The organism is Brevibacillus agri (assembly GCF_004117055.1).
GTDB classification, from domain to species: Bacteria; Bacillota; Bacilli; order Brevibacillales; family Brevibacillaceae; genus Brevibacillus; species Brevibacillus agri.
The window spans coordinates 265,001-319,721 of sequence record NZ_CP026363.1 but is presented as its reverse complement, the minus strand read 5'-3'; the positions used below and the strand labels follow the sequence as shown (position 1 = coordinate 319,721).

At 50.6% G+C, this 54,721-nt stretch carries 72 protein-coding genes, 1 pseudogene and 2 other annotated features (2 of these 75 cut by a window edge); of the genes and pseudogenes, 69 read left to right on the top strand and 4 right to left on the bottom strand.

Annotated elements, in window-relative coordinates; genetic code table 11:
* Together disA and pssA are read left to right on the top strand one after the other, a co-directional pair.
* Positions 1-339 (top strand): annotated as a pseudogene (gene disA / locus BA6348_RS01680) (DNA integrity scanning diadenylate cyclase DisA) (it extends 704 nt beyond the left edge of the window).
* A 117-nt stretch (positions 340-456) separates the two neighbouring features.
* Positions 457-1,185: a CDP-diacylglycerol--serine O-phosphatidyltransferase gene (gene pssA, locus BA6348_RS01675; RefSeq protein WP_005828908.1), complete on the top strand. Its 729-nt coding sequence runs from the start codon at positions 457-459 to the stop codon at positions 1,183-1,185.
* 93 nt (positions 1,186-1,278) lie between these two features.
* Here the strand turns inward: pssA and BA6348_RS01670 are convergent, their stop codons facing one another.
* Positions 1,279-1,674: a nucleoside triphosphate pyrophosphohydrolase family protein gene (locus BA6348_RS01670; RefSeq protein ID WP_005828907.1), complete on the bottom strand. Its 396-nt coding sequence runs from the start codon at positions 1,672-1,674 to the stop codon at positions 1,279-1,281.
* 288 nt (positions 1,675-1,962) lie between these two features.
* On the opposite strand from BA6348_RS01670, the gene BA6348_RS01665 reads away from it, so the two are divergent.
* The 26 genes from BA6348_RS01665 (at position 1,963) to BA6348_RS01545 (ending at position 28,719) form a co-directional block, all read left to right on the top strand.
* Complete coding sequence (locus tag BA6348_RS01665; RefSeq protein WP_005828906.1) at positions 1,963-3,051, top strand: PIN/TRAM domain-containing protein; 1,089 nt, start codon at positions 1,963-1,965, stop codon at positions 3,049-3,051.
* Positions 3,052-3,085: 34 nt separating this feature from the next.
* The gene (gene ispD / locus BA6348_RS27100; protein WP_005828905.1) at positions 3,086-3,772 is read left to right on the top strand and encodes a 2-C-methyl-D-erythritol 4-phosphate cytidylyltransferase; all 687 of its coding nucleotides are present in this window, start codon (positions 3,086-3,088) and stop codon (positions 3,770-3,772) included.
* Between the two features lie 3 nt (positions 3,773-3,775).
* Positions 3,776-4,249, top strand: a complete 474-nt coding sequence (ispF, locus tag BA6348_RS27095) for a 2-C-methyl-D-erythritol 2,4-cyclodiphosphate synthase (RefSeq protein ID WP_005828904.1) — start codon at positions 3,776-3,778, stop codon at positions 4,247-4,249.
* Between the two features lie 82 nt (positions 4,250-4,331).
* The gene (gene gltX / locus BA6348_RS01655) at positions 4,332-5,798 is read left to right on the top strand and encodes a glutamate--tRNA ligase (RefSeq protein WP_005828903.1); all 1,467 of its coding nucleotides are present in this window, start codon (positions 4,332-4,334) and stop codon (positions 5,796-5,798) included.
* 25 nt (positions 5,799-5,823) lie between these two features.
* Positions 5,824-6,085 (top strand) — a binding site (T-box leader).
* An 85-nt stretch (positions 6,086-6,170) separates the two neighbouring features.
* Positions 6,171-6,836: a serine O-acetyltransferase gene (gene cysE, locus BA6348_RS01650; RefSeq protein WP_005828902.1), complete on the top strand. Its 666-nt coding sequence runs from the start codon at positions 6,171-6,173 to the stop codon at positions 6,834-6,836.
* Complete coding sequence (cysS, locus tag BA6348_RS01645; protein ID WP_005828901.1) at positions 6,817-8,223, top strand: cysteine--tRNA ligase; 1,407 nt, start codon at positions 6,817-6,819, stop codon at positions 8,221-8,223. Before cysE ends, cysS begins: the two co-directional genes overlap by 20 nt.
* Positions 8,224-8,240: 17 nt before the next feature.
* The gene (locus tag BA6348_RS01640) at positions 8,241-8,642 is read left to right on the top strand and encodes a Mini-ribonuclease 3 (protein ID WP_005828899.1); all 402 of its coding nucleotides are present in this window, start codon (positions 8,241-8,243) and stop codon (positions 8,640-8,642) included.
* A gap of 3 nt (positions 8,643-8,645) precedes the next feature.
* Positions 8,646-9,401 carry a 23S rRNA (guanosine(2251)-2'-O)-methyltransferase RlmB gene (gene rlmB / locus BA6348_RS01635; protein ID WP_005828897.1) on the top strand — a complete coding sequence of 252 codons (756 nt, stop codon included), beginning with the start codon at positions 8,646-8,648 and terminating at the stop codon, positions 9,399-9,401.
* A 1-nt stretch (position 9,402) separates the two neighbouring features.
* Positions 9,403-9,927, top strand: a complete 525-nt coding sequence (locus BA6348_RS01630) for an NYN domain-containing protein (RefSeq protein ID WP_005828895.1) — start codon at positions 9,403-9,405, stop codon at positions 9,925-9,927.
* A gap of 82 nt (positions 9,928-10,009) precedes the next feature.
* Positions 10,010-10,660: an RNA polymerase sporulation sigma factor SigH gene (sigH, locus tag BA6348_RS01625; RefSeq protein WP_005828894.1), complete on the top strand. Its 651-nt coding sequence runs from the start codon at positions 10,010-10,012 to the stop codon at positions 10,658-10,660.
* A gap of 292 nt (positions 10,661-10,952) precedes the next feature.
* Complete coding sequence (gene rpmG, locus BA6348_RS01620) at positions 10,953-11,102, top strand: 50S ribosomal protein L33 (protein WP_003392018.1); 150 nt, start codon at positions 10,953-10,955, stop codon at positions 11,100-11,102.
* Positions 11,102-11,350 (top strand): preprotein translocase subunit SecE, encoded by a 249-nt coding sequence (gene secE, locus BA6348_RS01615; RefSeq protein ID WP_005828890.1) that lies wholly within the window; start codon positions 11,102-11,104, stop codon positions 11,348-11,350. The genes rpmG and secE overlap by 1 nt, the downstream gene beginning before the upstream one ends.
* 45 nt (positions 11,351-11,395) lie before the next feature.
* A complete protein-coding gene (gene nusG / locus BA6348_RS01610; RefSeq protein ID WP_005828888.1) occupies positions 11,396-11,932 on the top strand; it encodes a transcription termination/antitermination protein NusG in 537 nt (178 codons plus the stop codon).
* A 183-nt stretch (positions 11,933-12,115) separates the two neighbouring features.
* Complete coding sequence (rplK, locus tag BA6348_RS01605; RefSeq protein WP_005828886.1) at positions 12,116-12,541, top strand: 50S ribosomal protein L11; 426 nt, start codon at positions 12,116-12,118, stop codon at positions 12,539-12,541.
* A gap of 91 nt (positions 12,542-12,632) precedes the next feature.
* Positions 12,633-13,316, top strand: coding sequence for a 50S ribosomal protein L1 (rplA, locus tag BA6348_RS01600; protein ID WP_005828884.1), 684 nt, complete (start codon positions 12,633-12,635; stop codon positions 13,314-13,316).
* Between the two features lie 42 nt (positions 13,317-13,358).
* Positions 13,359-13,523 (top strand) — a sequence feature (ribosomal protein L10 leader region).
* Between the two features lie 24 nt (positions 13,524-13,547).
* Positions 13,548-14,063 carry a 50S ribosomal protein L10 gene (gene rplJ / locus BA6348_RS01595; protein WP_005828883.1) on the top strand — a complete coding sequence of 172 codons (516 nt, stop codon included), beginning with the start codon at positions 13,548-13,550 and terminating at the stop codon, positions 14,061-14,063.
* A gap of 56 nt (positions 14,064-14,119) precedes the next feature.
* On the top strand, positions 14,120-14,482 hold the full coding sequence (rplL, locus tag BA6348_RS01590) for a 50S ribosomal protein L7/L12 (protein WP_005828881.1): 363 nt from the start codon (positions 14,120-14,122) through the stop codon (positions 14,480-14,482).
* A 98-nt stretch (positions 14,483-14,580) separates the two neighbouring features.
* Positions 14,581-15,177 carry a class I SAM-dependent methyltransferase gene (locus BA6348_RS01585; RefSeq protein ID WP_005828879.1) on the top strand — a complete coding sequence of 199 codons (597 nt, stop codon included), beginning with the start codon at positions 14,581-14,583 and terminating at the stop codon, positions 15,175-15,177.
* Between the two features lie 307 nt (positions 15,178-15,484).
* A complete protein-coding gene (rpoB, locus tag BA6348_RS01580; protein ID WP_007787066.1) occupies positions 15,485-19,024 on the top strand; it encodes a DNA-directed RNA polymerase subunit beta in 3,540 nt (1,179 codons plus the stop codon).
* A gap of 29 nt (positions 19,025-19,053) precedes the next feature.
* A complete protein-coding gene (gene rpoC / locus BA6348_RS01575; RefSeq protein ID WP_122952704.1) occupies positions 19,054-22,680 on the top strand; it encodes a DNA-directed RNA polymerase subunit beta' in 3,627 nt (1,208 codons plus the stop codon).
* A gap of 137 nt (positions 22,681-22,817) precedes the next feature.
* Complete coding sequence (locus BA6348_RS01570) at positions 22,818-23,072, top strand: 50S ribosomal protein L7ae-like protein (RefSeq protein WP_005828874.1); 255 nt, start codon at positions 22,818-22,820, stop codon at positions 23,070-23,072.
* 120 nt (positions 23,073-23,192) lie between these two features.
* Positions 23,193-23,636, top strand: coding sequence for a 30S ribosomal protein S12 (gene rpsL / locus BA6348_RS01565; protein WP_005828873.1), 444 nt, complete (start codon positions 23,193-23,195; stop codon positions 23,634-23,636).
* 54 nt (positions 23,637-23,690) lie between these two features.
* Positions 23,691-24,161 (top strand): 30S ribosomal protein S7, encoded by a 471-nt coding sequence (gene rpsG / locus BA6348_RS01560; protein ID WP_005828872.1) that lies wholly within the window; start codon positions 23,691-23,693, stop codon positions 24,159-24,161.
* 71 nt (positions 24,162-24,232) lie between these two features.
* Entirely contained in the window at positions 24,233-26,311 is a 2,079-nt protein-coding gene (gene fusA / locus BA6348_RS01555; protein ID WP_005828865.1) for an elongation factor G, read from the top strand.
* 119 nt (positions 26,312-26,430) lie between these two features.
* Entirely contained in the window at positions 26,431-27,621 is a 1,191-nt protein-coding gene (gene tuf / locus BA6348_RS01550; RefSeq protein WP_005828864.1) for an elongation factor Tu, read from the top strand.
* A gap of 162 nt (positions 27,622-27,783) precedes the next feature.
* Positions 27,784-28,719, top strand: a complete 936-nt coding sequence (locus BA6348_RS01545; RefSeq protein ID WP_005828862.1) for a DMT family transporter — start codon at positions 27,784-27,786, stop codon at positions 28,717-28,719.
* 7 nt (positions 28,720-28,726) lie between these two features.
* Here the strand turns inward: BA6348_RS01545 and BA6348_RS01540 are convergent, their stop codons facing one another.
* Positions 28,727-29,125 (bottom strand): globin domain-containing protein, encoded by a 399-nt coding sequence (locus BA6348_RS01540; protein ID WP_005828860.1) that lies wholly within the window; start codon positions 29,123-29,125, stop codon positions 28,727-28,729.
* A 352-nt stretch (positions 29,126-29,477) separates the two neighbouring features.
* Between BA6348_RS01540 and rpsJ the strand changes: the two genes are divergently transcribed.
* The 38 genes from rpsJ to BA6348_RS01345 all read left to right on the top strand — a co-directional run bounded on the left by rpsJ (position 29,478) and on the right by BA6348_RS01345 (position 51,065).
* Positions 29,478-29,786 (top strand): 30S ribosomal protein S10, encoded by a 309-nt coding sequence (gene rpsJ / locus BA6348_RS01530; RefSeq protein ID WP_005828858.1) that lies wholly within the window; start codon positions 29,478-29,480, stop codon positions 29,784-29,786.
* A gap of 152 nt (positions 29,787-29,938) precedes the next feature.
* Positions 29,939-30,568 carry a 50S ribosomal protein L3 gene (gene rplC / locus BA6348_RS01525; RefSeq protein ID WP_007787072.1) on the top strand — a complete coding sequence of 210 codons (630 nt, stop codon included), beginning with the start codon at positions 29,939-29,941 and terminating at the stop codon, positions 30,566-30,568.
* A 17-nt stretch (positions 30,569-30,585) separates the two neighbouring features.
* On the top strand, positions 30,586-31,209 hold the full coding sequence (gene rplD / locus BA6348_RS01520; protein WP_122952703.1) for a 50S ribosomal protein L4: 624 nt from the start codon (positions 30,586-30,588) through the stop codon (positions 31,207-31,209).
* On the top strand, positions 31,209-31,499 hold the full coding sequence (gene rplW, locus BA6348_RS01515; protein WP_005828849.1) for a 50S ribosomal protein L23: 291 nt from the start codon (positions 31,209-31,211) through the stop codon (positions 31,497-31,499). Before rplD ends, rplW begins: the two co-directional genes overlap by 1 nt.
* Positions 31,500-31,531: 32 nt before the next feature.
* The gene (gene rplB, locus BA6348_RS01510) at positions 31,532-32,362 is read left to right on the top strand and encodes a 50S ribosomal protein L2 (RefSeq protein WP_005828847.1); all 831 of its coding nucleotides are present in this window, start codon (positions 31,532-31,534) and stop codon (positions 32,360-32,362) included.
* Positions 32,363-32,411: 49 nt separating this feature from the next.
* Positions 32,412-32,693, top strand: coding sequence for a 30S ribosomal protein S19 (rpsS, locus tag BA6348_RS01505; protein WP_005828846.1), 282 nt, complete (start codon positions 32,412-32,414; stop codon positions 32,691-32,693).
* A 29-nt stretch (positions 32,694-32,722) separates the two neighbouring features.
* Positions 32,723-33,055: a 50S ribosomal protein L22 gene (gene rplV / locus BA6348_RS01500; protein ID WP_005828844.1), complete on the top strand. Its 333-nt coding sequence runs from the start codon at positions 32,723-32,725 to the stop codon at positions 33,053-33,055.
* A gap of 13 nt (positions 33,056-33,068) precedes the next feature.
* Complete coding sequence (gene rpsC, locus BA6348_RS01495) at positions 33,069-33,731, top strand: 30S ribosomal protein S3 (protein WP_005828842.1); 663 nt, start codon at positions 33,069-33,071, stop codon at positions 33,729-33,731.
* Positions 33,732-33,733: 2 nt separating this feature from the next.
* Entirely contained in the window at positions 33,734-34,168 is a 435-nt protein-coding gene (gene rplP / locus BA6348_RS01490) for a 50S ribosomal protein L16 (RefSeq protein ID WP_007787078.1), read from the top strand.
* A complete protein-coding gene (gene rpmC, locus BA6348_RS01485) occupies positions 34,158-34,355 on the top strand; it encodes a 50S ribosomal protein L29 (protein ID WP_005828838.1) in 198 nt (65 codons plus the stop codon). The genes rplP and rpmC overlap by 11 nt, the downstream gene beginning before the upstream one ends.
* Before the next feature lie 22 nt (positions 34,356-34,377).
* Positions 34,378-34,644 carry a 30S ribosomal protein S17 gene (gene rpsQ, locus BA6348_RS01480; RefSeq protein WP_005828837.1) on the top strand — a complete coding sequence of 89 codons (267 nt, stop codon included), beginning with the start codon at positions 34,378-34,380 and terminating at the stop codon, positions 34,642-34,644.
* Positions 34,645-34,685: 41 nt separating this feature from the next.
* The gene (rplN, locus tag BA6348_RS01475; RefSeq protein WP_005828835.1) at positions 34,686-35,054 is read left to right on the top strand and encodes a 50S ribosomal protein L14; all 369 of its coding nucleotides are present in this window, start codon (positions 34,686-34,688) and stop codon (positions 35,052-35,054) included.
* 49 nt (positions 35,055-35,103) lie between these two features.
* Positions 35,104-35,418, top strand: coding sequence for a 50S ribosomal protein L24 (rplX, locus tag BA6348_RS01470; protein ID WP_005828833.1), 315 nt, complete (start codon positions 35,104-35,106; stop codon positions 35,416-35,418).
* Positions 35,419-35,444: 26 nt separating this feature from the next.
* Positions 35,445-35,987: a 50S ribosomal protein L5 gene (gene rplE, locus BA6348_RS01465; RefSeq protein ID WP_005828832.1), complete on the top strand. Its 543-nt coding sequence runs from the start codon at positions 35,445-35,447 to the stop codon at positions 35,985-35,987.
* Positions 35,988-36,011: 24 nt separating this feature from the next.
* Positions 36,012-36,197 (top strand): type Z 30S ribosomal protein S14, encoded by a 186-nt coding sequence (locus BA6348_RS01460; RefSeq protein ID WP_005828830.1) that lies wholly within the window; start codon positions 36,012-36,014, stop codon positions 36,195-36,197.
* A gap of 27 nt (positions 36,198-36,224) precedes the next feature.
* Positions 36,225-36,623: a 30S ribosomal protein S8 gene (gene rpsH / locus BA6348_RS01455; protein WP_005828827.1), complete on the top strand. Its 399-nt coding sequence runs from the start codon at positions 36,225-36,227 to the stop codon at positions 36,621-36,623.
* A gap of 36 nt (positions 36,624-36,659) precedes the next feature.
* Positions 36,660-37,196, top strand: a complete 537-nt coding sequence (gene rplF, locus BA6348_RS01450) for a 50S ribosomal protein L6 (RefSeq protein ID WP_005828824.1) — start codon at positions 36,660-36,662, stop codon at positions 37,194-37,196.
* Between the two features lie 32 nt (positions 37,197-37,228).
* A complete protein-coding gene (rplR, locus tag BA6348_RS01445; RefSeq protein WP_005828822.1) occupies positions 37,229-37,591 on the top strand; it encodes a 50S ribosomal protein L18 in 363 nt (120 codons plus the stop codon).
* Positions 37,592-37,609: 18 nt separating this feature from the next.
* Entirely contained in the window at positions 37,610-38,107 is a 498-nt protein-coding gene (gene rpsE / locus BA6348_RS01440; protein WP_005828820.1) for a 30S ribosomal protein S5, read from the top strand.
* 16 nt (positions 38,108-38,123) lie between these two features.
* Complete coding sequence (gene rpmD, locus BA6348_RS01435) at positions 38,124-38,309, top strand: 50S ribosomal protein L30 (protein ID WP_005828818.1); 186 nt, start codon at positions 38,124-38,126, stop codon at positions 38,307-38,309.
* A gap of 33 nt (positions 38,310-38,342) precedes the next feature.
* The gene (gene rplO, locus BA6348_RS01430; protein WP_005828815.1) at positions 38,343-38,783 is read left to right on the top strand and encodes a 50S ribosomal protein L15; all 441 of its coding nucleotides are present in this window, start codon (positions 38,343-38,345) and stop codon (positions 38,781-38,783) included.
* A complete protein-coding gene (gene secY, locus BA6348_RS01425; protein WP_005828813.1) occupies positions 38,783-40,078 on the top strand; it encodes a preprotein translocase subunit SecY in 1,296 nt (431 codons plus the stop codon). Before rplO ends, secY begins: the two co-directional genes overlap by 1 nt.
* A 61-nt stretch (positions 40,079-40,139) precedes the next feature.
* Positions 40,140-40,784, top strand: coding sequence for an adenylate kinase (locus BA6348_RS01420; RefSeq protein ID WP_005828811.1), 645 nt, complete (start codon positions 40,140-40,142; stop codon positions 40,782-40,784).
* 7 nt (positions 40,785-40,791) lie between these two features.
* Positions 40,792-41,538 carry a type I methionyl aminopeptidase gene (map, locus tag BA6348_RS01415; RefSeq protein WP_005828809.1) on the top strand — a complete coding sequence of 249 codons (747 nt, stop codon included), beginning with the start codon at positions 40,792-40,794 and terminating at the stop codon, positions 41,536-41,538.
* Between the two features lie 117 nt (positions 41,539-41,655).
* Positions 41,656-41,874 (top strand): translation initiation factor IF-1, encoded by a 219-nt coding sequence (infA, locus tag BA6348_RS01410; RefSeq protein WP_003333772.1) that lies wholly within the window; start codon positions 41,656-41,658, stop codon positions 41,872-41,874.
* Positions 41,875-41,908: 34 nt separating this feature from the next.
* A complete protein-coding gene (gene rpmJ, locus BA6348_RS01405) occupies positions 41,909-42,022 on the top strand; it encodes a 50S ribosomal protein L36 (protein ID WP_003333770.1) in 114 nt (37 codons plus the stop codon).
* Positions 42,023-42,043: 21 nt separating this feature from the next.
* A complete protein-coding gene (gene rpsM, locus BA6348_RS01400; RefSeq protein WP_005828805.1) occupies positions 42,044-42,412 on the top strand; it encodes a 30S ribosomal protein S13 in 369 nt (122 codons plus the stop codon).
* Between the two features lie 16 nt (positions 42,413-42,428).
* A complete protein-coding gene (rpsK, locus tag BA6348_RS01395) occupies positions 42,429-42,830 on the top strand; it encodes a 30S ribosomal protein S11 (protein WP_005828803.1) in 402 nt (133 codons plus the stop codon).
* A 156-nt stretch (positions 42,831-42,986) separates the two neighbouring features.
* Positions 42,987-43,931, top strand: coding sequence for a DNA-directed RNA polymerase subunit alpha (locus BA6348_RS01390; protein ID WP_005828801.1), 945 nt, complete (start codon positions 42,987-42,989; stop codon positions 43,929-43,931).
* 130 nt (positions 43,932-44,061) lie between these two features.
* Positions 44,062-44,421, top strand: coding sequence for a 50S ribosomal protein L17 (gene rplQ, locus BA6348_RS01385; RefSeq protein ID WP_005828799.1), 360 nt, complete (start codon positions 44,062-44,064; stop codon positions 44,419-44,421).
* Positions 44,422-44,602: 181 nt separating this feature from the next.
* Positions 44,603-45,454: an energy-coupling factor transporter ATPase gene (locus BA6348_RS01380; protein WP_005828797.1), complete on the top strand. Its 852-nt coding sequence runs from the start codon at positions 44,603-44,605 to the stop codon at positions 45,452-45,454.
* Positions 45,430-46,302: an energy-coupling factor transporter ATPase gene (locus BA6348_RS01375; protein WP_005828795.1), complete on the top strand. Its 873-nt coding sequence runs from the start codon at positions 45,430-45,432 to the stop codon at positions 46,300-46,302. The genes BA6348_RS01380 and BA6348_RS01375 overlap by 25 nt, the downstream gene beginning before the upstream one ends.
* Before the next feature lie 2 nt (positions 46,303-46,304).
* Positions 46,305-47,102, top strand: a complete 798-nt coding sequence (locus tag BA6348_RS01370) for an energy-coupling factor transporter transmembrane component T family protein (protein ID WP_005828793.1) — start codon at positions 46,305-46,307, stop codon at positions 47,100-47,102.
* A complete protein-coding gene (truA, locus tag BA6348_RS01365) occupies positions 47,099-47,833 on the top strand; it encodes a tRNA pseudouridine(38-40) synthase TruA (RefSeq protein WP_005828791.1) in 735 nt (244 codons plus the stop codon). Before BA6348_RS01370 ends, truA begins: the two co-directional genes overlap by 4 nt.
* Positions 47,834-48,086: 253 nt before the next feature.
* Positions 48,087-48,524, top strand: a complete 438-nt coding sequence (gene rplM / locus BA6348_RS01360; RefSeq protein ID WP_005828789.1) for a 50S ribosomal protein L13 — start codon at positions 48,087-48,089, stop codon at positions 48,522-48,524.
* Between the two features lie 20 nt (positions 48,525-48,544).
* Complete coding sequence (gene rpsI / locus BA6348_RS01355) at positions 48,545-48,937, top strand: 30S ribosomal protein S9 (RefSeq protein ID WP_005828788.1); 393 nt, start codon at positions 48,545-48,547, stop codon at positions 48,935-48,937.
* A 188-nt stretch (positions 48,938-49,125) separates the two neighbouring features.
* Positions 49,126-49,842: an N-acetylmuramoyl-L-alanine amidase CwlD gene (cwlD, locus tag BA6348_RS01350; protein ID WP_005828786.1), complete on the top strand. Its 717-nt coding sequence runs from the start codon at positions 49,126-49,128 to the stop codon at positions 49,840-49,842.
* Positions 49,843-49,961: 119 nt separating this feature from the next.
* Positions 49,962-51,065, top strand: coding sequence for a P-loop NTPase (locus BA6348_RS01345; protein WP_005828785.1), 1,104 nt, complete (start codon positions 49,962-49,964; stop codon positions 51,063-51,065).
* Positions 51,066-51,116: 51 nt separating this feature from the next.
* Here BA6348_RS01345 and gerD read toward each other — a convergent pair whose 3' ends face one another.
* Positions 51,117-51,761, bottom strand: coding sequence for a spore germination lipoprotein GerD (gene gerD / locus BA6348_RS01340; RefSeq protein WP_007787092.1), 645 nt, complete (start codon positions 51,759-51,761; stop codon positions 51,117-51,119).
* A gap of 125 nt (positions 51,762-51,886) precedes the next feature.
* Here gerD and BA6348_RS01335 point away from each other — a divergent pair, with 125 nt between their 5' ends.
* Positions 51,887-52,474, top strand: coding sequence for a KinB-signaling pathway activation protein (locus tag BA6348_RS01335; protein WP_005828781.1), 588 nt, complete (start codon positions 51,887-51,889; stop codon positions 52,472-52,474).
* Positions 52,475-52,592: 118 nt separating this feature from the next.
* Here the strand turns inward: BA6348_RS01335 and pdaB are convergent, their stop codons facing one another.
* Positions 52,593-53,363, bottom strand: a complete 771-nt coding sequence (gene pdaB / locus BA6348_RS01330) for a polysaccharide deacetylase family sporulation protein PdaB (RefSeq protein ID WP_007787094.1) — start codon at positions 53,361-53,363, stop codon at positions 52,593-52,595.
* Between the two features lie 126 nt (positions 53,364-53,489).
* Between pdaB and BA6348_RS01325 the strand changes: the two genes are divergently transcribed.
* Positions 53,490-54,143 (top strand): stage II sporulation protein M, encoded by a 654-nt coding sequence (locus BA6348_RS01325; RefSeq protein WP_005828776.1) that lies wholly within the window; start codon positions 53,490-53,492, stop codon positions 54,141-54,143.
* A gap of 151 nt (positions 54,144-54,294) precedes the next feature.
* On the top strand, positions 54,295-54,721 hold the 5' portion of the coding sequence (locus BA6348_RS01320; RefSeq protein ID WP_005837477.1) for an IS4 family transposase. Its footprint extends 719 nt past the window's final position; the window shows 427 of its 1,146 coding nt (coding positions 1-427); it begins with the start codon at positions 54,295-54,297; the stop codon falls past the right edge of the window.

Genomic DNA, 54,721 nt, shown 5'->3' with positions numbered 1-54,721 from the left:
CATGCTCCAGACGCAGTGCTGCGCGAGATGAAAAAGCTAAGCTCCGAGGAAGTGCTGGAGCTCGGGTCTTTCCTGCGTGTTCTCGGGTTTTCCGCGAGTGCCAGCATGCTGGAAGAATCGGTGTCGCCAAGGGGATACCGGATTTTGTACAAAATTCCCCGACTGCCACTTTCCATCATCGCCAATTTGGTCGAGCATTTTCATTATTTGCCGAGAATTATGATGGCGACGATTCAGGAATTAGACGAGGTGGAAGGAATTGGCGAAGTGCGCGCCCGGGCTATCAAGGAGGGCCTGAAACGGATTCAGGAGCAAGTGTTCATTGACAGGCACATTTAAAGTAGAATAGGATAAAGGCATTATTTGTTATTCAACATTTGCCCAGGGGACTTGAAAGCAACAGCAAGTTTGACAGGATACACTGTCTCCTCTGCAAAAGAAATCAGGAGGTAGTCTATGTTCGTGAAATCGTTGCCGAACATGCTAACCGTAAGCAACTTGTTTCTGGGAGTCTTGGCAATCATACTTGCGTTTCGAGGCGATCATTACGTCGATTACGCGGCGATTACGGTCATCATCGGTATGCTGGCGGACGGACTGGATGGACGCGTCGCTCGCATGCTGAATGCGCAAAGTGAATTCGGAAAGGAACTCGACTCGCTTTCTGACGTCATTACGTTTGGGATAGCTCCGGCTTTCATCATGTATGTTGTTGTCCTGCAGCACTTCGATTGGCTTGGGATTCTCGTTACCGCCATCTTCCCGATCTGTGGTGCGCTCCGTCTGGCCAGATTCAACGTCCAGGCCGGAGTTCCGGGATATTTCATCGGGCTGCCGATCACGGCTGCCGGTGGCGTGCTGGCCACGCTGGCCCTGTATCATCAAGTTTTCAATCCGGTACTGCTTGCGGTAAGCATGCTGCTTCTGGCTTTCCTCATGGTATCGAAGGTCAAGTATCCGAACTTCAAGAAGGTCGGGATTCCAAAATCGGCCTACTGGATTACGCCGATCATCATCGCCATCGTCGTTGTGGTTGCGATCAAGTATCCGCAGCAGTTTCCCAAAATCGTCTTCCTGCCGCTTGCTTTCTATGCCCTGTATGGAATAAAAAAAAACGTTGACTTTCTCGTCAAAAAATTACGCAAGCGCAAGAACAAGGAAGAAGAATCTGTGCCATTTGAATAAGCCAGGCAATGAAAAAACCCGCGCTGCGATGTGCGGGTTTTTCGCTTTTGGATGCAACTTTTTGTAGGGTTCATTCGTAATACGAGTGTGGGGTTAAGAAAGATTGAACACACCCAGCGTATTCAGCCGGTTCGATTCTTTTTGCAAGACGTCCTCCAGCTTGATGTCTGTAATGTTGCACAAGGCGGTCAGGTAAAAAAGATTTTTGCCAAGCTCTGCTGTGACTACATCGCGACAATGCTCGCATAGTGGGCCGTTAAAGTGAGTGTCCAGATGGGACTTGTTCTCCTCCAGGTTTTTGCTTGCGTCGTAGGTTTGCTTTTTGGCTACCACTTCAACACAGCCGCATTCGGTGATGGCTTTCGTCAGGGAGCGGTTGATGCGAGACGCTGTTTCCTGAACTTTGGACATGACGTCCAGTACGCTTCGATGTCGGATCAAAAGCTCGGATACTTGTGCTTGAAAGTCGTCTACATCTCGTTTGTCCATATCGATTCACCTCTGCTTTAAGCTGTTCGTATCGTCACAATTTTCGCTCATTGTGTTACTGCCATTATAAGAAGGGAGTCTGGCCGCTGTCAATTTGCCTGGGAAGGAAACAGGTGTTTGAGGTTGACGAGAAAATGGCAACTATGTTAAAATTTTTGGCTATTTGACATGGTAAAATCATTTTTGCTATAGTGAGGGAAAGCGATAATGAAGCAATTTCGCTATTTGGAAAGAAACAGGGTTTTACTCATAGGCTTCTGTCTATAATTAATAAAAGGAGGTGAAGGCATGGTACGCCGCATAGGAAAAATCTTTTTTGTCTTGGTTGGCGGTGGCTTGGGGTACCAATACGGTACAGAGCTGTTTTCGCTGCTCAACCCGTTGTTGAATTTTGGAGTAGTTGCTGGAGCGCAATATATTGGGGCGGTACTTGGTGCCATTCTGTTCTTCTTTTTAGCTAATTGGCTGTTGGACTACATTTTGAGGGTAGTTCGCTGGGGAGAAGAGACGCTCGTCAAAATGCCGATTGTTGACGTGATGTTCGGAGCGATGGGGTTGATTAGTGGTCTTATTGTTGCCTTTTTATTATTCCTGCCCATCAGTAAAATTCCGATTCCGCTAATAGGTGATCTGTTGCCACTGGTTGTTTCCGGGTTGCTCGGCTATCTGGGCTTTCAGGTAGGGTTTCGCAAGCGGGACGAGATTATGTCGGTTTTCTCTATTGGACGCAAGGATAAGAAAAAGGAACAGGCTGCTGCGACGACCAATGTCGAGCACAAGATTTTGGATACGAGCGTCATCATTGACGGACGCATTGCAGATATTTGCCGCACGGGCTTTTTGGAGGGCGTGCTGGTCATTCCGGGCTTTGTCCTGGAGGAGCTGCAACACATCGCGGATTCCTCGGATGTGCTGAAGCGCAACCGCGGCCGCCGTGGTCTGGACATCCTCAACAAGATCCAGAAGGAAATGAAGGTCAAGGTGCAGATTTGGGAAGGCGACTTTGAAGAAGTATCCGAAGTGGACAGCAAGCTGATTAAGCTGGCGAAGGTCATGAACGGAAAAGTCGTCACCAACGACTTCAACCTGAACAAAGTGTGCGAGCTGCAAGGCGTGGCGGTATTGAACATCAACGACTTGGCTAACGCCGTGAAGCCGGTCGTGCTGCCAGGGGAAGAAATGAACGTGCAAGTCATCAAAGACGGCAAAGAGCACGGTCAGGGCGTTGCTTATCTCGACGACGGCACGATGATCGTCGTGGAAGGCGGACGCGAATACATCGGCAACGACGTGGACGTATTGGTCACCAGCGTGCTGCAAACGTCAGCGGGACGGATGATCTTCGCCAAGCCGAAGCTGCTGGAAAGAGCGCTGTAAGGCGAGAAGTACAAGACGGGAGAGGAAAGAAAACGTGAGTACAGGGGTCGTGATCGTTGCTGCCGGTTCCGGCAAAAGAATGGGCGGTCAACGAAACAAATTGTGGTTGCCGCTTGCAGGAGAGCCGATCTTGGCTCACACCGTTCGCCTTTTCGCTTCGCATCAGGAGATCGACCAGATCGTCCTGGTCGTGAGCGAAGCGGACTACGCCGACGTGCTTGCCTTGGTGGATGCGGAAAAGCTGCAAGTCACCGTCACCTTGGGCGGCGCCGAACGGCAGGACAGCGTCAGAAACGGTCTGGCGTCACTGGCTTCATCCTGTACCTACGTGCTTGTTCACGATGCTGCCCGACCTTTCGTCACGCAGCAGCAGATCAGCGACATGCTCCGGCAGGTGCGGCGCGATCAGGCCACGATCATGGCCGTGCCTGTCAAGGATACGATAAAAGTGGTGGGGGCCACAGGGCTTGTGGAGGCTACCCCGGCACGGGAAAGCTTGTGGGCGGTTCAAACCCCACAAGCTTTTCGTATGTCTTTGCTGCGAGAGGCGCATGAGGCGGCAGAAAAAGCGGGCAAGCTCGGTACGGATGACGCGATGCTGGTCGAATGGCTGGGGCATCCTGTGTCCGTCATGCAGGGAAGCTATGAGAATATTAAGATCACGACGCCGGATGACCTGTGGCTCGGTGAAGAGATCATGCGTAAGCGAAGGGGAGAGTAAATCATGCGTATTGGACAAGGATTTGATGTGCATCAACTGGTGGAAGGTCGTCCGTGCATTATCGGCGGCGTCACCATTCCGTATGAAAAAGGCTTGCTGGGCCATTCTGACGCCGATGTGCTGCTGCACGCCATCAGCGACGCGATTCTCGGAGCGATTGGCGAAGGCGACATCGGGCGCCACTTCCCGGATACGGACCCTGCCTTCAAGGGAGCTGACAGCGTCGTGCTGCTCGAGCATGTGTGGAAGCTGGCAAAAGAGCGTGGCTATCGCCTTGGCAACGTAGATGCGACGATTATCGCGCAAGCGCCGAAAATGGCTCCTTACATACCGCAAATGCGCGAAGTCATTGCCCGTGTGCTGGAGGCAGAAGACGCCTCGCAGGTAAACGTGAAGGCGACGACTTCGGAAAAGCTCGGTTTTACGGGCAGAGGAGAAGGAATCGCGGCCCAGGCTGCATGCTTGCTTGTCAAGTAAAGGGGCAAGGTGTAACATAAAGCCTTAGAAACGTATTCATGAAGGATCATAGCCTTTTACATTCACAAGGATGGTGCTAAAAATGGCGAAAGAAATCCGCACGCGTTATGCGCCGAGTCCTACGGGGCATTTGCACATCGGCGGTGCGCGAACAGCGCTTTTTAACTATCTGTTTGCCAAACATCACGGCGGTTCGTTTATCGTTCGGATCGAGGATACGGACCAAACGCGCAATAAGGAAAATGCCGATGAAGAGCAAATGAAGAACTTGAAATGGCTCGGAATCGAATGGGAAGAAGGCACCGATGTGGGCGGCCCCTACGGCCCGTATCGCCAAACCGAGAGATTGGACATTTACCGTAAATATATCGATCAACTGCTCGCAGAAGGCAAGGCGTACTACTGTTACGCGACCAAGGAAGAGCTGGATGCCGAGCGCGAAGAACAACTGGCGCGTGGAGAAACTCCGCGTATTCTGGAGAAGCATCGCCATGTGACAGAAGAGCAGCGCGCGCAATACGAAGCGGAAGGCCGTGTGCCATCCATTCATTTCCTTGTGCCGGATAACCGCGAATACGTAGTCAACGACCTGATCCGCGGACAGGTGACATTCAACTCCAACGAAATGGGCGACTTCGTCATTTGCCGTCCGGACGGTATCCCTACCTACAACTTCGCGGTTGTGATCGACGACTACCTGATGAAAATCAGCCACGTCATTCGCGGCGAGGAACATCTCTCCAACACGCCTCGCCAATTGATGATCTACGAAGCGTTTGGCTGGGAAGCGCCTGACTTCGCCCACTTGGCACTGATTCTCAACCAGGATGGCAAAAAAATGTCCAAGCGCGATGAAAGCATTTTGCAATTCATCGAGCAATACCGCGATCTTGGCTTCCTGCCAGAAGCAATCGTGAACTTCCTCGTTCTTTTGGGCTGGTCTCCAGGTGGCGAAGAGGAAATTTTCCTCATGGACGATTTGGTCAAGCTGTTCTCCATGGAGCGCGTGAGCAAGTCGCCGGCAGTATTTGATGCGACAAAAATGAACTGGATGAACAACTACTACCTGAAGCGTCAGCCGCTCGATCTGATTACCGACATGTGCATTCCGCACCTGCAAAAAGCGGGCTTTATCGAGGAAACGCTGTCTGACGAGAAGCGGGAGTGGGTGCGCAGCATTGTCGCGCTGTACCAGGAGCAAATGTCCTACTGTGCCCAAATCGTTCCATTGGCCGCTCTTTTCTTCCTGGACGAAGTGGTGTACGATGAAGAGGCGACAATGGTACTGAAAGAACCGCAGTTTCCGGAAGTTCTCGCTTCTTTTGTGAAACACCTGTCGGCCCAGGATGCATATAATGTGGATGTCATCAAAGCGGTGCTGAAGGACGTGCAAAAGGAAACGGGTCAAAAAGGCAAAGCGCTGTTCATGCCAGTACGTGTCGGCACAACGGGTCAAGCGCACGGGCGCGACTTGGCAGAGACGCTGTACCTGCTCGGACGCGACAAAGTGTTGGCGCGTGCCCAGCGTGTGATTGCAAACGGAAAATAACCTGTAAAGGGCCAGTGATATACAAACGAATGCGACGATCAGGAGAAGTACGGCAGGATACACGTTTACAGAGAGGATGGAAAGGTGAGAGCCATCCAGCGTGCCCTGTTCGGAAATGCGCCTGTGAGCAATGAGCTGAACGTGTCTGACTGTTTGGACGACATCAGTAGGTGCCATCGGTTCCCGCCGTTATCGGGATGTAGAGCGAGATCGTGCGACTGGCTTTCTTTTGGCCGGATGAACAGCGATCTAAGCAGAGTGGAACCGCGGTAAACCCCGTCTCTGTCCCTTCGTCCTTGAAGGGGTGGAGGCGTTTTTCTTTTGCAGCAAAAAAATCTGGCAGGAATTTCAGGCAGGAGGTGCCACCCAACTATGTTCGCACAGATGAAAGATGACATTCAGGCTGTATTTGAAAGAGACCCGGCAGCACGCAGTGCATTGGAAGTTGTCATGACCTATTCAGGTCTGCACGCCATATGGGGGCACCGGATTGCCCACAAGCTCTGGAAAGCGGAGTGGTACACGCTTGCGCGGATTGTGTCGCAGGTTACCCGCTTTTTCACCGGGATCGAAATTCATCCGGGCGCGCGAATTGGCAGAGGCTTGTTTATCGACCACGGTATGGGCGTGGTCATCGGGGAGACATGTGAAATCGGCGACAATGTCACCATCTATCAGGGCGTCACGCTCGGGGGAACCGGGAAGGAAAAAGGCAAGCGCCATCCCACAATCGGCAACGATGTCATTATCGCGACGGGGGCAAAAGTGTTGGGTTCTTTCAAAATTGGCGATAATTCAAAGATAGGGGCTGGCGCAGTCGTTTTGCAGGAAGTGCCGCCCAACTCGACCGTAGTAGGGATCAAGGCACGCATCGTCATTCAGGATGGCAAACGCGTCAAACACGATCTGGACCACGTCAACATGCCTGACCCGGTTGCAGACACGATTCGTCTGATGCAAAAGGAAATCGATCAATTGCGCAAAGAATTGGAGCTTTTGAGGGAGGATAAAAAGAACCATGGGCATTCAACTGACTAATACGATGACACGACGAAAGGAACCGTTCGTCACATTGGAGCCGGGCAAGGTGAAGATGTACGTATGTGGACCGACCGTGTACAACTACATTCACATTGGAAACGCCCGTCCCGCTATTGTTTTCGACACGCTTCGACGTTATTTGAAATACCGCGGCTACGAAGTGACGTTCGTGCAAAACATTACCGATGTGGACGACAAACTGATTCGGGTAGCCAACCAGGAAGGAACGACGGTCAAGGAAGTAGCAGACCGCTACACCGATGCGTACAACGAGGACCTGCGTGCCCTGAACGTGTTGCCGCCTGACATTCAGCCGCGCGTCATGCAGACGATTCCGGAGATCATTTCGTTCGTGGAAGGGCTGATCGAAAAAGGCTACGCGTACGAGAGCGAAGGCGACGTCTATTTCCGCACGGGGCGTTTTCAGGAATATGGCAAGCTCTCGCACCAGCCGCTGGACGATTTGCAGGCAGGCGCTCGCGTAGAGATCAACGAGAAAAAAGAGCATCCGCTCGACTTCGCGCTCTGGAAGTCTGCGAAGGAAGGCGAAGTAACCTGGAGCAGCCCGTGGGGCGAAGGCAGACCAGGCTGGCATATCGAATGTTCGGCGATGGCCCTGAAGTTTTTGGGTGAACAGATCGACATTCATGCGGGCGGAACCGACCTTGTGTTCCCGCACCACGAAAACGAAATCGCGCAGTCCGAGTGCTTTACCGGAAAAGTGTTTGCCCGCTACTGGCTGCACAACGGGATGCTCAATATCGACAACGAGAAAATGTCGAAATCCCTCGGAAACTTTTTGCTCGCTCGCGATCTGTCCAAAAAATTCGGCGGCCAGTTGATCCGTTTCTTCATGCTGCAAGGCCACTACCGCAACCCGATCAATTTCAGCGAGGAGCTGCTGGAGCAGGCAGCGAACGGCCTGGAGCGCATCAAAACAGCTTACACGAACCTCTCCCACCGCCTGGATACGGCAAGAGACGAGGAGCCGAACGGCCAGGCCGAGGAACAGCAGCGCATCATCAATGAGCTGAGAGAACGGTTCATTACTGAAATGGACGACGATCTTAATACAGCCAATGCCATCACGGTCATTTTCGACGTGGTGAAGGAAGCGAACCTGTATTTGCGCCACCAAAATGTAGGGGCCGGAGAGGTTCGCGCCTATATGGAGCTGCTCGTGGAATTGACAGAAGTTCTCGGACTTGAGATTGCCGAGGAGCAGGAGCTGGTGGACAGTGAGATCGACGCGCTGATCGCAGAGCGCACAGAGGCGCGCAAAGCGAAAAACTTTGCCCGCTCTGACGAAATTCGCGACCTGCTCGCGGCAAAAGGAATCGTGCTGGAGGACACGCCACAAGGTGTTCGCTGGCGCCGAAAATAAGGGGCCGAAGAAGCTAGATGCAAAAAGAAGAACTGACCCGAGATCCAAACCTGACAAATCCACTCGTGCTCGCCTTTCTGGGCGATGCTACCTATGCGCATTGCGTGCGGTATCATCTGATCGCCAAGGGGCTGGTTAAACCTAACCAGCTCCACAAGGCGGCCAATCGTTACGTTTCAGCCAAAGCACAGGCCAATGTGCTGCTCGCGCTGATGCCGACATTGCCGGAGGAAGAGCTGAATGTGGTAAAACGGGGGCGGAATGCCAAGTCCGGCTCCACCGCCAAAAATGCCGATATTATCGACTACAGGCATGCTACGGCTTTTGAAGCGTTGATTGGCTACTTGTATTTGTGTGGAAAAGAAGAGCGGATCGCAGAAATTGTGCAACAGGCGTTTGCGATTGTGGAAGGAGAGTAAGACATGAGTGAAGAGTGGATTTTGGGGAAAAACCCCGTGATCGAGGCGCTGCGTTCCGGGCGCACGATCAACAAGATTTGGATTGCGGAAGGGACCAACAAAAATTTGATGGCACCTGTCTTTGCTTTGGCAAAAGAGCAGGGGGTCATTGTGACTACCGCCAACCGCAAAAAGCTGGACCAGCTTGTGTCGACGGACAACCATCAGGGAGTCGTGGCTTCTGTCGCGGCTTACGACTACGTAGAAGTGGACGACATTTTGCAGCGGGCCGAGGAAAAAGGCGAGCAGCCGTTCCTTTTGCTGCTGGACGAGCTGGAAGACCCGCATAACCTGGGTTCGATCATGCGTACCGCAGATGCGGTGGGAGCGCATGGCATCGTCATTCCGAAGCGGCGCTCTGTCAGCCTGACAGCGACGGTGGCAAAGGCGTCAGCCGGAGCGATCAACTACGTGCCCGTAGCGCGCGTCACCAATCTCGTGCGCACGATGGAGGAGCTGAAGGAGCGCGGAGTCTGGATCGCGGGAACGGACGCCAGCGCCAAGCAGGACTTCCGCCAGGGCGACTACACGATGCCGCTCGCCGTTGTCATCGGCAGTGAAGGAAAAGGGATGAGTCGCCTCGTGCGGGAAAACTGTGATTTCCTCTACAGTCTGCCCATGGCGGGCAACGTCACCTCCCTGAATGCTTCGGTGGCTGCTGCTTTGCTGATGTATGAAGTATATCGCTCCAGGAGTCCTCTTCCGACGCGGGTGAAGTGAGATGGCGAAAAGAAAAGCTAAACAGCTTTTGATCGTGGACGGCTACAATATCATCGGGGCCTGGCCTGAGCTGCGCCTTTTGAAAGATCAGGAGCGGATGGACGAGGCGCGCGACCAGTTGATCTCCAAAATGGCAGAGTACCAGAGCTATACCGGGATCAAAGTCATCATCGTGTTCGACGCATACAACGTTCCCGGCATCGGCCGGCAAATGGAAGATTACCTGGTTGAAATCTACTTCACGAAGAAAAAGGAGACGGCTGACGAAAAAATTGAGCAGCTTGTCTCCGAATTTCACCAAAAAAATCGACAAATTTATGTAGCGACCTCGGACTATACGTCCCAGCGGGTTATTTTTGGACAGGGAGCCTTGCGCAAATCCGCGAGGGAGTTGCTGCTCGATATGGAAAACGCCGGGAAAGAAATCAAGCAGCAGGTCGAAAAAACGCACGAAGAACGGTTCTCCAAACGGATTGCGCTGAACGACGAAATAGCGAAAATATTCGAAAAATGGAGAAGGGAATAACTTGGATTCGGTTGACGCTTTTTTACGGCATCATGTATAATAGCGCTAGCTATGGAGAAACCGGTTGGCGGAGGGATCATTTGTGAGTGTTGACCTCAAGGAGTTAAAACATGCCCAATATGAACTAATGACCGACGAAGAAGTAGTCGACCTGGTTCGCGATAATGATGCCGAAGCTCTGGAATACTTGATTAACAAGTACAAGAACTTTGTGCGTGCCAAAGCGAGATCCTATTTTCTTATTGGGGCTGACCGCGAAGATATCGTACAGGAAGGCATGATCGGTCTGTACAAGTCCATTCGCGACTTCCGAGGGGACAAGCTCACGTCGTTCAAGGCGTTTGCCGAGCTTTGTATTACTCGTCAAATCATCACGGCGATCAAGACAGCGACTAGGCAGAAGCACATTCCGCTCAACTCGTACGTCTCGCTGGACAAGCCGATTTACGACGAGGATTCTGATCGGACACTGCTCGATGTGATTTCCGGGACCAAAGTGACTGATCCGGAAGAGCTGTTCATCAATCGCGAAGAGTTTGATGACATCGAAGGGAAAATGAGCGAAATTTTGAGTGACCTGGAGCGGCAAGTGCTGATGCTGTACCTGGATGGACGGTCCTATCAACAAATTGCCGTCGAGCTCAAACGTCACGTCAAGTCTATTGATAATGCACTGCAGCGCGTCAAACGCAAACTGGAGCGCTATCTGGAAGGAAGAGAGATTCATCTGTAAAACAGGGGAATCTCTTTTTATTTTCGGACCGCCAAGCGCGCAAAAGCTTTGTACATAACGAACCGCGGAGGAATATGGAAGCAAAAGGCCTTCTTTTTGTCAAGTCGTTTTGTTTGACATGGGTATTTTGGTGTGATAAATTTATTTAGGTAGCCATAGACTCTTATCTCTCTGTTCTATGGTTACTTTGGTGAATGAAATGGTCAGGAAAAAGTAGCGGTTTTCCCGTACTATTTATCATTTGGTACTTTTAACGAATAGCAGGTTTGAAATGAGATGGAGGTGGCAATAAATGCGAGTAAACATCACGTTGGCGTGCACCGAGTGTGGCGAGCGTAACTATATCTCCACAAAAAACAAGCGCACCACTACTGAACGTGTTGAGCTGAAAAAGTATTGCTCCCGTGACAAGAAGCAAACCCTTCATCGCGAGACGAAGTAATGGTTGATGCGACGAAGTCAGGGGGTGGCAAAGTGGGTTTTTTAGCACGAATCGGAGCCAGTTTTCGCCGCACCGGTGATTTCTTTGGCGACGTAATGTCCGAACTAAAGAAAGTCCGTTGGCCGAATCGTAAAGAATTGACGACCTATACGATCGTCGTTCTCGTTACGGTTGTGCTTCTGGCAATATTCTTCTTCGTCGTTGATTTGGGAATCTCGCGCTTGATCGATTTGATTCTAGGAACGTAATTTTGCAAGTCTTAGGAGGGACGGACGGTTAACGTCCTGGTGGATATGGAAAAAGCATGGTATGTCGTTCATACGTACTCAGGTTACGAAAACAAGGTAAAGACGAACCTAGAGAAGCGCGTCGAGTCGATGGGCATGGAAGACAAGATCTTTCGCGTTCTCGTTCCCACTGAAGAAGAAGTGGAGACCAAGGATGGCAAAAAGCGCACCGTCACGAAAAAAGTGTTTCCTGGATACGTCCTTGTTGAAATGGTGATGACGGACGACTCTTGGTATGTCGTGCGCAACACTCCTGGGGTTACCGGCTTTGTCGGATCCACGGGCGCTGGCTCCAAGCCGACAGCGCTGCGTCCTGAAGAGGCCGATACGATTCTCAAGCAAATGGGGATCGAAATTCCCAAGATCAGAGTCGATTTTGCTCTCCGCGATATGGTGCGCGTCACAGATGGTCCGTTTTCTAATCGCACCGGGGAGATTATCGAGATTCACCCCGACAGACAGAAGGTTCGCGTATTGGTGGACATCTTCGGTCGCGAAACACCGGTAGAGCTAGACTTTACACAAGTTCAAAAATTGGATTAGGATTCAACTTGAAAAGTATCGCGCTATGTGGTACATTTCATTTTGTTTTAACAATCCCACAACAATATCTGGGGTTTCTTGCACTCTCACTATAGATCGAAAGTCTTTTGCGAGACTTTCATAAAACGGTGGGAGGGGGCATTCCCCCGTAATAACCACATGTGAAGTAAGGAGGTGTCTTACGTGGCTAAGAAGGTTATCCGCGTAATTAAATTACAAATCCCAGCAGGTAAAGCGAATCCTGCACCTCCAGTAGGTCCGGCTCTCGGTCAAGCTGGTGTAAACATCATGGGGTTCTGTAAAGAATTCAATGCTCGTACAGAGAGCGAAGTTGGTATGATTATCCCGGTGGAAATCACCGTGTTCGAAGACCGCTCTTTCACCTTTATCACAAAAACTCCTCCGGCTGCTGTTCTGTTGAAGAAAGCTGCTGGTATCGAGTCCGGTTCCGGCGTACCAAACAAAACAAAGGTTGCTACGCTGAAACGTGATAAAGTTCGCGAAATCGCTGAACTGAAGCGTCCTGACCTGAATGCTGCATCCGTGGAAGCGGCTATGCGCATGGTGGAAGGTACTGCTCGTTCCATGGGTATCGTAATCGAAGACTAATTGTCTTGAGTGCAAGGGGGCACAGACATTGTGCCCCCCTGTCTGTGGGAGGATTAACCGCTACGACCACATTGAAGGGAGATTTTTATTCATGGCTAAAAAAGGTAAGAAGTATCAAGAGGCCGTAAAGCTCGTTGATAAAAACAAAGTGTACGAAGTAGTCGAAGGCATTGAGCTGGTTAAAAAAGCAGCTACTGCTAAATTCGACGAAACAGTTGAAGCAGCATTCCGTTTGGGTGTAGACCCGAAACGTGCTGACCAACAAATCCGTGGTGCTGTAGTATTGCCACACGGTACTGGTAAAGTACAACGCGTTCTTGTATTTGCAAAAGGCGAAAAAGCAAAAGAAGCAGAAGCTGCTGGCGCTGACTTCGTAGGCGATGCAGACATGATCGCGAAAATCCAAGGTGGCTGGTTCGACTTTGACGTCGTAGTAGCTACTCCTGACATGATGGGTGAAGTAGGGAAATTGGGTCGTGTACTCGGTCCAAAAGGCCTGATGCCAAACCCTAAAACCGGTACAGTTACTTTCGACGTAACCAAAGCGGTTAACGAAATCAAAGCCGGTAAAATCGAGTACCGCGTAGACAAGGCAGGTAACATCCACGCTCCGATCGGAAAAGTGTCTTTCGACGCTGACAAGCTGGCTGAAAACCTGGCTGCTCTGACAGAAGCGCTGAACCGTGCGAAACCGGCTGCAGCAAAAGGTGTTTACATGAAAAATGTAACCCTGAGCTCTACAATGGGTCCTGGTGTACGCGTAGCTGTAAAATAATGACGCTTGACTTCCTTTTGGGGAGTTGTTAAGATAGTTCCTGTTGACGAAAAGAATATGCCGTAGACAGAAGGTGCGGTGCTTGCAAGAGTAACGCTTAATATCCCTCCGAGGCGTGTAATGTACGAATGAGGAAATGTGGATTTCCTTTGACGATAGAGCATTATGCCCTCGTGATGTCTGCGAGGGCATTCTTCTTTTTCCAGGATTAGAGCACGGGAGGTGTAAACAATGGCAGAAATTCGTCCAACCGTTATTCGTGAAGAAAAGGTACAAGCGATCAACGAAATCGCAACCAAGCTCCGCGAGAGCCAAACCACAGTGGTGGCTGACTACCGCGGTCTGACTGTAGCCCAAGTTACCGAGCTCCGCAAACAACTGCGTGAAGCTGGTGTTGAGTTCCAGGTGTTGAAAAACTCCCTGACTCGTCTGGCTACCGAGAAGGAAAACCTGACTGAACTGGATCAATATCTGACTGGCCCGAACGCTCTGGCGTTCTCCAAAGACGATGTTGTCGCTCCAGCAAAAATCATCGCGGAATTTGCGAAGAAAAACGAAAAGCTGGAAATCAAGGGTGGCGTGATCGAAGGCAAAGTAGTTGGTGCAGAGCAAATCAAAGCACTGGCAACTCTTCCTTCCCGCGAAGGTCTCTTGTCCATGCTTCTCTCCGTCCTGCAAGCTCCAATGCGCAACGTTGCGTTGGCAATCAAAGCAGTGGCCGAGCAAAAAGAAGGTCAAGGCGCGTAATCGTCTGATCGGGTAAAGCTTACACAAATACTATTCCATGAATGGAGGATTTCAAAATGTCTAAAGAGCAAATCTTGGAAGCCATTAAAGGCATGTCCGTTCTCGAACTGAACGACCTGGTAAAAGCAATCGAAGAAGAATTCGGCGTAACTGCTGCTGCTCCTGTAGCTGTAGTTGCTGGTGGCGCTGCTGAAGCTGCTGCTGAGCAAACTGAATTCACTGTAACCCTGGTAAGCGGCGGCGCTTCCAAAATCAACGTAATCAAAGTTGTTCGCGAACTGACTGGTCTGGGTCTGAAAGAAGCGAAAGACCTGGTAGACAACGCTCCAAAAACACTCAAAGAGGGCGTTTCCAAAGAAGAAGCAGAATCTCTCAAAGCAAAACTCGAAGAAGCTGGCGCACAAGTAGAAGTGAAGTAAGTTAGCTTTCTTTAGAAATTCCCCTTGCCTGCGGCAGGGGGTTTTTCTGTAAGGGGACGGCGAGTGTTTTCCAATCGATGAGGAAGGGTGAATCACACGTGGCAGATCACTATTACACCAATCGGCCGGGGGCAGCGCATGACGAGCAGCAGTTTTCGTTTGTGCTGCGCGGGAAGGAGCTGCGCTTCATCACGGACGCAGGCGTTTTTTCCCGGGACCGGATTGACTTTGGAAGTGTATTGCTCATCGAAAACATGGAGATCGGCAGTCATGCGCGTGTGCTGGATGTGGGCTGTGGCTACGGGCCGATCGGCTTGACGGCTGCCACGCTTGCGGATCAGGGGCGGGTGACGATGATCGACGTGAATGAGCGTGCGGTTGACCTGGCTCGTCGGAATGCCGAAAGAAACGGGATCAAAAATGTTGAGGTGCGGGTCAGTGACGTTTACAGCGCCGTGCAAGGCGAGCAGTACGACGTCATTTTGACCAATCCGCCGATTCGGGCGGGCAAGGAAATTGTGCATCGCATTTTTACTGAAGGACATGCGCTGCTCGTGGAAGATGGAGAGATGTGGGTAGTGATTCAGAAAAAGCAAGGCGCTCCGTCTGCTCTGAAGAAGCTGCAAGAGACGTACCGTGAAGTGATTGAAGTGGATCGGGAAAAGGGATACTCCATCTTTCGGGCAATCAAATAGTCAAGCGACAATCCTTAGAAAAGTTTTCTTGACGTGAATATTTGATTGTGGTAGCATTATAAAATGTCAATATGGGATAAATGTCTATTTTTCAGCAATTCCCTGTCTGTCAAGCGTTTCTACTTTTTTCCTGAAAGAGGAATGTTTGTGTAAAAACATGGGAATTCTTTTAAAATAGATTTTCTCTGGGTTAAAAATGGTTGATGCTGCTTTAACCCATTTTTATTTTAAGGTGTTCGCTCGCGATTGCAAGATTGCCGAATGCCAAGTTTCTATGTGTGAAAACACAACCTGAGGGGTGAATAAGTTGGCAGGTAAAGTGATTCAAAGTGGCCGACACCGCCAGCGTCGTACGTATTCACGTATTAACGAAGTGCTGGGCCTTCCAAATCTCATCGAGATTCAGCAAAAGTCCTACCAATGGTTCCTTGATGAGGGGCTCCGTGAGATGTTCCAAGACATTTCGCCAATCCAGGACTTCACTGGCAATCTCGTGCTGGAGTTTATCGACTACAGTTTGGGAGAGCCGAAGTACGATGTTGACGAGTCGAAAGAACGTGACGTCACCTATGCGGCGCCTCTGCGTGTGAAGGTACGTTTGTTGAACAAAGAGACGGGAGAAGTGAAGGAACAAGAAGTCTTCATGGGGGATTTCCCGCTCATGACCGAAACGGGAACCTTCATTATTAATGGTGCTGAGCGCGTAATCGTCAGCCAGCTTGTTCGTTCCCCCAGTGTATATTACAACACCAAAGTGGACAAAAACGGCAAGCAGACGTTTACAGCTACGGTAATCCCGAACCGGGGTGCGTGGCTGGAGCTGGAGACCGATGCGAAAGACGTAATTTATGTCCGCATCGACCGTACGCGAAAAATCCCGGTAACGGTTCTTTTGCGTGCACTCGGCTTTGGTTCCGACATTGAGATTCTCAACTTGCTGGGTGAAGATGAGTACATCAAGAACACGCTGGAAAAAGACAACACCGACTCTACGGAAAAAGCGCTCATCGAAATTTACGAGCGTCTGCGTCCGGGCGAGCCGCCAACAGTCGAAAACGCGAAGAGCCTCTTGATCTCTCGCTTCTTCGATCCAAAGCGCTATGACCTGGCATCTGTAGGTCGTTACAAAATGAACAAAAAGCTTCATCTGAAAAACCGTCTGTACAACCAGCGCCTGGCTGAGACATTGGTCGATACCACCACAGGTGAAATTTTCGCCGAAGCGGGTCAAATGATTGACCGTCGTCTACTGGATCGCATCCTGCCAGCGCTTGAAGGCAACGTCGGCTATCTGGACGTTCGCACGCATGGCGGCGTTTTGGAAGAGGATACGATTCGTCTGCAATCCATCAATATTTTCTCTCCGATTGAAGATGGCAAGATCATCAAGGTGATCGGAAACGGGAACGTAGATAAATCTGTCAAGCATATTACGCCGGCGGACATCGTAGCGGCGATCAACTACTTCATGAACCTGCTGCACGGTGTCGGTTCCACGGACGATATTGACCACTTGGGCAACCGTCGTCTGCGTTCCGTGGGTGAGCTTTTGCAAAACCAGTTCCGTATCGGTTTGTCCCGTATGGAGCGCGTGGTGCGCGAGCGCATGTCCATCCAGGATCAGAACCAGATTACGCCGCAGGCTCTGATTAACATCCGTCCAGTGATCGCATCGCTGAAGGAGTTCTTCGGAAGCTCGCAGCTTTCCCAGTTCATGGATCAAACGAACCCGTTGGCCGAACTGACGCACAAACGCCGTCTGTCCGCTCTCGGACCGGGTGGTTTGACGCGTGAGCGCGCAGGCTTCGAAGTGCGCGACGTTCACCACTCTCACTATGGCCGTATGTGTCCAATTGAGACGCCGGAGGGTCCGAATATCGGGTTGATTAACTCGCTGTCGTCCTTTGCGCGCATCAACGACTACGGCTTTATCGAGACACCGCGCCGCAAGGTAGACCCGGAAACAGGCTTTGTTCTGAACGACATCGTTTATCTGACTGCGGATGAAGAAGACGTGTTCAACGTGGCGCAGGCGAACCAGCCTCTCGATGAGGATGGCCGCTTTGTCAACGACATGGTTATCTGCCGTCGTAAAGGCGAGATCCTGAGCGTGCCGCGCGACAAGGTAGACTTCATGGACGTATCGCCGAAGCAGGTTGTATCCGTGGCGACCGCGCTCATTCCGTTCCTGGAGAACGATGACGCGAACCGCGCGCTGATGGGTTCCAACATGCAGCGGCAGGCCGTTCCGCTTTTGATTCCACAAGCGCCGTTCGTCGGTACTGGTATGGAACACAAAGCAGCGCAAGACTCCGGTGTGGCGATCGTCGCGAAGCATCCGGGCCAGGTTGAGCGCGTAACGGCTCGCGAAATCTGGGTTCGCCGCTACAAAGAAATCGACGGCAAGAAAGTAGCCGGAGACATCGACAAATACAAATTGCACAAGTTCATCCGTTCCAACCAAGGTACTTGCATCAACCAGCGCCCGATCGTAAGACGCGGAGACTGGATTGAAAAAGGCGATATCATTGGTGACGGTCCATCCACCGAAAAAGGTGAATTGGCACTGGGACGTAACGTAATCGTCGCGTTTATGACGTGGGAAGGTTACAACTACGAGGATGCGATTCTCCTTAGCGAGAAGCTTGTGAAGGATGACGTTTACACGTCGATCCATATTGAAGAATACGAGTCCGAAGCTCGCGACACCAAACTGGGTCCAGAGGAAATCACCCGCGATATTCCAAACGTCGGGGAAGACGCTCTGAAAAACCTGGATGAGCGCGGTATTATCCGCGTCGGTGCGGAGATCCAGGACGGCGATATCCTCGTTGGTAAAGTAACGCCTAAAGGGGTTACCGAGCTGACTGCGGAAGAACGCCTCCTGCACGCTATCTTCGGGGAAAAAGCTCGTGAAGTTCGCGATACATCCCTGCGCGTGCCGCACGGTGGTTCCGGTATTGTTGTAGACGTAAAAGTATTTACGCGTGAGAACGGCGACGAGCTGCCTCCAGGCGTAAACCAACTGGTACGTGTCTATATCGCCCAAAAACGGAAAATTTCCGTGGGTGACAAAATGGCCGGACGACATGGTAACAAAGGGGTTATCGCGCGGATCATGCCAGAAGAGGATATGCCATTCCTCCCAGACGGCTCTCCGGTTGAAATCGTCCTGAACCCGCTGGGCGTACCTTCGCGTATGAACATCGGTCAGGTATTGGAGACGCACCTGGGTATGGCGGCGAAGCTTCTCGGCATCCACGTGGCGACACCTGTATTCGACGGTGCCCGTCAGGCGGAAGTATTCGAGACGCTGGAAGAGGCTGGCCTCGACCGCGATGGAAAAACCATCTTGTACGATGGACGTACAGGTGAACCGTTCGATCGTCGGGTAACGGTCGGATGCGTATACATGCTGAAACTGGCTCACTTGGTGGATGACAAAATCCACGCTCGTTCTACTGGTCCATACTCTCTCGTTACCCAGCAGCCGTTGGGTGGTAAAGCCCAATTCGGCGGACAGCGTTTCGGGGAGATGGAGGTTTGGGCATTGGAAGCTTACGGTGCAGCCTACACCTTGCAGGAAATTCTCACCGTCAAGTCGGATGACGTCGTGGGCCGCGTGAAGACGTACGAAGCGATTGTCAAAGGTGAAAACGTACCAGAGCCAGGTGTTCCTGAATCGTTCAAGGTTCTTATCAAGGAACTGCAAAGCTTGGGTATGGACGTGAAGATCCTGTCCGGTGACGAGCAGGAGATTGAAATGCGGGAAATGGAAGACGAGGATGAAGGCAACGGTGAAAAACTGAACCTCGTTCTCGAAGGTGGAAGCTTGAACGACGAGTAAGATTCCGGTACAAAGGGAGGTAACGCCCTGTGATAGACGTGAACAACTTCGAATATATGAAGATCGGCTTGGCTTCCCCCGATAAGATCCGTTCGTGGTCTTTCGGGGAAGTGAAAAAGCCAGAGACGATCAACTACCGCACACTGAAACCGGAAAAAGACGGCTTGTTCTGCGAACGCATCTTTGGACCGACCAAAGACTGGGAGTGCCATTGCGGTAAGTACAAGCGTGTACGTTATAAAGGTGTAGTGTGCGACCGTTGCGGCGTGGAAGTGACCCGCGCCAAAGTACGGCGTGAGCGCATGGGGCATATTGAGCTGGCTGCCCCAGTTTCTCACATCTGGTATTTCAAAGGGATTCCAAGTCGCATGGGCTTGGTGCTCGACATGTCCCCGCGTTCCCTGGAAGAAGTTATCTACTTCGCTTCTTATGTAGTAACCGATCCAGGTGACACACCACTCGATAAAAAGCAGTTGCTCTCGGAAAAGGAGTACCGCAACTATCGGGAGAAATACGGCCACTCTTTCCAAGCGATGATGGGGGCGGAGGCGATCAAGCGCCTGCTCGCGGAAATCGATCTGGACAAAGACGTGGAAATGCTGAAGGAAGACCTGAAAACAGCACAAGGCCAACGTCGCAACCGCGCGATCAAGCGCCTGGAAGTGCTGGAGGCATTCCGCAACTCCGGCAACCACCCGGATTGGATGGTTCTGGACGTTTTGCCGGTAATCCCGCCAGAGCTTCGTCCGATGGTTCAGTTGGATGGTGGACGTTTTGCCACTTCCGACCTGAACGATCTGTACCGTCGCGTAATCAACCGGAATAACCGTCTGAAGCGCCTGCTTGAGCTGGGTGCTCCTGACATTATCGTACAAAACGAAAAACGGATGCTGCAGGAAGCGGTAGACGCGCTCATCGACAACGGCCGCCGCGGTCGTCCGGTGACTGGACCAGGTAACCGTCCGCTGAAGTCTCTCAGCCACATGCTGAAAGGGAAACAAGGACGTTTCCGCCAAAACCTGCTCGGTAAGCGTGTTGACTACTCCGGTCGTTCCGTTATCGTTGTAGGTCCTAACCTGAAGATGTACCAGTGCGGTCTGCCAAAAGAAATGGCGCTGGAACTTTTTAAACCGTTCGTGATGAAAGAGCTGGTGTCCAAAGGACTCGCTCACAACATCAAGAGCGCCAAGCGCAAGGTAGAGCGCGTTCAGCCTGAAGTATGGGACGTTCTTGAAGACGTCATTCGCGAGCATCCAGTGCTTCTGAACCGTGCCCCCACCTTGCACCGTCTGGGTATCCAGGCTTTCGAACCGGTACTGGTTGAAGGCCGCGCGATCCGTCTGCATCCGCTCGTTTGTACAGCGTACAACGCGGACTTCGACGGTGACCAGATGGCGGTTCACGTTCCGCTGTCTGCAGAGGCGCAGGCGGAAGCCCGTATTCTCATGCTGGCAGCGCAAAACATCTTGAACCCGAAAGACGGTAAACCAGTAGTAACGCCATCCCAGGACATGGTGCTTGGTTCTTACTACCTGACGCTCGAACGTGAAGGCGACAAAGGCGAGGGTACGATTTATCGCGATCCTCACGATGCGATTGCCGCTTACCAGCAAGGCTTTATCAGCCTGCATACGCGCATCGCTCTGCCAGCGAAGCGCCTGAACAAAACCAGCTTTACCGAGCGCCAGCAGAACGCGCTCATCGTAACAACGGTCGGGAAAGTGATCTTCAACGAAATCTTCCCGCCAGAGCTGCCGTACATCAACGTACCAACCAAAGCGAACCTGCAAAACATGGTTCCTGACGAATACTTTATTTTCGATAAAGGCGTCAACGTTACCGAGTTCATCAAGAACCTGCCTGATCCGGGCGCGGTGAAAAAAGGCTTCTTGGGAACGATCATTTCCGAGTGCTTCCGTCGCTTCGGTACGATGAAAACGTCCATGATCCTCGACAAGATCAAGGAACTGGGCTTCACGTACTCGACAAAAGCCGGTATTACCATCGCGGTAGCGGACATTGCCGTACCAGAGAAGAAGAAAGACATTCTGGAAGAAGCGGATAAAAAGGTTGCAACCGTCATGACGCAGTTCCGTCGCGGTCTGATTACCGAAGACGAGCGTTACGACCGTGTCATCTCGATCTGGTCCAAAGCCAAGGACGAAGTAACCGACGTACTCATGAAGTCCATGGACAAATTCAATGCGATCTTCATGATGGCGAACTCCGGTGCCCGCGGTAACGTGTCCCAGATCACACAGCTCGCTGGTATGCGCGGTCTGATGGCGAACCCGTCCGGCCGAATCATCGAGTTGCCGATCAAATCCAACTTCCGTGAAGGTCTGACCGTATTGGAGTACTTTATCTCCACGCACGGTGCGCGGAAAGGTCTCGCCGATACGGCGCTGCGTACTGCGGACTCGGGTTACTTGACCCGTCGTCTCGTAGACGTTGCTCAAGACGTGATCGTCCGCGAAAAAGATTGCGGTACGGATAAAGGGATCCGTGTTACAGCGATCAAGGATGGCCGGGAAGAAATCGAGAAGCTGTCTGACCGTCTGGTTGGACGTACATGCTTTGAGACATTGCGCCATCCGGAAACAAACGAAGTCATCGTCGGCCGCAACGAGGAAATTACTGAAGAAGTTGCCGAGTATATCGAAAAAGTGGGCATCACAAGTGTCTACATCCGCAACGTACTCGCTTGCCGCACCAGCCATGGTGTCTGCAAACTGTGCTACGGACGCAACCTGGCAACCGGAGCCGAGGTGGAAGTGGGAGAAGCGGTCGGTATTATCGCCGCTCAGTCCATTGGTGAGCCTGGTACCCAGCTGACCATGCGTACCTTCCATACCGGTGGGGTTGCCGGAGACGACATTACCCAAGGTTTGCCGCGTATTCAAGAGCTGTTTGAAGCGCGCAATCCAAAAGGTCAGGCCGTTATTTCCGAAATCGACGGGGAAGTCGTCGACATTCGTGAAGGCAAAGACCGTCGTGAGATCGAAGTTCGCGGCGAAGCGGAAAGCAAAGTGTACGCAGCTCCGTACGGTGCGCGCATCAAGGTATCTGTCGGTACCAAGTTGAGTGCCGGTGACGAGCTCACGGAAGGTTCCGTAGACCCGAAAGAAATGCTCAAAGTTCGCGGCATGCGCGGCGTTTCCAACTACATTTTGCAAGAGGTACAAAAAGTTTACCGCATGCAGGGTGTAGAAATTAACGACAAGCACGTTGAGGTTATGATCCGTCAGATGCTCCGCAAGCTGCGCGTCATCGACAGCGGAGACACAGACCTCCTGCCAGGCTCCTATGTGGAAGTTCCGGAGTTTGAGCAAGCGAACGCAAAAGTTCTCCTCGAAGGCAAAAACCCGGCAGTAGGCCGTCCGGTTCTTTTGGGGATTACAAAAGCATCCCTGGAAACCGACTCCTTCCTGTCGGCAGCTTCGTTCCAGGAGACGACTCGCGTTCTTACCGATGCAGCGATCAAAGGAAAAGTGGATCGCCTGCTCGGCCTGAAAGAAAACGTGATTATCGGGAAACTCGTTCCGGCAGGTACCGGTATGTCCCGTTATCGCAATGTAAAAGTAGCTAGTCAGGTTGATTACGAAGCAGAACAGGAAGCTCTGAAAGCAGAGCAGGAAGCAGTTTCTGTCGAGTAATAACAGGAGTGGCGCCCGTCAAAATTTGGTGGGCGCCTTCCTGAATAAAAATATGAGCTGGGCGTTGACAACAACTGACCCACCTGATATTATATTCAAGTGTGCCTGACATCTGTACTTTGGAGGATATGAGAATCATGTCTTATGAAAAAGTAGAGCGGGCCAAGGAGTTGACGATCGGTATCAAGCAAACGATGAAAGCCGTGGAAAACCTCCAGGTTGAAGCAGTTTACATCGCGGCTGATGCTGACAGACGTTTGACCCAAAAAGTCGAGCTCCTTTGCAAAGAGAAGGGTGTTCCAGTCATTCATGTAGATTCCATGCGCCGGTTAGGCAAAGCGTGCGGAATTGAAGTGGGAGCGGCTACCGCTGCGATTAAGAAAAGTGGTTAACGATGTTTTTGTCTGTTACGCAGTGCGTAAAAGGTGGACAAGAACTTTCTATTTGGCCTAAAAATGACTCACCTGGATCTGTGGTCTTGAAGATTGGGTATTAAGAAGGGAGGTAACATCATGCCTACAATTAACCAATTGGTGCGTAAAGGTCGCGAGGACAAGGTTGTGAAGTCGAAGTCCCCAGCTCTGCAAAAAGGGTACAACAGCTTCAAGAAAAGCCAAACCAACCAAAGCTCTCCTCAAAAACGTGGTGTTTGCACTCGTGTAGGTACCATGACTCCGAAAAAACCGAACTCCGCGTTGCGTAAATACGCTCGTGTGCGTTTGACTAACGGAATCGAGGTAACAGCTTACATCGGTGGTATTGGCCACAACCTGCAAGAGCATAGCGTCGTGCTGGTGCGCGGCGGTCGTGTAAAAGACTTGCCAGGGGTACGCTACCATATCGTTCGTGGTGCACTTGACACTGCAGGCGTTAACAACCGTAAACAAGGTCGTTCCAAATACGGTACAAAACGTCCAAAACCAGGTCAAGCGGCTGCAGCAGCGAAAAAGAAATAAGAAAAACGCCTGTGAAGTGGCGTGAATTTATACCGAAAAGAAGGAGGGAATACGATGCCTCGTAAAGGTCCTGTAACCCGTCGTGACGTGTTGCCTGATCCTATTTACAACAGCAAGCTGGTTACTCGTTTGATTAACCGCCTGATGTTGGATGGCAAACGCGGTGTAGCGCAAAATATTCTCTACAACGCATTCACCATCATTCAGGAGCGCACTGGTCGCAACCCGATGGAAGTGTTTGAAGAAGCACTGAAAAACGTAATGCCTGTACTGGAAGTTAAAGCTCGCCGTGTAGGTGGTGCTAACTACCAAGTACCAATCGAAGTAAAACCGGAGCGCCGTACTACTCTTGGTTTGCGTTGGCTGGTTAACTACTCCCGTAGCCGTGGAGAGAAAACCATGGAACAACGTCTGGCTAACGAGATCATGGACGCAGCTAACAACACCGGTGCAGCAGTTAAAAAGCGTGAAGACACGCACAAGATGGCTGAAGCGAACAAAGCGTTTGCTCACTATCGCTGGTAGGAAATTGAATCGGGTGTCCGTTTTGGATACCCGTTTATTCAAAAACTCGAGTATGGAAGGAGCATACCTGAATGGCTCGCGAGTTCTCTTTGCCGAATACGCGTAATATCGGTATCATGGCTCACATCGATGCTGGTAAGACGACAACGACTGAGCGTATTCTGTTCTACACCGGTCGCGTTCACAAGATTGGTGAGGTGCACGAAGGTGCAGCAACCATGGACTGGATGGAACAAGAGCAAGAGCGCGGTATCACCATCACTTCGGCTGCTACTACCGCTCAATGGAATGGCCATCGTATTAACATCATCGACACGCCAGGCCACGTAGACTTCACTGTAGAAGTTGAGCGCTCCCTGCGCGTTCTTGACGGTGCTGTAACCGTTTTTGACGCAAAAGGTGGCGTTGAGCCGCAAACCGAAACCGTATGGCGCCAAGCTGACCGCTACGGCGTACCGCGTATGTGCTACATCAACAAAATGGATATCTTGGGCGCTAACTTTGATATGTGCTTGGAGCAGATCAAAACTCGTCTGGGTGCAAATCCAGTAGCAGTTCAATATCCAATCGGAGCAGAAGACCAATTCAAAGGTATGGTTGACCTGATCGAAATGAAGGCAATCATCTATACCGATGACCTGGGCAAAACTTCCGATGCTACCGAAATCCCTGCTGAGCTGAAAGACAAGTGCGAAGAGCTGCGTCTGGCACTGGTTGAAGCGGCTGCGGAACAAGACGAAGAGCTGATGATGAAGTACTTGGAAGGCGAAGAGCTGACCAACGACGAAATCCGTGCGGCTCTGCGCAAAGGTACCATTGAGTGCAAACTGACTCCTGTAATGTGCGGATCTTCCTACCGTAACAAAGGTGTTCAGCCTATGCTGGACAACGTTGTTCGTTATCTGCCATCTCCAGTAGACATCCCTGCAATCAAAGGTACTTTGCCTGACACTGAAGATGAAGTTGAACGTCCTGCAGACGACAACGGTCCGTTCTCTGCTCTTGCCTTCAAGATCATGACTGACCCGTACGTAGGCCGTCTGACCTTCTTCCGCGTTTACTCCGGCGTACTGAACTCCGGTTCTTACGTTCTGAACTCCACAAAAGGTAAACGCGAACGTGTAGGTCGTATCCTGCAAATGCACGCAAACCACCGCGAAGAGATCCAAACGGTTTACTCCGGTGACATCGCTGCGGCTGTAGGTTTGAAAGATACGACAACTGGTGATACTCTGTGTGATGAAAAGGCTCCTGTAATCCTCGAGTCTATGGAATTCCCAGAGCCAGTTATCTCTGTTGCGATCGAACCAAAATCCAAAGCAGACCAAGACAAGATGGGTATCGGCCTGTCCAAACTGGCTGAAGAGGATCCAACGTTCAGAACCCGCACAGACGAAGAGACTGGTCAAACAATCATCTCCGGTATGGGTGAGCTTCACCTGGAGATCATCGTTGACCGTCTGAAACGCGAATTTAAAGTCGAGTCGAACGTAGGTGCTCCACAAGTAGCTTACCGTGAAACATTCCGTAAAGCTGCGAAAGTGGAAGGTAAATTCGTTCGTCAGTCCGGTGGTCGTGGTCAATACGGTCACGTTTGGGTGGAGTTCGAACCACTCGAACCAGGACAAGGCTTCCAATTCGAAAACAAAATCGTCGGTGGTGTGGTACCGCGCGAATACATCCCTGCTGTACAAGCGGGTATCGAAGAAGCGATGAAAAATGGTGTTCTCGCCGGCTTCCCGCTGGTTGACATCAAAGCTACGATCGTAGACGGTAGCTACCATGATGTCGACTCCTCCGAGATGGCGTTTAAAGTAGCAGGTTCTCTCGCTCTGAAAGAAGCTGCGAAAAAATGTGGCGCTGTATTGCTCGAGCCAATCATGAAAGTAGAAGTTACAATGCCGGAAGAGTACATGGGCGACGTAATGGGCGACCTGAACTCCCGCCGCGGTCGTATCGAAGGTATGGAAGCTCGTGCGAATGCACAAGTAATCCGTGCGATGGTACCACTGTCCGAGATGTTCGGTTACTCCACAGTTCTTCGTTCCCGTACCCAAGGCCGTGGCGTTTACTCCATGGTGATCGACCACTACGAAGAAGTACCTAAATTCATCGCTGAAGAGATCATTAAGAAATCGAAAGGCGAATAATTTACGGTTCCGCTTTATCTTGAATCAGGAAAGGTTTACAATGTTTAAGGTACAACCCTTGATAGGGTAAACCTTTCTTACCTATAAAACCCTTATCATTTAAGGAGGCTTTAGCTCTCATGGCAAAAGAAAAATTTGAGCGTAATAAACCACACGTTAACATCGGTACCATCGGTCACGTTGACCACGGTAAAACTACCCTGACTGCTGCGATCACTACTGTATTGGCGCAACAAGGTAAAGCAAAAGCTATGGCTTATGACAGCATCGATGCTGCTCCAGAAGAAAAAGAGCGCGGTATCACCATCAACACCGCTCACGTTGAGTACGAAACTGAAAACCGTCACTATGCTCACGTTGACTGCCCTGGTCACGCTGACTACGTGAAAAACATGATTACCGGTGCTGCTCAAATGGACGGCGCTATCCTGGTTGTATCCGCGGCTGACGGCCCAATGCCACAAACTCGCGAACACATCCTGCTGTCCCGCCAAGTAGGCGTACCTTACATCGTAGTATTCATGAACAAATGCGACATGGTAGACGATGAAGAGTTGCTCGAACTGGTTGAAATGGAAATCCGTGACCTGCTCTCCCAATACGAGTTCCCAGGCGACGATATCCCAGTAATCAAAGGTTCCGCTAAAGAAGCTCTCGACAACCCAACTGGCGAATGGGCTCAAAAAGTTGTTGAACTGATGGACGCTGTTGACAACTACATCCCAACTCCTGAGCGCGCAACTGACAAGCCTTTCCTGATGCCAGTTGAGGACGTGTTCACAATCACTGGTCGTGGTACAGTTGCTACTGGCCGTGTAGAACGCGGTATCGTTAAAGTTGGTGACCAAGTAGAAATCGTTGGTCTGGCTGAAGAAACTCGCTCCACAACTGTAACTGGTGTTGAGATGTTCCGCAAATTGCTGGATCAAGCTCAAGCTGGTGACAACATCGGTGCCCTGCTGCGCGGTGTTGAGCGTAAAGACATCGAGCGTGGACAATGCTTGGCGAAACCAGGTTCCGTTAAGCCTTACACCAAGTTCAAAGCAGAAGTTTACGTTCTGTCCAAAGAAGAGGGCGGACGTCACACTCCTTTCTTTGCTAACTACCGTCCACAATTCTACTTCCGTACAACTGACGTAACAGGTATCATCCAACTGCCAGAAGGCGTTGAAATGATTATGCCTGGCGACAACACTGAGTTCACCGTTGAACTGATCGCTCCAGTAGCGATGGAACAAGGTACTCGCTTCGCGATCCGCGAAGGTGGCCGTACAGTAGGCGCTGGCGTTGTAGCTTCTATCGACGCGTAAGATTTACTGATACGTACAAAAACCCGACAGCATTTGTTGTCGGGTTTTTCTTTTTGTATGACAGGGTCTCATCAATTTTCTGCATCGTTCCCATCAAAATGATTCAATAAGCCGGCGACTGGCCGTGTGCTACAATACGATCAGTGGATGGGGGATAGAGAAATGCAAAACAAGGAGAAGTTGTTGTTTTTCATGCTGATCGGCGTTGTCACGCTTTGGGGCTTGAACGTGGTAATGGTGAAATACCTCGCCACGTTTCCGCCGCTCTACGTTGCTGCGATTCGGATGACGGTAGCGGGAGTATGCCTGGCACCTATTATTTATAAATACAAAACGAATCTGCGTTTGAAAAAAGGCGACTGGCTGCTGATCGCGGGTGTGGGAGCCAGCTCGATTGCGCTGCACCAGATCACTCTGGCGGCAGGCGTCCAGACGACAACGGCAGGCAACGCTTCGCTGATTTTGGGGTTGAATCCTTTGGCGACAGCTTTGCTGGCGATGATCTTTCTCGGCGAAGCCATGTCGTGGCAAAAAGGGCTCGGTATTGGCGTAGGCTTTGCGGGAGTGCTGATTGTGGTCATTTCCCAGCACGGAGGTTTTCATATGAACGGCTGGGGCGACGCCATCATGTTTTTCTCCATGCTCATGTATGTAACAGGAGGCTTGCTGATCCGCAAGCTGGTTGTCCGCGGAGTGCCTGTGCTGCTGATTACGGCCTTGTCGCAAATGTTCGGGATCGTCTTTTTGTGGGCGGCAGCGCTCGTGCAACAGCCGGCATCGTACTATTTTTCCCTGGAGGTATCGCCGTTCCAGTGGCTGGTGATCTTCGTCTCAGGCGCACTTTCCACCGCGCTCGGCTCGGTCGGCTGGAACTACGGCATCCGCCAACTGGGAGCCAGCCGAACAGCCGTATTTTTGAACGGAATGCCAATGGCCAGCCTGCTGTTCGCCGCACTGTTTCTCGGAGAGCAACTGAAGCTCGTGCACGTGCTCGCGCTGTTTATGATTGTAGGTGGGGTGTACCTCGGTTCGCGCAATTTGGTTAAGCCGACCCCGGTTCCATCCAAAGCAGCTCCCGAACTAACGACAAAAGCGTAGGATATCCCTACGCTTTTTCTTCTTGGTCCCACTTGTTCACCATATGATAAGCAGTCAAACGCAGCCGCTCAAAAATTTGTTCCCGAAGCTCGCCTTCCAGCCCGGTTTTGTCCATGGCGGTTTTCATACAAGCCAGCCAGGCTTCCGCTTGGACAGGGCCGATCGGAAAGCGCATGTGGCGTGCGCGCAGCATCGGATGCCCGTGGCGCTCTGTATAGAGAGCCGGGCCGCCGAGAAACTGTGTGAGAAACTGATATTGGCGTTCTTTTACTTCCGTGAAGTCTTCAGGGAAAAGGGGAGCAAGATCAGGGTGCCGGGCAACCAGATCGTAAAAGGCATCAACAAGACGAGCCAACGTATCGGCCCCGCCAATCATTTCATACGGAGTGCGAATGGATTCAGACATACAGACAGCCTCCTTTGCTTAGACAGCTCATTCCTTAGTATAACGTCTTCTTTCTATTATAGATAGGACGGGAGGAAGTTGGCAGGTAATCCCGCTTGCCTTTCTGCCGGGAAATCAGTAATATGGACGAGGTGAGTCTTTCAGTAGGCTCGCGTGTACAAAAAATGTGCGGGAGACCAAGAAATCACTTGCGTTGCCCAGATATTTTTAGTACAATATTGAATGTTGGTCATGGACTTGCGATGATGTGGGAGGTTGCTGACACACCCGGCCCCTTTGCCATGACCGGGGTGCAGGATATTTCCACGGAGAAATGTCTGTTTAATAAATGGGCGAAAAAGGAGGGACTAAAATGGCAAAGCAAAAGATTCGTATTCGTTTGAAGGCGTATGATCACAAAATCCTCGATCAATCCGCAGAGAAAATCGTGGACACAGCGAAGCGTTCCGGAGCAAACGTATCCGGCCCAATCCCGCTTCCGACCGAGAAAGCAGTTTATACGATCCTGCGTGCGGTGCACAAGTACAAAGATTCTCGCGAGCAATTCGAGATGCGTACTCACAAACGTTTGATCGACATCTTGAACCCTACACCACAAACAGTAGATGCTTTGATGCGTCTGGATCTGCCATCCGGTGTAGACATCGAGATCAAACTGTAAGGTCCCAAAAAGCGATACACGCGCAGACGTTGTCTTGATAAGCGTGTTATACCAAGCAACAAACCCTTAAAATGGCACCCCTGCGCATCGGTGGGGACTTGATACAACATAAAAACGTTTTTTTACTGAAATAAGCACAGGAGGTGGCACAAATGACCAAAGGAATCTTAGGGAAAAAACTTGGCATGACTCAAGTTTTTGGTCCAAACGGAACAGCGATCGCTGTAACGGTTATCGAAGCAGGTTCTAACGTGGTTCTTCAAAAGAAAGATGTGGAGAACGATGGCTACGAAGCGATTCAAATCGGCTTCGAAGACAAAAAAGAACAGCGCGCTAACAAGCCGGAAAAAGGACATGCAGCAAAAGCTAACACTGCTCCTAAGCGCTTCGTTCGCGAAATTCGCGGAGTTAACCTCGCTGATTACGAGGTTGGTCAAGAGTTGAAAGTAGACATTTTTGCCGAGGGAGACATCGTTGACGTGTCTGGCGTAACCAAGGGTAAAGGTTTCCAAGGTGCGATCAAACGTCACAACCAATCCCGCGGTCCTATGGCTCACGGTTCGCGCTACCATCGCGGTCCTGGTTCCATGGGTGCTGTCGCTCCAAACCGCGTTTTCAAAGGTCAAACCCTGCCAGGACAAATGGGTGGCGACAAGGTAACCATACAAAATCTGGAAGTAATTAAAGTAGATGCTGCTCGCAACCTGATTCTCGTAAAAGGCTCCGTGCCTGGTCCGAAAAACAGTTGTGTACTGGTATCGACGGCAGTCAAGAAACACTAAGGAAAGGAGGAACTGACATGCCGAAAGTAGCTCTTTATAACCAAACTGGTTCTCAAGTTGGCGAAATCGAATTGGCAGATAGCGTATTCGGGATTGAGCCTAACAACGCTGTTCTGTACGATGCGATCGTGATGCAACAAGCATCCCAACGTCAAGGAACACACGATGTAAAGAACCGTTCTGAAGTACGTGGCGGTGGCCGCAAGCCATGGCGCCAAAAAGGTACAGGTCGCGCACGCCAAGGTTCCATTCGCTCTCCGCAATGGAAAGGTGGCGGTGTTGTATTCGGTCCAACTCCGCGCAAATACGGTTACAAACTGAACCGTAAAGTTCGCCGTCTGGCTCTGAAATCCGCACTGTCCGCGAAAGTACAAAACAACGAACTCCTGGTTCTGGATGCATTGAACTTCGCAGCTCCTAAAACCAAGCAAATGACCGCTGTTTTGAACAACCTGAAAGTAGATCGCAAAGTTCTGATCGTAACTTCCGAGTTCGATCAAAACGTAGCTCTCTCTTCCCGTAACATCCCAGGTGCTAAATTTGTAGATGCTGCAGGCATTAACGTTCTGGATCTGGTAGCGCATGACAAAGTAATCGTGACGAAAGACGCGGTTGCGAAAGTAGAGGAGGTGCTCGCATAATGAAGAGCCTTCATGACGTCCTTAAGCGCCCTGTCATTACCGAGCGCACCACTGATATGATGGCTGAGAAGAAGTACGTTTTCGAAGTACCTCTCAAAGCCAACAAAACCGAAATCAAGCAAGCTGTTGAAAAAGTGTTCGGCGTGAAAGTAGAAGCAGTTAACACTATCCGTGTCCCTGCTAAACCAAAACGCTACGGAAAATACTCCGGTTACACATCCGAGTGGAAGAAAGCAATCGTGAAGCTGACTGATGACAGCAAAGAACTGGCCTTCTACGAGGGAGTATAACCTCGACGACTACCGAAAAGGAGGGTATTAACATGGGTATCAAAAAGTTTAAACCGACTTCTCCTGGTCGTCGCCAAATGACGGTTTCTACTTTCGAGGAGATCACTACGTCGACTCCCGAAAAATCCTTGCTGGCGCCTCTTAGCAAAAAAGCTGGTCGCAACAACCAAGGTAGAATTACCGTACGTCATCAAGGTGGCGGTCATAAACGTAAATACCGTATTATCGACTTCAAGCGTAACAAAGACGGCATCGTAGGTCGCGTAGCTACTATCGAATACGATCCAAACCGTTCCGCTAACATCGCACTTATCAACTACGTTGATGGTGAAAAACGTTACATCCTCGCTCCTCACAACCTGAAAGTTGGAGACGAGATCATTTCCGGAGCAGATGCCGACATCAAAATCGGTAACGCGCTGCCGCTGGAAAAAATCCCGGTAGGTACTACCATCCACAACATCGAGCTGAAACCAGGCAAAGGTGGCCAACTGGTTCGCGCTGCTGGTGCTTCCGCTCAACTGTTGGGTCGTGATGGTGAGTTCGTAATCGTTCGCCTGTCTTCCGGTGAGACTCGCCGCATCCACAACGTATGCCGCGCTACTATCGGTCAAGTAGGTAACCTCGATCACGAACTGCTGAACATCGGTAAAGCAGGACGTTCCCGCTGGTTGGGTATTCGTCCAACTGTTCGCGGTAGCGTAATGAACCCGAACGATCACCCACACGGTGGTGGTGAAGGTCGCGCTCCAATCGGTCGTAAAGCACCTGTTACTCCTTGGGGTAAACCAACCCTGGGTCTCAAGACTCGCAAGAAGAAGAACAAGTCCGACCAATACATCATCCGCCGCCGCAAGAAGTAAGGTAGGCTGATACAATAACCGAACGCCTTTGGCGAAGGGAGGTTCACTAATGGGACGTAGCTTAAAAAAGGGTCCTTTCGTGGATGACCACTTGATGAAAAAAGTTGACGAGCAAAATGAAAAGAACGAGAAACGCGTGATCAAAACCTGGTCTCGTCGTTCCACCATCTTCCCTGAGTTCGTAGGACACACGTTTGCTGTATACGATGGTCGCAAACATGTTCCAGTATACGTATCGGAAGACATGGTTGGTCACAAATTGGGTGAGTTCGCACCAACTCGTACCTTCAAGGGTCACGTCGACAACGACAAGAAATCCAAGAAGCGCTAATTTTCTCTTGACAGAGAGGAGGTACAAAGATGGAAGCAAGAGCAGTTGCTCGCAATATTCGCATTGCGTCTCGTAAAGTCCGCCTGGTGGTTGACTTGATTAGAGGCAAGCAAGTAGGTGAAGCGTTGGCGATCTTGAAACACACGCCAAAAGCAGCTTCTCCAGTTGTTGAAAAGCTCCTGAAGTCGGCTATTGCAAACGCTGAGCACAACTACGAAATGGATCCAAACAGCCTGGTAGTTAGCAAAATCTTCGTGGACCAAGGTCCTACGTTGAAGCGTTTCCGTCCGCGCGCTATGGGTCGCGCAAGCCGCATCCATAAACGCACTAGCCACATCACAGTGGTACTAAACGAGAAATAAGGAGGGATTACGTGTGGGTCAAAAGGTAAGCCCGGTAGGTCTTCGGATCGGTGTCATTCGTGACTGGGAGTCCAAATGGTACGCTGACAAGGACTTCGCAACTCTGTTGCACGAAGACTTGAAAATCCGCAAGTTTGTAAAAGGGCGTCTGAAAGATGCTGCTGTATCCACTATCGAAATCGAACGCGCAGCTAATCGCGTGAACGTAACGATTCACACCGCTAAGCCTGGTATGGTAATTGGTAAAGGTGGGGCAGAGGTAGAAATTCTGCGCAAATCCTTGACTGATTTGACTGGCAAACGCGTTCATATCAATATCAACGAAGTAAAACGTCCGGATCTGGATGCTACTCTGGTAGCTGAAAACATCGCTCGTCAATTGGAAAACCGCATTTCTTTCCGTCGTGCGCAAAAGCAATCGATCACTCGTACGCTGCGTGCAGGTGCTAAAGGTATCAAAACCTTGGTAAGCGGTCGTCTTGGCGGCGCGGACATCGCACGTTCTGAAGGTTACAGCGAAGGTACTGTTCCGCTTCACACTCTGCGTGCCGACATCGACTACGGTACTGCTGAAGCTCATACCACATATGGTCGCATCGGTGTAAAAGTGTGGATCTACCGTGGAGAAGTCCTTCCAGCGAGAAAGAACGTCGCTACTGAGGAAGGAGGCAAGTAATCATGTTGACGCCAAAACGCGTGAAACACCGTAAACAACACCGCGGGAAAATGGCTGGTAACGCAAAAGGCGGTACTACTGTTGCGTTCGGTGAATACGGATTGCAAGCATTGGAGCCATCTTGGGTAACTAACCGTCAGATCGAGGCTGCTCGTATCGCGATGACTCGTTACATCAAGCGTGGCGGTAAAGTGTGGATTAAAATCTTCCCTGACAAGCCAATTACACAAAAGCCGCTCGAAGTACGGATGGGTTCCGGTAAAGGTTCTCCTGAGAAATGGGTAGCGGTAGTGAAGCCAGGCAAGATCATGTTCGAACTTGCTGGCGTACCTGAAGAAGTCGCTCGCGAAGCTATGCGTCTTGCTATGCACAAGCTGCCTATCAAATGCAAATTCGTGAAGCGTGAAGAAGTGGGTGGTGACGCACATGAAGGCTAATGAGTTCCGCAATTTGACCACTGCCGAGATCGAACAAAACGTCGCTTCTTTGAAAGAAGAGTTGTTCAACCTTCGTTTCCAGTTGGCTACAGGTCAACTCGAAACCACATCTCGCATCAAACAAGTGCGTAAGGATATTGCTCGTGCGAAAACCATCCTGCGCCAGAGAGAATTGGGAATCGGCTAATTAAAGGAAGGAGGTTTGAACGATGACCGCAGAACGCAATATGCGTCGATCCGTTGTAGGTCGCGTTGTTTCCGACAAAATGGATAAAACCATTGTTGTGCTTGTTGAAACTTACAAGACACACCCGTTGTACGGCAAACGCGTGAAATACTCCAAAAAGTTCAAGGCTCACGACGAGAACAATACGGCAAAAGTGGGCGACATCGTAGAGTTGATGGAAACTCGTCCTTTGTCCAAAGATAAACGTTTCCGTTTGGTACGTATCGTCGAAGAGGCAGTAATCGTATAAGTCAGATTTTCGGATATCAAATCCGAAAGGAGGAACAGTAAATGATCCAAACTCAGACGAGATTGGCTGTTGCTGACAACTCCGGTGCAAAGGAACTCATGTGCATCAAGGTTCTGGGTGGTTCCGGTCGCAAAACGGCGAACATCGGTGATGTTATCGTGTGCTCCGTAAAATCCGCTACACCCGGCGGCGTTGTCAAGAAAGGTCAAGTAGTTAAAGCAGTTGTAGTTCGCACTGTAAGCGGCGTTCGTCGTCAAGATGGTTCTTACATCCGTTTTGATGAAAATGCAGCGGTAGTCATCAAGGAAGATAAGTCCCCACGTGGTACTCGTATCTTTGGACCAGTAGCTCGTGAGCTCCGCGACAAAGATTTCATGAAGATCATCTCTCTGGCTCCAGAGGTTATCTAATTGAACGGAAAAACTCAGGCAGTTTGTTCGATAGGAGGTGCACCAAGCGATGCACGTTAAAAAAGGCGACACTGTTATCGTAATTGCGGGCAAAGATAAAGGCAAAAAAGGTCGCGTTCTCGCTGCTTATCCGAAGAAAGAACGCGTTCTGGTTGAAGGTATCAACCTCGTGAAGAAACACAGCCGTCCGTCCCAAGCTAACCCGCAAGGTGGCATTGTGACTCAAGAAGCAGCGATTCACGTTTCCAACGTATCTTTGATCGATCCGAAGTCCGGAAAAGCTACTCGCATCGGTTACAAAGTTTTGGATAACGGTAAGAAAGTTCGGTACGCGAAAAAGTCTGGCGAAGTACTCGACAAGTAGTCAGGTTGGAAAGGAGGATATCCTAGATGGCAACAAGATTGAAAGAAAAGTACACAAAAGAAATCGTGCCTAGCCTGATGAGCAAGTTCAACTACACTTCCATCATGCAAGTGCCGAAGGTTGAAAAGATCATCATCAACATGGGTGTTGGCGAAGCGGTAGGTAACGCTAAAACCTTGGATGCTGCGGTTGAAGACCTGCAAACTATTGCTGGACAAAAACCTGTAGTAACTCGCGCAAAGAAATCCATCGCTGGTTTCAAACTGCGTGAAGGTATGCCGATCGGTGCGAAGGTTACCCTGCGCGGCGAGCGTATGTACCACTTCCTCGACAAATTGATGAACGTATCTCTTCCGCGTGTTCGTGACTTCCGTGGAATCTCTTCCAAGGCATTTGACGGTCGCGGTAACTACACACTTGGTCTGAAGGAACAACTGATCTTCCCTGAGATCGAGTACGATAAAATTGACAAAGTTCGCGGTATGGACATCGTAATTGTTACTTCCGCGAAAACGGATGAAGAAGCTCGTGAGCTGCTGACTCAAATGGGTATGCCATTCCGTAAATAAACCCACTCGTAAGGAGGGAAGAATGTGGCAAAGAAATCTATGATTATCAAGCAACAGCGGCAGCCGAAGTTTGCAGTGCGCGCGTACACTCGTTGCGAGCGTTGCGGACGTCCGCACTCCGTATTGCGCAAATTCAAACTCTGCCGTATTTGCTTCCGTGAACTTGCTTATAAAGGTCAAATTCCAGGCGTGAAAAAAGCAAGCTGGTAATTTGAAACGGGAAGGAGGTTTTCTCTCATGGTTATGACTGATCCAATCGCAGATATGTTGACACGTATTCGTAACGCTAACATGGTTCGCCACGAGAAAGTGGAGATCCCAGCGTCCACCATCAAGAAGGAAATCGCGCGCATTCTGAAAGAAGAAGGCTTCATCCGCGATGCGGAGTTTGTTGAGGACAACAAACAAGGAATCATCCGCGTATTCCTGAAATACGGTGCGAACAACGAGCGCGTTATCACAGGTCTGAAACGTATCTCCAAACCAGGACTTCGTGTGTATGCGAAAAACAACGAAGTACCTAAAGTTTTGGGTGGCCTCGGTTGCGCGATCATCTCCACGTCCAACGGTGTTATGACTGACAAGCAAGCTCGTCAAGCTCATGTTGGCGGAGAAGTTCTTGCATACGTTTGGTAATTAACAGAATGTAAAAAAGCACAGGAGGTGCACCACATGTCTCGTGTCGGTAGAAAACCGATCGTGGTACCTGCAGGCGTTACCCTCACTCTGAACGGAACTGAGCTGACGGTAAAGGGCCCTAAGGGTCAACTCGTTCGTAACTTCCATGAAGATATCAAAATCAACATTTCTGAAAACGAAGTTGTTGTAGAGCGTCCAAGCGACAACAAACTTCACCGCTCCCTGCACGGTACAACTCGTGCGCTGGTTGCCAACATGGTAAAAGGCGTATCCGAAGGCTTCACTCGTACTCTGGAGCTCGTCGGTGTAGGTTACCGTGCTGCGAAAAGCGGTAACGGCGTTACTCTTTCTCTTGGTTTCTCCCACCCAGTGGAAGTTACTCCAGAAGCGGGTATCGAAATCGATGTACCAAACCAAACCACTCTGGTGGTAAAAGGCATCAACAAAGAGCGCGTTGGTCAAGTTGCTGCTGAAATTCGTTCGCTGCGCAAACCTGAGCCATACAAAGGCAAAGGTATCAAGTACAGCGATGAAGTGGTTCGTCGTAAAGAAGGTAAAAAAGGTAAATAAGCTTCTAGCTTCATGAGAAAGGAGGCCGCTTAATGTTTACGAAAGCTGATAAAAACAAAGCTCGGAAAAAACGTCACCTGCGTATCCGCAAACGCGTGATTGGTTCTGCTATCCGTCCGCGTCTGAACGTATTCCGTTCTTCTAAGCACATCTACGCTCAACTGATCGATGATGCAACTGGCGTAACACTGGCATCTGCATCTTCTCTCGATAAAGAGCTGGGCCTGAAAAATGGCGCTAACGTGGAAGCTGCTGCGGCTGTTGGTACATTGATCGCTAAGCGTGCACAAGAAAAAGGTGCGACTGAAGTGATTTTTGACCGCGGTGGTTACATCTATCATGGACGTATTAAAGCACTGGCAGAAGCAGCTCGCGAAGCTGGTCTGCAATTCTAACAACAAGGAGGGTAAGGAATGCGTATCGACCCTAGCAAATTAGAGCTCGAAGAAAAAGTAGTCGCTGTTAACCGCGTAGCTAAGACGGTTAAAGGTGGACGTCGCATGAGCTTCAGCGCCCTGGTTGTTGTGGGAGACCGTAACGGCCACGTAGGTGCTGGTATGGGTAAAGCTCAAGAAGTTCCAGACGCCATTCGCAAAGCGATTGACGACGCTAAGAAAAAATTGATCCGTGTACCGCTGAGAGGAACGACTGTTCCACACGAAGTTATGTGCCAATTCGGTGCAGGTAAAGTTCTCATCAAGCCTGCTGCCCCTGGTACTGGTGTTATCGCTGGCGGACCTGTTCGTGCCGTTCTCGAACTGGCTGGTGTAGGCGATATCTTGAGTAAGTCTCTTGGTTCCAACAATCCTATCAACATGGTCAACGCTACGCTGGAAGGCCTCGGCCGTCTGAAAACAGCGGAAGATGTCGCGAAACTGCGCGGTAAGACTGTTGACGAGTTGTTGGGTTAATAAGGAGGGAATGAACATGGCAAAATTGCAAATCACCCTCAAACGCAGCCTGATCGGTCGCACTGTAGACCAACAAGATACCGTAAAAGCTCTGGGTCTTCGCAAAATCAACTCCACTGTAGTGAAGGAAGACAACGCTGCAATCCGTGGAATGATTTTCAAAGTGAAGCACTTGGTTGAAGTGAAAGAAGTAGAAGCATAACCCTACATCTCAATTAGTTAGGAGGTGCAACGTATGAAATTGCATGAACTGCAACCTGCAGAAGGATCCCGTCACACTCGTAAGCGCATCGGTCGCGGTATCGGTAGCGGTACTGGCAAAACTGCTGGTAAAGGTCACAAAGGTCAAAACGCTCGTTCCGGCGGCGGAGTTCGCCTTGGTTTCGAGGGTGGTCAAAACCCATTGTACCGTCGTCTGCCTAAGCGCGGTTTCACTAACATCAGCCGCAAAGAATTTGCGATTGTTAGCCTGGACGCGCTGAACCGTTTCGAAGAGGGTACTGTAGTAACACCTGAGCTGTTGAAAGAAACTGGTGTTATCAGCGCGCTGCGCGACGGTGTTAAGGTTCTTGCTAACGGTGAACTGACTGTGAAGCTGACTGTGAAAGCTCACAAGTTCTCCGGAGCTGCTGCTGAGAAGATCGCTCAAGTCGGTGGAACAACCGAGGTGATCTAATGTTAGCGTCCTTAACTAACATTTTTAAGATTGGCGACTTGCGTCGTAAGATCCTGTTTACTCTCATGATGTTGGTCGTCTTCCGGATCGGTAGCTTTGTACCGGTTCCTAACGTAAACGTCGAGCTGTTTCAGCAGAACACAAACCACTTGTTGGGCTTGTTGAACACCTTCTCTGGTGGAGCACTGCAAAACTTCTCGATTTTTGCCATGGGTATCATGCCATATATTACGGCATCGATCATCATGCAACTGATGTCGATGGATGTTGTGCCTAAGCTGACGCAATGGGCACGCGAAGGGGAAGTTGGCCGTCGCAAGATCGCTACTGTTACCCGTTACGCGACAATCGTCCTCGGTTTGATTCAGTCTGTAGGGATGACAATCGGCTTCAATAATATGGCGCCTGGCTTGCTCAACGACACTTCCGTTGGCAGCTATGCACTCATCGCGTTGACACTGACGGCTGGGACCGCATTCATGATGTGGATGGGGGAACAGATTACGGAGAAGGGAATCGGTAACGGGATTTCGATCCTGATCGTGGCCGGGATCGTCGCTAACATTCCAACTGGAATTTCGACGATTTACACCACACAGTTCGGTGATCCTTCTCAGAACATCTTCTTCAGCATCGTCAAAGTTGTGATCATTCTGCTGGTGATCCTCGCTATTATTGTCGGGGTTATCTTTATGCAGCAAGGTATCCGCAAAATTCCAGTGCAATACGCGAAGCGAGTGGTTGGACGTAAAATGTACGGTGGTCAATCCACACACATTCCGCTGAAAATCAACTCTGCCGGTGTTATTCCTGTAATCTTTGCCGTCTCGCTGGTACTGTTCCCGTCGACAATCGCGCAGTTCTGGGTGGATTCATCCGGAACTGGGTTCGCCAACTGGATCTATCGCAACTTCCAAGTGAACGAACCGTTGGGAATGACGTTGTACGCTATCTTGATTCTCGGTTTCACCTACTTCTACACATTTGTTCAGATAAACCCTGTGCAAATGGCTGAAAACATGAGAAAAAATGGCGGTTACATTCCTGGTATCCGACCCGGTAAAAACACTGAGGTTTACATTACTCGTACACTAAACCGTCTAACATTGGCTGGCGCATTGTTCTTGATGGCAATTGCTATTTTGCCATTCTTCTTCAGTAAGCTGGCTAACCTGCCGCAGCAGATTTACATCGGCGGCACTTCGCTCTTGATTGTGATTGGGGTAGCCCTTGACACAATGAAGCAGATCGAAAGCCAGATGATCAAACGCCATTACCAAGGGTTTATCAAGTAATGACTTAGATGTTTACAGAAAAGCCTCTGTAGCTTTTCTTTATGGGACGGAGGGAATGGACGTGAATATAATTCTGATGGGGCTGCCTGGTGCCGGTAAAGGAACACAGGCAGAACGTATCGTAAAAGAGTTTGACATCCCGCACATTTCGACTGGCGACATGTTCCGGGCAGCGGTTAAAAACGAAACGCCGCTCGGACTGCAAGCCAAATCCTTTATGGATAAAGGTTTGCTTGTTCCCGATGAAGTAGTCATCGGAATTGTGCGGGAGCGCCTCTCGATGGACGACTGCGCAAAGGGATTCCTGCTCGATGGATTTCCGCGCACGGTTCCACAGGCAGAAGCGTTGACAGCTACCCTCAAAGAGCTGGGACGCGAAATCGATCATGTGATTAACATCAACGTTCGTCGCGAGCAATTGATTGAACGTCTGACCGGTCGCTGGATCTGCCCTGTATGTGGAGCTAGCTATCACACGATGTTCAATCCTCCAAAAGAGGCTGGCGTGTGTGACAAAGATGGTGGTAAGCTGTATCAGCGTGATGACGACAAGATCGAAGTGGTAACACAGCGCCTTGATGTCAACATCGCTCAGACTCAGCCACTCATCGACTACTACTCCGCACAGGAACTCCTGCGAGATATCGATGGGGAACAAGATATCCAGGTAGTGTTTGCGGAAATTAAGTCATTGCTAAGAGGGTAATTGCCGAATGATTATCCTGAAGTCGAAAGCAGAACTTGAGGTTATGCGCGAAGCTGGTCGTATCGTCGCACTCACCCATCAAGAGCTGGCCAAGGCGATCAAGCCTGGTGTCACGACAAAGCAGCTAGACGAAATTGCCGAGACATTTATTCGTAGCATGGGAGCAGTTCCATCATTTAAAGGCTACGGTGGCTTTCCAGGTAGTATCTGTGCTTCAGTCAATGAAGAACTCGTACACGGGATCCCAGGGAAACGGGCGTTGCAAGAAGGAGACATCATCAGCATCGACATCGGTGCCCAGTTCCAAGGGTACCATGGAGACTCCGCTTGGACGTATCCGGTCGGCAAAATTTCAGCGGAAAATGAAAAGCTGTTGCGGGTAACGGAAGAATCGCTGTTCAAGGGGCTTGAAAAAGCTGTTCCTGGCGGACGGTTGTCCGATATCTCCCACGCCATTCAAGTTCACGCAGAAGCTGCCGGCTTCACACTCGTCCGCGAGTATGTGGGGCATGGGATTGGGCAAAACTTGCACGAAGATCCGCAGGTTCCTAACTACGGCCCGCCTGATCGGGGTCCACGGTTAAAACCAGGCATGGTGTTGGCAATTGAGCCAATGGTAAATGCCGGCGAACGTTATGTCCGCACATTGGAGGACAATTGGACGGTAGTAACATTGGATCGGAAAACATGTGCTCATTTTGAACACACCATCGCGATTACGGAAGATGGCTATGAGATTTTTACACGAACATAAAGCGGGAGTTCCGAGTGATTCGGGATTGTCGTCCAACGTGTCGACGATAAGTTCGTTGTGTGATCGTTTCGCAAAACTCATGGTCCGACTGAAGAGCAGAAGAAAGGAGAGTTTACCATGGCAAAAGATGATGTAATTGAGGTAGAAGGCACAGTAATTGAGCCTTTGCCGAACGCTATGTTTCGAGTAGAATTGGAGAATGGACACAAAGTCCTCGCTCACGTCTCCGGAAAAATCCGCATGCACTTTATCCGTATCCTGCCGGGGGATAAAGTAACTGTTGAACTGTCGCCGTACGACTTGACCCGCGGACGTATTACGTACCGCTATAAATAGTAAGCAAAACCCCTAGAAAAGGGAGGCAAGAACCATGAAAGTGAGACCTTCGGTTAAACCGATCTGCGAGAAATGCAAGGTTATCCGTCGTAAAGGTAACGTAATGGTTATTTGTGAAAATCCTAAGCATAAGCAAAAACAAGGGTAAACAAGGAGGTGCTTTTGACACATGGCACGTATTGCAGGCGTAGACTTGCCGCGCGAAAAACGCGTTGAAGTTGCTCTTACCTACATTTTTGGTATTGGCCGCCCCACGTCTCAAAAAATTCTGTCCGCTACTGGCGTAGATGTGAACACTCGTGTTCGCGATCTGACAGAAGAAGAAGTTAGCAAACTGCGTGAGTACATCGACAAGAACGTGAAGGTGGAAGGCGATCTCCGTCGTGAGATCTCCCTGAACATCAAACGTCTGATGGAAATCGGATGCTTCCGTGGAATCCGTCACCGTCGTGGACTGCCAGTTCGCGGTCAACGTTCTAAAACAAATGCTCGTACACGTAAAGGCCCACGTCGTACAGTAGCTAACAAGAAGAAGTAAAGGAGGGTAAACTGACATGGCGAAAAGAAAACAGGCTACAGCAACTCGTACCCGTCGTCGTGATCGCAAGAATGTTGAAGTCGGCGTAGCGCACATCCGCTCCACATTCAACAACACGATTGTAACCATCACAGATCCACACGGTAACGCGATCTCTTGGTCCAGCGCTGGTTCCCTCGGCTTCAAAGGCTCCCGTAAAAGCACTCCGTTTGCTGCGCAAATGGCTGCTGAAGCGGCTGCACGTGTTGCTATGGAACATGGCATGCGTTCCCTTGAAGTATCGGTAAAAGGCCCAGGTGCTGGTCGTGAAGCAGCGATCCGTTCCCTGCAAGCAACTGGTCTTGAAGTGAACATGATTAAAGACGTGACGCCAATTCCGCACAACGGTTGCCGTCCACCAAAACGTCGCCGCGTGTAACTGGTTTATATTGTTCAGAACATGTCCATACTAGAATGGTAAATTCTGATTTATAGCTTGTCATGCACGCAAACGGTAAACCGCCGGGGAAATTCCTGAGTGGGCACGTATGCGGCCCACCCAAGGATTTCGACGTTTTGAAGGAGGGTTTGTTTAATGATAGAAATAGAAAAACCAAAAATCGAGGTTGTGGAAGTTAGCGACGACAACTCGTATGGAAAATTTGTTGTAGAACCTCTGGAGCGCGGATACGGAACTACCCTTGGCAACTCGCTGAGACGGATTCTTCTTTCGTCCTTGCCAGGCGCGGCAGTTCGTACTGTTCAAATCGACGGGGTTCTTCACGAGTTCTCTACGGTAGAAGGCGTCGTTGAAGATGTAACCGAGATCATCCTGAACATCAAAGGCTTGGCGCTGAAGATCCATTCCGATGAAGAAAAAGTAATCGAGATCGATGCAGAAGGCGAAGGCGTTGTCAAAGCGGGGGATATCCGTGCTGACAGTGATGTGGAGGTCTTAAACCCTGATCTTCATATTGCAACGTTGGCCAATGGCGGTCGTCTGCATATCCGCATGACAGCTGGACGTGGTCGTGGTTATGTTCAATCAGATGGAAACAAGTCCGAGGATCTGCCTATTGGTGTGATTCCGATTGATTCGATCTATACGCCGATCAAGCGCGTTAACTATCAAGTGGAAAATACCCGCGTAGGGCAAATGACCAACTACGATAAGTTGACACTTGAGGTTTGGACTAACGGCAGCATCAGTCCGGAAGAAGCCGTAAGTCTCGGCGCAAAAATCATGACGGAGCACTTGAACCTGTTTGTCGGTCTGACCGATGAGGCGAAAGATGCTGAGATCATGGTTGAAAAAGAGGAAGACAAGAAAGAAAAAGTGTTGGAGATGACTATCGAAGAGCTGGATCTTTCTGTTCGTTCCTACAACTGCTTGAAGCGTGCCGGTATCAATACCGTGCAAGAGCTGACGCAGAAGACCGAAGAGGACATGATGAAAGTCCGCAACCTGGGTCGCAAATCTCTGGAAGAAGTGCAGGAAAAGCTGGCTGAACTCGGCCTGTCCCTGCGTAGCGACGACTAGAGTAGCAAACCCTGACAAGCAGGCTTTCGTTCTCTCGAGTCTGTCCCCTTTTAGGGGAGAGTACAGATCTGGCTTCCCGACAGTAGAGTTTTCTACGTAGTGTTGCCAGCTTGAAAAGGGAGGTAAAGACATGGCATACCGTAAATTGGGTCGTCGTAGTGCAGCTCGTAAAGCGTTGTTCCGCGACTTGGTAACTGACCTAATCATCAACGAGCGCATCGAAACTACAGAGATGAAGGCGAAAGAACTGCGCCCAATCGCTGAGAAAATGGTTACGCTCGCGAAACGCGGCGATCTGCATGCTCGTCGTCAAGTTGCTGCTTTCGTTCGCAAAGAAGTTGCGAATGCAGAAGGTCGCGATGCTGTACAAAAACTGTTCGATGAAATCGCGCCTCGCTTCAAAGAGCGCAACGGTGGATACACTCGTATCCTGAAAGCCGGCCCTCGCCGCGGCGACGCTGCTCCGATGGCGTACATCGAATTCGTTTAATAATGGATAGAAATTGGTCGTTTTACATGGGGAGCGAGACACAACCTCGATACCGGTAATAGACCGTGAAAAGGGTGGGGGCAGATCTGGTCATAGGCTGGACTCTGATTCAACCCTTTTTTTCTTTCTATAAGGAGAAATCCTGCTAGTCTGCGAAGGCTGGGGAGGATGTGGATGCCTCATGAATGAAGAGAACCTGCTGGCACTGCAAGATGTTTCCTATACCTATGATGACGAGAATGGCAGCCGTGTCCCGGTATTGAAGGACGTCGACCTGACCATTCAAAAAGGTTCCTTTGTGTCTGTATTGGGCCATAACGGTTCAGGCAAGTCTACGATGGCGAAGCTGATGAACGCTTTGCTGCTGCCTGAGGGCGGCAAAGTTCTCGTCAGCGGAATGGATACGTCCCAAGGAGAACTGGTGTGGGAGATACGCCGCCATGTAGGCATGGTCTTTCAAAACCCTGACAATCAGATTGTCGGGGCAACAGTCGAAGATGATGTGGCTTTTGGGCTTGAAAACATGGGTGTCGAGCCTGAGCAGATGCGACAGCGTATTGATGAAGCACTGGCCTCGGTAGGGATGGAGCCGTATTTGCTGGCGCAGCCGCACCGGCTGTCAGGTGGACAAAAGCAGCGCGTGGCGATCGCAGGCATTATGGCGATGCGGCCATCGGTCATCATCCTGGACGAAGCGACGGCTATGCTCGATCCCCAGGGCAGGCAGGAAGTGCTGCAACTGGTCAGACGGCTGAATCGCGACGAAGGGATCACCATCATCAACATTACCCATTTTCCCGAAGAAGCGGTCTATTCGGACAAGGTCGTTGTGATGAATGCCGGAGAAGTTCTGATGGAAGGGCCGCCTGGTGACGTGTTCAACCAGGTAGAACGTTTGAAAGCGGTAGGGCTGGATGTGCCATTTGCCGTCCGCCTCCGACACATGTTGGCTTCCAAAGGGATTGATCTACCGTTTGTACTGCACCAAGAGGAGCTGGTGGAGCACGTATGCAGATTACTTTTGACCAGGTAAGCCATATTTACGCAAAAGGAACACCGTTTGAGCGTGTAGCCTTGCACGACATCTCGTTTACGATTCCATCCGGTTCGTTTGTAGGGATTATCGGGCAGACCGGCTCTGGCAAGTCTACGCTGATCCAGCATTTGAACGGCTTGCTTTTGCCTAGCGCTGGGAAAATTACCTTGGGCGACACGGTTATCACCTCGAAGCAGCGTTTGCCTCACGAGCAAAGGCGAAACATCGGGCTTGTTTTCCAATATCCGGAGCATCAACTGTTTGAGGAAACGGTGGCGAAAGACGTTGCCTTCGGACCTTCGAACTTCGATTTGCCGGAAGCGATGGTAGACGCCCGCGTGAGAGAGGCTCTTGAAATCGTTGGACTGGATTACGAAAAAGTCAAGGACCGTTCGCCTTTTCATATGAGTGGCGGACAAATGCGCCGTGTCGCGTTGGCGGGAGTTCTGGCCATGCAGCCAAAAGTGCTTGTATTGGACGAGCCGACGGCAGGGTTGGACCCGATGGGACGTCAGTTGATTCTCGAAGCGATCTACCGCATTCATCAGGAGCAAAAGCTGACGACGCTATTGGTCACTCACAGCATGGAGGAGGCGGCGAGGTATGCCGACTATATGCTGGTGCTGGCACAGGGCACGGTAGCCTTGCAGGGCAAGCCGGATGAAGTCTTCATGCAGGCAGAACGCCTCCGCGAGCTCGCTTTGGATGTGCCGGAGACAGTCGCTTTTGTGTCGAGGCTGAATCAATTGCTGCCGGACGAGGAAAGTCTGCCAAGCTCCGTTTATCGGGAGGAAGAGTTGCTTGCCCATCTGCTGGAACGACTGGCCGTACCGAAGGAGGGCTAGGCATGCTGCAGAATATTGCCATTGGTCAATACGTACCTGGGCATTCCTTTTTACATCGCGCGGATCCGCGAAGCAAACTGCTCTTTATCATTCTTTTTGCCACGCTCGTCTTTCTGGCTAACAATACGCTCACTTATGCAGTATTGGTCGCCTTTACCCTGTATGCCGGACTGCTCTCCAGGCTGTCGCTTGGGTACATCCTGAAAAGCTTGAAGCCGGTATGGATCTTGATCGTCTTTACCGTCGTCCTGCACATTTTCCTGACAAAAGGCGGCGAGGTGTACTTCCAGTGGGGCTGGTTCACAGTCGAGGAACGCGGGGTGCAGCAAGCGATCTTCATTTCCTTGCGCTTGGGGCTTCTGGTAGTGATTAGCTCGCTGCTGACACTGACCACGTCTCCGATCGATTTGACGGAGGGACTGGAGCGTCTGCTCGGGCCGTTTAGCCGGATTGGCGTTCCGGTGCACGATATCGCCCTGATGATGTCGATTGCGATCCGTTTCATTCCGACCCTGATGGAAGAGACGGATAAAATCATCAAGGCGCAGACGGCCAGGGGAGCCAATTTTACGAGCGGAAGTCTCGTCAAGCGAGCGCAAAACCTGATTCCGATCGCGATCCCGCTGTTCGTCAGCGCGTTTCGCCGGGCAGAGGATCTCGCTTTGGCGATGGAAGCGCGCGGCTATCGCGGCGGAGTCGGGCGGACCAGGCTGCACAAGCTGGCGTTTTCATGGCGAGATGCCGGAATGGCGGTTGCCGGAGTCTTGCTCGCGATTGCGATTGGGTGGTGGCGTGCATGAAGCGGTTGCGCTGTGTTTTGGGATACGATGGAACAGACTTCAGCGGGTTTCAGGTGCAGCCCGATCAGGTGACGGTGCAGGGAGAGATCGAAGCCGCTCTGAAACGAATCACGGGGGAGGATATCCAAATCCACGGTTCGGGTCGTACCGATGCCGGTGTGCACGCGCGCGGACAGGTGATTCATTTTGATACGAACAGCCACATCCCGTTGGACAAGTGGCGGTTTGTGCTCAATAATCAACTGCCTGATGCGATCGTGATCCGGTCTGTAGAAGAGGTAGCAGAGTCTTTTCACGCCCGTTTTGACGTGCGGGTGAAGGAGTATCGGTATTGCATCGACAACAACCCTGTGGCGGATGTATTTCGCCATCGCTATGCCGACCACATCCGCTTTCCGCTGGACGTGGAGGCGATGCAGCAGGCGGCCCGTCATTTGGTCGGAGAGCACGATTTTACGTCCTTTTGCTCGGCGAAGACATTTGTCGAGGACAAGGTGCGAACCGTGTATAGCCTGACTGTGGAGCGCTCTGGCGGCGAAGTGTGGGTAACGTGCCGCGGCAACGGCTTTTTGTACAACATGGTGCGCATTATTGTGGGCACCTTGGTGGAGGTCGGGCAAGGCAAACGCCATCCCGATGAGCTGAAAAAAATCCTTGCGGCACGTGATCGGGAGATGGCAGGAAAGACAGCGCCAGCCAAAGGTTTGACCATGTGGGAAGTCGTCTATTAGCAGACGGATTTCCAACTATTAGACCAGGTGGAGGCACTTGACTACGAGACTGCGATGTAGTACGATATTCCTTGGTATTTTAACCCCGCCTAGCCCCACTCTAGCCCCGGGATTGAAAGACAAGATCGTGATTAATGGAACACCTGGAAGAGTTGCTCACCCGTTAACAGCAATTATCTTCCATTGCAAGTTTCGGCTGTTTTGGTTATAAGTAGATGGACATGTAAAGGTAAGATATTTAGGAGGGACAAAAATGCGTACCACATATATGGCGAAACCGCTCGAAGTTGAGCGCAAATGGTACATCGTTGACGCAGAAGGCCAAACGCTGGGCCGTCTGGCAAGCGAAGTAGCTTCTATCCTGCGCGGCAAATTGAAACCTGAATTCACTCCACACGTTGACGCTGGCGATTTCGTAATCGTAATCAACGCTGACAAAGTGAAATTGACTGGTAACAAGCTGCAAGACAAAATCTACTACACTCACTCCCTGTATCCAGGCGGTCTGAAAAAGACTACTGCTGGCGACATGCTGAACAAAAAACCAGCTCGTATGTTCGAACTGGCTGTAAAAGGCATGCTGCCTAAAAACAGCTTGGGACGTCAAATGTTCACGAAGCTGAAAGTTTACGCTGGCACTGAGCATCCTCATGCAGCACAAAAACCAGAAGTTTGGCAAATTCGCGGTTAAGGTAAAGGGAGGAAATATACGTGGCACAAGTACAATACTACGGTACAGGTCGTCGTAAGCACTCCGTAGCACGTGTTCGCCTGGTTCCAGGTGAAGGTCGCATTGTGATTAACAAACGTGAAATGGATACTTACTTTGGTTTGGAAACACTGAAATTGATCGTAAAACAACCACTCGTTCTGACTGAAACTCTCGGTCGTTACGATGTACTGGTTAACGTAAACGGCGGCGGAACAACTGGCCAAGCTGGTGCAATCCGTCACGGCGTTGCTCGCGCTCTGCTGAAAGCAGATCCAGAACTGCGCGGCGCTCTGAAACGCGCTGGCTTCCTGACTCGCGACCCTCGCATGAAAGAACGTAAAAAATACGGCTTGAAAGCAGCTCGTCGCGCACCTCAATTCTCCAAACGCTAATATTTACGTTTGCCAAGGCTCTCGAACTTTACGGTTCGGGAGCCTTTTTGCGCTATTTGGAAAAACGTTGCAAAAAGCACGAACCGTTGCACGTAGCAAGCCCCGAGCCGATCCGGCTTATGTGTGGAATATTTGTCCATGTTTGTCCATATGATGGAACGAGAATGGGACAAAGGGGACGATACGCCGTGACACGAAAAGGGGTAGGCTGGATACTGGCTTTCGCTTTACTGGTGGTGCTGTTCACCTACGAATCACCGGATCGTTCGTCGTGGACGGCATGGTCACTGCCGCTGACAGGAACCGTTATTGCCATTGACCCGGGCCACGGGGGAAAAGACGGTGGCGCTGTATCCAGCTCGGGGGATGTGGTAGAAAAAGAGGTGACGCTCGCAATCAGTATGTACTTGCGCGATTTCCTCCAGCAGTCAGGCGCGTTTGTCATCATGACGCGGGAGGAAGACAAGGATTTGGCTTCGCCGGAGGCTGACCTGGCCAAGAGAAGAAAGGCAGAAGACATTCGCAACCGGGTGAAGCTGGTGAACGACAGCTCTCCCGATTTTTTGGTCAGCATTCACGTCAATTCCATACCGTCTCCCAAATGGTCGGGAGCGCAAACGTTTTACTCGCCTGCGTTTAAAAAAAGTGCGGAAGTATCCTATCTGATTCAGGATGAGATCAAGCGGGTGCTGGGAAATACGGATCGTGTTCCGAGCAAGACCAATAACGTGTTTCTGATTCGCGAGGTCAACTGCCCGGCAGTGTTGGTCGAGGTCGGATTCGTCAGCAACACAGAAGAAGCGAAACGGCTGCAAAGCCCGGAGTACCAAAAGGCGATGGCGAATGCCATCTACCAGGGCATTTTGCGGCAGTACTCCGGCGAAAAGGCGCCAATTGCACCTTGAGCGGGCGGAGGCTGTGTCCCGCCCGTCCGAATGTGCTATAATGAACGCGCAAACCATCTTGCAAAGTAAAGTTTGGGGAAAAATGATTGCCAAGACGATATAGATGAGGTGAACAACCAATGTTGACCAGAGAGCAAATTCTGGAAGCGCTGCGTGATGTGAAGGACCCTGAAATCAATCGTAGCCTGGTCGAGCTGAACATGATCCGCGACATCCGCGTTGAGGGCGCTACAGTGAGCCTGACAGTCGTTCTGACGATCTCCGGCTGTCCTCTCAAGGCCAAGATCGAAGACGACGTCATAGGGGCTGTGAAAGCGCTTGGAGCGGAGGAAGTGCGCGTGCAGTTCGGCTCGATGACAGACGAGGAGCGAGCAGCCTTGAGCGCCCAGCTCCGCAACAGCCAGGGCGGACAAACGCACAACATGACGCCGGGACAAGCTCCCCTGCTCAATCCGATTTTGGCCAAGGACTCGAACACAACATTTATTGCCATTACGTCCGGTAAAGGCGGCGTAGGGAAGTCGACGGTCACCGTCAACCTAGCCGTGGCCCTGGCTCGTTTGGGGAAAAAGGTCGGCATTATCGACGCCGACATCTACGGCTTCAGCGTGCCGGACATGATGAACATCGACCAGCGCCCGACTGTAATTGGCGAAACGATTCTGCCTGTAGAAAAGCAAAGCGTGAAGGTCATGTCCATGGGCTTCTTCGTAGAGGACAACTCGCCGATCATCTGGCGCGGTCCGATGCTCGGAAAAATGTTGCGCAATTTCTTTACGGAAGTGCATTGGGGCGAAGAGCTGGACTACTTGCTGCTGGACTTGCCGCCAGGAACGGGTGACATGGCTTTGGACGTACACACGATGATTCCGCAAAGCATGGAGATTGTCGTGACGACGCCGCACCCTACGGCAGCTTTTGTCGCGGCGCGTGCCGGGGCGATGGCCAAACGGACAGGACACGAAATTCTCGGTGTCGTGGAAAACATGGCCTGGTACGAAGCCAAGGACGGCTCCAAAGAGTACGTCTTCGGCCGTGGAGGCGGCGGGAAGCTGGCGGAGACGCTGGCGACCGAGCTTTTGGCGCAAATTCCGTTGGGACAGCCAGACAACCACCCATCTGAGCCGGATTATTCTCCTTCTGTTTATCGGGAAAGCTCCGAAATCGGCCAGTTGTATCGGGACATGGCAAAACGCGTGATTGAAAAATGCGAGCAGAAATAAGCGCAAAAGATACAAAAAGGTGGGCTCTGGATGAGAGCTCACCTTTTTTTCTTAGGAGGATTCGCCACCGGAGTCTCCGCTTTCTCCACGTTCCCCGCTGCCGCCGCCTTTGCCTTTTTTCTTAGGCTTCAGTTCTTTCGGCTTTGTCAGGTCTTCGGAAACCTTGGTCATGAGCTTCATCAGCTCCGCCTGGAACAACGGGCTTTGCAAGGATTCCTTCATAATCTGCATGGTTTGCTGACGGTAAGCGGCGCTTTTCATTAAATCCATGAGATTTTTTTCAAACTCGGGGTCCTTCATTACGCTGATGAGCTGCTTTTGGTACTCGGGGTCTTTCATCAAATCCTTCATCAGCGTTTTTTGTTCGTCCTTCATCGACTTGGCCAATGTGCTGGCGAATTTCGGGTCTTTGAAGGCCTCTTTGATGTGGGAGCTGTTCGGATTGGTCATGCTTTGTATCAAAGTGGTGCGGACAGTGGACTCGTCAATCATCAGGCTTTGCTTGAACTTTTCATCCTTCATCATCTTGCCAACCGATTGCTTCGCTTCGTCAGTCTGCAATATGTCCAGCACCATGTCTTTGACGCTTTTATAATCAGGCTGAGACGAACCTTGCGCTTGCCCGCCGCCTGAGCAACTGGATAGTACCAGACAGACAATTGCGGAGAGCCAAAAAGACAATGCCTTTTTTCTCATGGGGTGGACACCTCCTTCTTTACTCTGCCTAAGAGTAACGTGCGCATTTTGTTTTGTTCTTACGCTAGTATTTTCTTGTATCCATTGGTACAATCATATTCGATGTGGAATGGAGGGAATGTTTGGTGAGTTTGCGAAAGTATGGCTGGCTCTTTGTCACCACGTTGCTCTTGGGTGGACTGGGAGGCGTCCTGGTCGCCTTTATTTTTGATTTGGATAAGCTGTTGGAAGGCAGCGCAGGCAACTTTTTTGTCGGCACGCTGATGTATCTTTTGTATGGGATGACCATTAGTATTGTGGCCCAGATGGGTTTTTTTGCGTATATGACGATTAATTATTTTGCCAAAACGATTTTCAAGACCCCTTCCCTGTGGAAGAGCGTTCAAGTTTTTTTCATCCTGTTTGTCTTTTTTGATATGATTTACCTCCGCTACACGTCGCTTGGCGAAGGAAAAGGAATCGGGCCGTACTTTATCGAGCCGGTTTTGCTGCTGATTGTCGCCCTGGCTACCGCTTATGGAAAAGTAAAGCTGACGAACAGAACGGCGTGGGTTCCCACGATGTTTTTCATGTTTGTGGTAACGGCTCTGGAATGGATTCCGGCCCTGAAGGAAGACAACGTGCATGCGACCTTGTCCATGCTCGTCCCTTTACTGTTTTGCAACGTATGGCAAGTGATGCATTTGCACCGCTTGGTAAAAAGAGAAAGCTGACCTTTATCCGGTCAGCTTTTTTTGTGGATTTTTCTTTCGGATAAGCAAAAAAGGGCTTCGCCAAAGGCTTGGCGCAGCCACGTTTTCTGCTGGCGAGGGACGAGGTTTTTTTGAACGTTTAATTGACTTCTTTGCTCTGGATGCTGGTGCCAGCGATCAGCTCGGATACGGTGACGAATTCGTATCCTTGCTTGCGTAGCTGGTCGATAATGACGGGGAGGGCAAGGTGCGTCTCCTTGGCGGAATCGCTTGCATGCATCAGGATGATGTCGCCGGGATGGGCCTTGGACAGGACGTTTTGGACGATGACGTCTTTTTTCGGCTCGATCCAGTCCTTGGAGTCCGTATCCCATTGGACGACCGTATAGCCCATGCGGTTGGCGATTTCCAGCACACGCTTGTCAAAATCGCCGTTTGGCATCCGAATCAAGGTCGGTTTTTTTCCAGTCATCTCTGTCAGGATGGAATCGGCCTTCGCAATCTGGCTGCGAATTTCTTCATCCGTGTATTTGCTGTAGTTGTCGTGTTTATGGCCATGCGAACCGATTTCCAGTCCCGTCTCCTTGATCCTTTTCACAATTTCCGGATGGCGCTGGCTCCAGGGAGAGGACAGGAAGAAGGTCGCCTTGCTCACATTTTTTTCTTTCAGCACATCGAGAATAGGGAGTGCGCGGGTTTCTCCCCAACTGATGTCAAAGGTGAGAGCAATTTTCTTCTCCTTGGTGTCTACCTTGTAGATTGCCTGGGGCCCCTGCTTGTTGCCGCTGCTGGAAAAAGCCGAGATTGTATCGCGTTCCACATAGCCAATGCCTACTGTCAGCAGAATGGCTGCTGCGATGATGAGGATTTGCTTCAAACGGTTGGCACTCACGACATAAATGAATTTCATGGATAGGCACCTCCTTTGTCCGATAACAGTTTATGCAGGGAAGACAAGGATATTCTTTGGCCTGTTGGCTATTGTTGAGGTACAATGCATATAGTGAATGTAAGAGGCAGTAAAGGAGCGTGGCTCATGAACAAAAGACTGCAGCGTCTGTGGTTGGATAACAAACGATTTTTTCTGGCCGCTTGTCTCATTTTTTTCGGGGGCGGTTTAATTGGCTATTTGCAGGCTCCCGCCGTGGAACCCGTGGTGCAGAGCCTGATGGGGCAACTGAAAGAAATTGCGGATCGGATCAAAGAGAGCGGGGGAGGCGTGTTCGCTACGTTTTGGATGATTTTTTCCAACAACGTGCTCAGCTCCTTGATGATGATGGCTCTCGGATTGTTTTTTGCATTCTTTCCCATAATTGGAATGCTGGCGAACGGGATTCTGCTCGGGTATATCATCGCGAAATACAGTGCGATTGGAATTAGCCCGTGGCTGATTTTTGGCGCAGGCATTTTGCCGCACGGGATTTTTGAACTGCCTGCTGTCCTGTTTGCCGCGGGAATCGGCATACGGTTTGGGATACTCAGCCTGCGATCTGTCGGGGTGCTGTTTGTGCCACACAATCAGGAGCGCGTGAAAAATGACTGGTACGACACCCTCAAGCAATTTCCAACTGCGGTGTTGACCGTCATCGGATTGCTTCTGATTGCGGGGATCGTAGAGAGTTCGATTACGCCTCTTATTCTCAAAGCAACGATTGGGGAACAAATGCAGCAACTAAACTTGCTGAAATAATTCAGAGTTGCCCACTAGCGTTGCATTAATCTTTTCATACCATTCAAAATCATCATAACTTTCAGCGTTCAAGTGTTCTCAGGCATAAAAAAATCCTTTACACTGGAAAGGTCAGGTAGTTCCTGTCCAAATCCAACGCAAAGGATAGACCATGGACAAGAATACCCTATTTTCTTCATTTGGTAAATACATTTCACCCATTAATATTGTGAAATTTCAACAACGGATAGACGAAACGGATCAGGACAAGTACGTGAAAAAGTTAACGACCAAAGCATATCTACTCCTGTTTTTGCATGCTCAACTTCAGCAACGAGAAGGACTCCGAGCCATTGCAGATGATGTTTTATCAAAGAAATTCCAGCGAGAGTTAGGACTGTCGTCGATTAGTCCCGCTCAGCTTAGTCGCAAAAACAATCGAGTAGATCCAGCTTTGCTTGAAGAAATATTTGTTGACCTTGTAGGGCAAATTCAGAGACACTCGGGCAACACGTATTCCCTTCGAAAAGACATGAAAATCATTGATTCTACAACGATTGGGCTGTGTTTGCAGAAGTACAAATGGGCAACTTTCCGTA

Bases quoted from the DNA above. Each gene is read 5' to 3' on its own strand.
- rplR (WP_005828822.1), top strand. From the start codon at position 37,229: ATGTTTACGAAAGCTGATAAAAACAAAGCTCGGAAAAAACGTCACCTG.
- BA6348_RS01380 (WP_005828797.1), top strand. From the start codon at position 44,603: ATGAATGAAGAGAACCTGCTGGCACTGCAAGATGTTTCCTATACCTAT.
- BA6348_RS01345 (WP_005828785.1), top strand. From the start codon at position 49,962: ATGTTGACCAGAGAGCAAATTCTGGAAGCGCTGCGTGATGTGAAGGAC.
- rpsS (WP_005828846.1), top strand. From the start codon at position 32,412: ATGGGACGTAGCTTAAAAAAGGGTCCTTTCGTGGATGACCACTTGATG.
- BA6348_RS01390 (WP_005828801.1), top strand. From the start codon at position 42,987: ATGATAGAAATAGAAAAACCAAAAATCGAGGTTGTGGAAGTTAGCGAC.
- gltX (WP_005828903.1), top strand. From the start codon at position 4,332: ATGGCGAAAGAAATCCGCACGCGTTATGCGCCGAGTCCTACGGGGCAT.
- rpsK (WP_005828803.1), top strand. From the start codon at position 42,429: ATGGCGAAAAGAAAACAGGCTACAGCAACTCGTACCCGTCGTCGTGAT.
- cysS (WP_005828901.1), top strand. From the start codon at position 6,817: ATGGGCATTCAACTGACTAATACGATGACACGACGAAAGGAACCGTTC.
- rpsL (WP_005828873.1), top strand. From the start codon at position 23,193: ATGCCTACAATTAACCAATTGGTGCGTAAAGGTCGCGAGGACAAGGTT.
- rpsM (WP_005828805.1), top strand. From the start codon at position 42,044: ATGGCACGTATTGCAGGCGTAGACTTGCCGCGCGAAAAACGCGTTGAA.
- rplF (WP_005828824.1), top strand. From the start codon at position 36,660: ATGTCTCGTGTCGGTAGAAAACCGATCGTGGTACCTGCAGGCGTTACC.
- rpsG (WP_005828872.1), top strand. From the start codon at position 23,691: ATGCCTCGTAAAGGTCCTGTAACCCGTCGTGACGTGTTGCCTGATCCT.
- pdaB (WP_007787094.1), bottom strand. From the start codon at position 53,363: ATGAAATTCATTTATGTCGTGAGTGCCAACCGTTTGAAGCAAATCCTC.
- rplD (WP_122952703.1), top strand. From the start codon at position 30,586: ATGCCGAAAGTAGCTCTTTATAACCAAACTGGTTCTCAAGTTGGCGAA.
- BA6348_RS01665 (WP_005828906.1), top strand. From the start codon at position 1,963: ATGGTACGCCGCATAGGAAAAATCTTTTTTGTCTTGGTTGGCGGTGGC.
- rplV (WP_005828844.1), top strand. From the start codon at position 32,723: ATGGAAGCAAGAGCAGTTGCTCGCAATATTCGCATTGCGTCTCGTAAA.
- secY (WP_005828813.1), top strand. From the start codon at position 38,783: ATGTTAGCGTCCTTAACTAACATTTTTAAGATTGGCGACTTGCGTCGT.
- ispF (WP_005828904.1), top strand. From the start codon at position 3,776: ATGCGTATTGGACAAGGATTTGATGTGCATCAACTGGTGGAAGGTCGT.
- rlmB (WP_005828897.1), top strand. From the start codon at position 8,646: ATGAGTGAAGAGTGGATTTTGGGGAAAAACCCCGTGATCGAGGCGCTG.
- BA6348_RS01375 (WP_005828795.1), top strand. From the start codon at position 45,430: ATGCAGATTACTTTTGACCAGGTAAGCCATATTTACGCAAAAGGAACA.
- rpsH (WP_005828827.1), top strand. From the start codon at position 36,225: ATGGTTATGACTGATCCAATCGCAGATATGTTGACACGTATTCGTAAC.
- rplP (WP_007787078.1), top strand. From the start codon at position 33,734: ATGTTGACGCCAAAACGCGTGAAACACCGTAAACAACACCGCGGGAAA.
- rplO (WP_005828815.1), top strand. From the start codon at position 38,343: ATGAAATTGCATGAACTGCAACCTGCAGAAGGATCCCGTCACACTCGT.
- infA (WP_003333772.1), top strand. From the start codon at position 41,656: ATGGCAAAAGATGATGTAATTGAGGTAGAAGGCACAGTAATTGAGCCT.
- tuf (WP_005828864.1), top strand. From the start codon at position 26,431: ATGGCAAAAGAAAAATTTGAGCGTAATAAACCACACGTTAACATCGGT.
- BA6348_RS01630 (WP_005828895.1), top strand. From the start codon at position 9,403: ATGGCGAAAAGAAAAGCTAAACAGCTTTTGATCGTGGACGGCTACAAT.
- pssA (WP_005828908.1), top strand. From the start codon at position 457: ATGTTCGTGAAATCGTTGCCGAACATGCTAACCGTAAGCAACTTGTTT.
- rpmG (WP_003392018.1), top strand. From the start codon at position 10,953: ATGCGAGTAAACATCACGTTGGCGTGCACCGAGTGTGGCGAGCGTAAC.
- rplB (WP_005828847.1), top strand. From the start codon at position 31,532: ATGGGTATCAAAAAGTTTAAACCGACTTCTCCTGGTCGTCGCCAAATG.
- rpsQ (WP_005828837.1), top strand. From the start codon at position 34,378: ATGACCGCAGAACGCAATATGCGTCGATCCGTTGTAGGTCGCGTTGTT.
- BA6348_RS01545 (WP_005828862.1), top strand. From the start codon at position 27,784: ATGCAAAACAAGGAGAAGTTGTTGTTTTTCATGCTGATCGGCGTTGTC.
- rpmJ (WP_003333770.1), top strand. From the start codon at position 41,909: ATGAAAGTGAGACCTTCGGTTAAACCGATCTGCGAGAAATGCAAGGTT.
- rplQ (WP_005828799.1), top strand. From the start codon at position 44,062: ATGGCATACCGTAAATTGGGTCGTCGTAGTGCAGCTCGTAAAGCGTTG.
- cysE (WP_005828902.1), top strand. From the start codon at position 6,171: ATGTTCGCACAGATGAAAGATGACATTCAGGCTGTATTTGAAAGAGAC.
- rplN (WP_005828835.1), top strand. From the start codon at position 34,686: ATGATCCAAACTCAGACGAGATTGGCTGTTGCTGACAACTCCGGTGCA.
- nusG (WP_005828888.1), top strand. From the start codon at position 11,396: ATGGAAAAAGCATGGTATGTCGTTCATACGTACTCAGGTTACGAAAAC.
- rplC (WP_007787072.1), top strand. From the start codon at position 29,939: ATGACCAAAGGAATCTTAGGGAAAAAACTTGGCATGACTCAAGTTTTT.
- rpsJ (WP_005828858.1), top strand. From the start codon at position 29,478: ATGGCAAAGCAAAAGATTCGTATTCGTTTGAAGGCGTATGATCACAAA.
- rplW (WP_005828849.1), top strand. From the start codon at position 31,209: ATGAAGAGCCTTCATGACGTCCTTAAGCGCCCTGTCATTACCGAGCGC.
- rplE (WP_005828832.1), top strand. From the start codon at position 35,445: ATGGCAACAAGATTGAAAGAAAAGTACACAAAAGAAATCGTGCCTAGC.
- rpmD (WP_005828818.1), top strand. From the start codon at position 38,124: ATGGCAAAATTGCAAATCACCCTCAAACGCAGCCTGATCGGTCGCACT.
- fusA (WP_005828865.1), top strand. From the start codon at position 24,233: ATGGCTCGCGAGTTCTCTTTGCCGAATACGCGTAATATCGGTATCATG.
- BA6348_RS01640 (WP_005828899.1), top strand. From the start codon at position 8,241: ATGCAAAAAGAAGAACTGACCCGAGATCCAAACCTGACAAATCCACTC.
- rpsE (WP_005828820.1), top strand. From the start codon at position 37,610: ATGCGTATCGACCCTAGCAAATTAGAGCTCGAAGAAAAAGTAGTCGCT.
- truA (WP_005828791.1), top strand. From the start codon at position 47,099: ATGAAGCGGTTGCGCTGTGTTTTGGGATACGATGGAACAGACTTCAGC.
- rplM (WP_005828789.1), top strand. From the start codon at position 48,087: ATGCGTACCACATATATGGCGAAACCGCTCGAAGTTGAGCGCAAATGG.
- BA6348_RS01540 (WP_005828860.1), bottom strand. From the start codon at position 29,125: ATGTCTGAATCCATTCGCACTCCGTATGAAATGATTGGCGGGGCCGAT.
- map (WP_005828809.1), top strand. From the start codon at position 40,792: ATGATTATCCTGAAGTCGAAAGCAGAACTTGAGGTTATGCGCGAAGCT.
- secE (WP_005828890.1), top strand. From the start codon at position 11,102: ATGGTTGATGCGACGAAGTCAGGGGGTGGCAAAGTGGGTTTTTTAGCA.
- BA6348_RS01670 (WP_005828907.1), bottom strand. From the start codon at position 1,674: ATGGACAAACGAGATGTAGACGACTTTCAAGCACAAGTATCCGAGCTT.
- rpmC (WP_005828838.1), top strand. From the start codon at position 34,158: ATGAAGGCTAATGAGTTCCGCAATTTGACCACTGCCGAGATCGAACAA.
- BA6348_RS01370 (WP_005828793.1), top strand. From the start codon at position 46,305: ATGCTGCAGAATATTGCCATTGGTCAATACGTACCTGGGCATTCCTTT.
- rplX (WP_005828833.1), top strand. From the start codon at position 35,104: ATGCACGTTAAAAAAGGCGACACTGTTATCGTAATTGCGGGCAAAGAT.
- rplL (WP_005828881.1), top strand. From the start codon at position 14,120: ATGTCTAAAGAGCAAATCTTGGAAGCCATTAAAGGCATGTCCGTTCTC.
- rplJ (WP_005828883.1), top strand. From the start codon at position 13,548: ATGGCAGAAATTCGTCCAACCGTTATTCGTGAAGAAAAGGTACAAGCG.
- gerD (WP_007787092.1), bottom strand. From the start codon at position 51,761: ATGAGAAAAAAGGCATTGTCTTTTTGGCTCTCCGCAATTGTCTGTCTG.
- rplA (WP_005828884.1), top strand. From the start codon at position 12,633: ATGGCTAAAAAAGGTAAGAAGTATCAAGAGGCCGTAAAGCTCGTTGAT.
- BA6348_RS01325 (WP_005828776.1), top strand. From the start codon at position 53,490: ATGAACAAAAGACTGCAGCGTCTGTGGTTGGATAACAAACGATTTTTT.
- BA6348_RS01570 (WP_005828874.1), top strand. From the start codon at position 22,818: ATGTCTTATGAAAAAGTAGAGCGGGCCAAGGAGTTGACGATCGGTATC.